The sequence below is a fragment of the Streptomyces sp. NPDC002671 genome (genome assembly GCF_053592475.1).
Genome location: NZ_JBSFVU010000011.1, coordinates 225,693 through 281,966, shown reverse-complemented (window position 1 = coordinate 281,966; position 56,274 = coordinate 225,693). Strand labels below are relative to the sequence as shown.

Below are 56,274 nucleotides of genomic sequence, written 5' to 3'. Positions count from 1 at the left end.
AGGCGGGCCGACTCCAGCGGATCCATCAGGGAGTCGAGGTCGCTCCAGAAGCTGACGAACCGCGTACGGCAGCCGGGCGCGGGCCGCGCCAGCTCCTCGATCACCGCCGAGCCGGGCCGCATCTGGCGCACGATCGGATGGGCGTCGGCCAGCGGGGCCACCCGCGTCCCGGCGTGCGGGGTGCCCAGGGTGACCAGCGTGCGCACCCGGAGATCCCCGCCGAGGCACTGTGCGTAGTACCGGGCGATCAGCCCGCCGAGGCTGTGCCCCACGATGTCGACCCGGTCGCTGCCCGTGCGCTCGCAGATCTCCTCGACATGCCGGCCGAGCAGCTCGGCCGCGGTGCGGATGTCACAGGTGAGCGGTGAGTAGTTGAGCGACTCCACTCTGCGTCCGCCGTGCTGGGTGAGGCCGCGGCGCAGCAGTACGAAGACCGAGCGGTTGTCGATGAACCCGTGCAGCAGCACGACCGGCGGGCCCGGCCGGACCGGCAGCCGCGCGGTGTCGCCCTGGGCGGGGTGTGCGGCGGAGCGGCGCTCCGGGGTGAGGCCGGTCGGATACAGCACGAGGTGGCCGGCGAGGATCGCGGCCTCCAGGACGGTCGCCTTGAGCAGCGCCACGGAGAGTCCGGGGAGTCCGGTCAGCCTGGTCAGTTCGGTCGGTCCGCCGGGGCACAGGCGCCGGCAGAGCGGGAGGAAGAGTGGCAGTACCCCGGTGACCTTCATGGCCGACCTCCTGTCGGCACGCAGGAGGACGCCGCGCTCCCCCGTGTGCCTTCATGTCCCACCATGTGATTTCCCCCTCGCTCGGCACCGCAAAACTGCCGGTTACGGGATGCTGGAGATAACGTTCGTTCACTTCGCGGTGGGTGACGGCACGCGCGAGATGTGCGGTACTTGTCGGTACGGACGGAAGCGGTCGCTTCCGTAGTCGGTTGATGGAGGAAGTGATGGGTGTGGCAGCCGGTCCGATCCGCGTGGTGGTGGCCAAGCCGGGGCTCGACGGCCACGATCGGGGAGCCAAGGTCATCGCGCGCGCCCTGCGCGACGCCGGTATGGAGGTCATCTACACGGGCCTCCACCAGACGCCGGAACAGATCGTCGACACCGCCATCCAGGAGGACGCCGACGCGATCGGCCTGTCCATCCTCTCCGGCGCCCACAACACCCTCTTCGCCGCGGTCATCGACCTGCTCAAGGAGCGCGACGCAGAGGACATCGTGGTCTTCGGCGGCGGCATCGTCCCGGACGAGGACATCCCGCCGCTGAAGGCGAAGGGCGTCGCGGAGATCTTCACGCCGGGCGCGACGACCACGTCGATCGTGGAGTGGGTGCGGGGCAACGTGCGTCAGGCGGCCGAGGCGTAGGCCGGACCGGGGAGGGAAGCCGGCAGTACTCGGTGACTGCCGGCCGGTCACTCAGCGGCTTTCGGCCGCCCCCAGTTCCTCGGTCATCGCAGCGCGCAACCGCAGCGTCGTGACCAGTCTCAGGAACGCCTCCGCCCAATACCCCCCGGCTCCCGGCGAGGCGTCCTCCCGTTCGTCCGGTATCGCCAGCAGGCCGTCCAGCCGGGCGGCCTCGGCCGGGTCCAGGCAGCGCTCCGCCAGGCCCATGACCCCGCTGAAGCTCCAGGGGTAACTGCCCGCGTCCCGCGCGATGCTGAGGGCGTCCACCACGGCCCGGCCGAGGGCGGGTGCCCAGGGGACCGCGCACACCCCGAGCAGCTGGAACGCCTCCGACAGGCCGTGCGCCGCGATGAACCCGGCGACCCACTCCGCCCGCTTCTCGGCGCCCAGCGTGCCCAGCAGCTTCGCCCGTTCCGCCAGCGACACCGCCCCCGGCCCGCCGGCCTCCGGTGCCGACGGGGACCCGAGCAGCGCCTTCGCCCACTCGGCGTCGCGCTGCCGCACCGCCGCCCGGCACCAGGCCGCGTGCAGCTCACCCTGCCAGCCGTCCGTCACCGGCAGCGCCACGAGTTCTTGGGGCGTACGTCCGCCCAGCCGCCGCGGCCAGGTGGAGAGCGGCGCGGACTCCACCAACTGGCCCAGCCACCAGGACCGTTCCCCCCTGCCCGCCGGAGGTTTGGCCGCGATGCCGTCCCGCTCCATGTCGCTGTCGCACCTGAGCGGGGCCTCGACCGCGATCGCCGGTGCGTCCCCCATGGGGTCGAGGGCCACACACGCGGCGGCCCGCACCGCCATGCGCGCGGCGAGCGCCGACCCCGGCAGCGCGGACAGCAGCTCGGCCGCGGTCGCCCGGACGTTACGGCTGCGGTCGCCCAACGCCTGTTCCAGGAAGGGCTCGTCGGCCGCTGACAGGCCCGTGCGCAGCGAGTCGAGGAACATCAGCCGGTCCTCCGCCCGCTCCGTCGCCCAGGTCGCCGCAAGCAGCTCCCGCGCCGACGCGGGCATACGGTCCCGCAGCACACCCAGCAGGGCGACGCGCTCGGCGAACAGGCCCTCCTGCCACAGGCGTTCGACTGCCTCGGAGTCGTCGAGGTCGGGCAGCGTCGCACCGCCGCCGGGGGCCGCGCGCAGGGCGAACCGCCAGTCCGGGTTCAGCCGGGCCAGCCACAGCGCCCGCGGCCCCGCGAACGCCAGTGCCGCCGGGCGCAGGTCCGTGCGGCCCCGGGCCGCGTCCAGCAGGGCGGGCAGCGTGTGCGGGGGCGCGGCGTACCCGCGCGCGTTGGCCGTCGCCAGCCACTGCGGGAGCAGCTCCATGAGGTCCGGCGAACTGCCCCGGCGGCCACCGCCCGCGCCCGCGGAACGGTCGGCCAGCAGCGTCGCGAGCCGGTGCGCCGCCGCGCCGGGCAGGGCCGGGCGCGGATCCTCGGGCGCCGGCTCCGGCCGCCGCGCGGCGGGCGCGGCCCGCAGCCCCGCCCGCCGCCGTACGGTCGCCAGGGCGGCCAGGTCCAGCAGCGCGAGGGGCGCTTCCCGGCCGGGTGGCTGCCCGCCGGGTCCGCCGCCGGGCACCGGCCGCCGGTCGGTGCCCAGCAGGGCGGTGGTGAGGAGGTCGTCCCAGGCGGGCGCGGGTGCGCTGGACGCCGTGGTGGCCGAGGGCCCGTTCATGACCGTCCCTTCCGGTGCGGTTGAGGGTCTGCGGAAGCGGCCGGCAGGTGGGGTTTCAGCACAGCGTCACCGCCTCGCCCGGGCCCTGCGGCCAGGCCGTGAGCGGGGTGAAGCCGCGGTGGCCGCACTCGCCGAAGACCTTGACGGGAGCGCCGCCGGAGAGGGCGACCAGCCGCCACAGGCCGGGGCGGGTGCGCGCGGCCGGCGTGAGCGGCAGAGCCGAGTCCGTGTCGGCGTCCGCCAGTTGCCAGGAGCCAGGCTCCTCGCCGAGGGTCGGTATGACCCGGTCCAGAGTGACGGGGACCGACTCCAGCCAGGGGTCGGCGCACAGGGCCTCCCCGTAGCGGGCCGCCGCCTCGGCCGTACTCACGCCCGGCGGACGGATACCGGCCGGGGCTGGACTGGTGAACTGCTCGCCCAGGGCGGCCCGCGACTGCCCGGAGCCCGGATACGCGGACAGCTCCGCCTCCAGCGCCAGCCCGACCGGCAGCGACAGCTCGGGCGCGCGGCCGGCCGCACCGTAGGAAAGGAGCAGGCGGGTGCGGTCGGAGCCGGCACCGTACAACCAGACCCGGCGCGTCGTCAGTTTCGCGTCCACCGTGTCGTACTGGGCGAGGACCAGCCAGTGGTCGCGCACCGGCGGGCCGTCCGCCGAGGCGGGCAGGCCGAGCCGGGAGCGGACCGTGGCCGCGAGGGCGTCCGGCAACCGGCCGCGGCGCAGCCAGCCCTGGTCGAGCAGATGGAGCAGCGCGCACTCCTCCAGCAGCCGGGCCGGCCAGCCCGGACCGGAGGCCGGTATCGCCCCCAACTCGCGCACGCGCGCGGCCAGTCCGGGCGCCTGCGCGTCGACCATGCGGGCCGCCGCCTCCTCCCACAGCCCGTACCCGGCCTGCTCGGCCGAGGCGAGGCCGCCGCGCAGCAGGTCGGCCAGGCGCTGCTCCAGCTCGGTCGCGCCCGCCGTGACCCGCTCGGCCCGCCGCTCCGCCCGGCGCCGGGCCGCCTCCGGATCAGCGGGCCCGGAGGAGGAAGTCCCGCTGTCCTTCTCCCGTTTGCTCTCCGCCCGCTTGCGCCGGCCCGTGAGCCACTCCTCGGCCCAGTCCGGCGGCTCCGCCGGACCCGGTACGGCACCCTCTGCGCCGCCTTCGCCTGCCCACAGCAACAGCAGCCCGAGCGCGTGCTTGCACGGGAACTTCCGGCTCGGGCAACTGCACTTGTACCCGGGCCCCGCCGCGTCCGTCAGATCCACCACCGTCTGGTACGGCCTGCTGCCACTGCCTTTGCACAGCCCCCACACCGTCCCCTCTCCGCAGCTCCCCGTCCCGGACCACGGCCCCGCCGCGCCGAGTTTGCTTCCCGCTTCGCGTGACGCGGCGTCAGGCGCCAGTGCCAGCACCTGTTCCGCGGTCCAGCGCACCCCCTGCTGAGTCATGCAACGACGGTAGATCCCCCCACTGACAATCGGCCCTGCGAGCGCGTTTGTGCAGGTCAGAGCGATTGTCAGTGGCGTGGTGCACGGTGGATGCCAGAAGTCGAACCGGCCGAGCTGGAGGGGGCCTCAGCCATGTCCGTGTCCGTGGACGCCACGTCCGTCGAACCGAGCCAGAACCACTCCGCGCCCGCGAACGCGGGCCCGTCCGCATCCGCGCCCGCGTCCGGGGGCGACGCGCTGCGACCGCACGCCGAGCACGCCTTCGCCGCCGAACTCGCCGCGCTGGCCGCCCAGGACGACCGCCCGCGCCCGGCCCGCTGGAAACTGTCGCCGTGGGCGGTGGCGACGTATCTGCTCGGCGGCACCCTGCCGGACGGCACGGTGATCACACCCAAGTACGTGGGCCCGCGCCGCATCGTCGAGGTCGCCGTCACCACGCTCGCCACCGACCGCGCCCTGCTCCTGCTCGGCGTGCCCGGCACCGCCAAGACCTGGGTGTCCGAACACCTCGCGGCTGCCGTCAGCGGCGACTCGACCCTGCTGGTGCAGGGCACCGCCGGCACCCCCGAGGAGGCGATCCGGTACGGCTGGAACTACGCACGGCTGCTCGCGCACGGCCCCAGCCGGGACGCCCTCGTGCCCAGCCCCGTCATGCGGGCCATGGCGGAGGGCATGACGGCCCGGGTCGAGGAGCTGACCCGCATCCCCGCCGACGTGCAGGACACGCTGATCACGATCCTGTCCGAGAAGACCCTGCCGATCCCGGAACTGGGCGAGGAAGTGCAGGCGGTCCGCGGCTTCAACCTCATCGCCACTGCCAACGACCGCGACCGCGGCGTCAACGACCTCTCCAGCGCGCTGCGCCGCCGTTTCAACACCGTCGTGCTGCCGCTGCCGGAGAGCCCCGAGGCCGAGGTCGACATCGTCACGCGCAGAGTGGACCAGATCGGCCGCTCCCTCGATCTGCCGGCCGCGCCCGACGGCATCGAGGAGATCCGCCGGGTGGTGACCGTCTTCCGCGAGCTGCGCGACGGCATCACCGCCGACGGTCGCACGAAGCTGAAGTCGCCGAGCGGCACGCTCTCCACCGCCGAGGCGATCTCCGTCGTCACGGGCGGCCTCGCCCTGGCCGCCCACTTCGGCGACGGCGTGCTGCGGCCGGGCGACGTCGCCGCCGGGATCCTCGGCGCCGTCGTCCGCGATCCGGCGGCCGATCGGGTCATCTGGCAGGAGTACCTGGAGACGGTCGTCCGCGAGCGCGACGGCTGGAAGGACTTCTACCGCGCCTGCCGGGAGGTGAGCGTGTGAACGACTCCGCAGGGACCGAGGCATACGCCTCCGGGCCGCTGCTCCTCGGCGTACGGCACCACGGGCCCGGCTCCGCGCGCGCGGTGCGCGCCGCCCTGGACGCCGCCCAGCCCGCCGCCGTACTGATCGAGGGCCCGCCGGAGGCCGACGCGCTGATCCCGCTGGCAGCCGACCCGGAGCTGCGCCCCCCGGTCGCGCTGCTCGCGCACGCCGTGGACGAGCCCGGCCGCTCGGCGTTCTGGCCGCTCGCCGAGTTCAGCCCCGAGTGGGTGGCGATCCGCTGGGCCCTCGACCACGGGGTCCCGGCCCGCTTCATCGACCTGCCGGCCGCGCACACGCTCGCGTGGCAGACCGAAGGAGAGGAGCCGCCGGAGCCGCCGGAGTCATCGGAGCCCGGCCCTGCCGCCGAGGAGCAGCTCCGCGTCGACCCGCTCGCGGTGCTCGCCGAGGCCGCCGGGTACGACGACCCCGAGCGGTGGTGGGAGGACGTCGTCGAGCACCGGGGCCCGGGGGAGCGGGAGCCGTTCGCGCCGTTCGCCGCACTGGAGGAGGCGATGGGCGCGCTGCGCGAGCGGTACGGCGTCGGCGGGCGCCCCCGTGACCTGGTGCGGGAGGCGTACATGCGGCTCCAAGTACGCGCGGCTGGCAAGGAGTTCGGGGAGGCCGTGGCCGTGGTGTGCGGCGCCTGGCACGTGCCCGCGCTGCGGGCGAAGGCCACCGTCACCGCCGACCGGGCGCTGCTGAAGGGGCTGCCCAAGGTCAAGGCGGACCTGACCTGGGTGCCGTGGACGCACCGCAGGCTGGCCCGGTCGAGCGGGTACGGCGCGGGCATCGACTCGCCGGGCTGGTACGGGCATCTGTTCCGCGCCCCCGACCGGCCGGTCGAGCGCTGGCTGACCAAGGTGGCGGGGCTGCTGCGCGAGGAGGATCGGATCGTGTCCTCCGCGCACGTCATCGAGGCGGTCCGGCTGGCCGGGACCCTCGCGGCGATGCGCGGGCGCCCGCTGCCCGGCCTGAGCGAGACCACCGACGCCGTGCGCGCGGTGATGTGCGACGGCTCCGACGTGCCGCTGGCCCTGGTGCACGACCGGCTGGTGGTCGGGGACGTCCTCGGAGAGGTCCCGGAGGCCGCCCCCGCCGTGCCGTTGCAGCGTGACCTGGCCCGGCAGCAGCGCTCGCTGCGGCTCAAGCCGGAGGCGCTGGAGCGCGAGCTGGAGCTGGACCTGCGCGCGGACACCGACGCCGGCCGCAGCAGGCTGCTGCACCGGCTGCGGCTGCTCGGGGTCGGCTGGGGCGAGCCCGCGCGGTCGCGGGGGAGCACGGGCACGTTCCGGGAGACCTGGCGGCTGCGCTGGGAGCCGGAGCTGTCGGTGCGGGTCGCCGAGGCGGGCGTGTGGGGGACGACCGTGCTCGCCGCGGCCACGGCCAGGGCGGAGGCGGACGCGACGGCCGCGCAGGCCCTCGCCGAGGTCACCGCGCTCGCCGAACAGTGCCTGCTCGCCGGGCTGCCGGACGCGCTGCCTGTCGTGATGCGGGTGCTCGCCGACCGCGCGGCCCTTGACACGGACGTCGGCCAGCTCGCCCAGGCGCTGCCCGCCCTGGTCCGCTCGCTGCGGTACGGCGACGTGCGCGGCACCGACACCGGCGCGCTGGCCGGGGTCGCGGCGGGCCTCGCCGAACGGATCTTCGTCGGCCTGCCCCCGGCCTGCGCCGCCCTGGACGCGGACGCGGCGGAGGAGATGCGCGGCCAGGTGGACGCCGTGCACACGGCGGTGGGGCTGCTCGCCGAGACCCTGGCCGGTGCCCTCGCCGAAGAACACGGCGACCTGCGCGGCCGGTGGCGTTCCGTGCTGCGGACGCTGGCCCTGCGGGGCACCGTGCCCGGAGTCGTGCGGGGGCGGGCGGTGCGGCTGCTGCTGGACGACGGGAAGCTGGGGCCCGAGGAGGCGGCACGGCTGATGGGCCTGGTGCTGTCGCCGGGCACCCCGCCCGCCGACGCCGCCGCCTGGATCGAGGGCTTCGTCGGCGGCGGGGGCGGCATGCTGCTGGTGCACGACGAGCGGCTGCTCGGCCTGGTCGACGCCTGGCTGACCGAGGTGCCGGCGGAGGCGTTCACCGACGTACTGCCGCTGCTGCGGCGCACGTTCGCGGCATACGAGCCGGCGGTGCGCCGCACCCTCGGCGAACTGGTCCGGCGCGGACCGGGAGCGGCGAGCGACCGGGCCGGGGCAGGGGGCGCTGCGCCCGGCTTCGCAGTGGAGGCCGACGCAGAACGCGCGGACGCCGTGCTGCCGGTGCTGCGGCTGCTGCTCGGTCTGGAGGGCGCCGAGCCGGAGACGACCGACGACAACCGCCTTGCGGGGGTGGGCACATGACAACCGAACGGATCACGGTGGAGGCTGACACCGGCACGGTCACCGGCCTCGGCGACCCGGCGCGGGAGCGGTTGCGGCGCTGGCGGCTGGTGCTCGGCGGCGACCAGGCCGACGGCACCGGATGCACGCTCTCCGGCCGGGACGCGGCGATGGACGGGACGCTCGCCGCGCTCTACGACAAGGGCGCCAAGGCGCAGGCGGGCCGGGACCGTTCGGCGGGGCTCGGTGCCTCGGCGCCGTCCGTGGCGCGCTGGCTCGGCGACATCCGCACCTACTTCCCCTCCTCCGTCGTCCAGGTCATGCAGCGCGACGCCATCGACCGGCTCGGGCTCTCCGCCCTGCTGCTGGAACCGGAGATGCTGGAGGCGGTGGAGGCCGACGTGCACCTGGTCGGCACGCTGCTCTCGCTCAACAAGGCGATGCCGGAGACGACGAAGGAAACGGCACGCGCGGTCGTGCGCAAGGTCGTCGAAGACCTGGAGAAGCGGCTCGCCACCCGCACCCGGGCCACCCTCACCGGCGCCCTCGACCGCAGCGCGCGCATCCACCGGCCGCGCCATCACGACATCGACTGGAACCGCACTATCGCGGCCAACCTCAAGCACTACCTCCCCGAGTACCGCACGGTCGTGCCCGAGCGGCTCATCGGGTACGGGCGGGCCGCGCAGTCCGTGAAGAAGGAGGTCGTCCTCTGCATCGACCAGTCCGGGTCGATGGCGGCGTCCGTGGTCTACGCGTCCGTGTTCGGGGCGGTGCTCGCCTCCATGCGGTCGATCAACACCCGGCTGGTCGTCTTCGACACGGCGGTAGTCGACCTCACCGACCAGCTCGACGACCCCGTCGACGTCCTCTTCGGCACCCAGCTCGGCGGCGGCACCGACATCAACCGGGCGCTCGCGTACTGCCAGTCCCAGATCACCCGGCCCGCGGACACGGTCGTCGTACTGATCAGCGACCTCTACGAGGGCGGCATCCGCGACGAGATGCTCAAGCGGGTCGCGGCCATGAAGGCCTCCGGAGTGCAGTTCGTCGCCCTGCTCGCACTCTCCGACGAAGGCGCGCCCGCCTACGACCGGGAGCACGCGGCGGCACTCGCGGCGCTCGGCGCACCGGCGTTCGCCTGCACGCCCGACCTGTTCCCCGAGGTGATGGCGGCGGCCATCGAGAAACGGCCGCTGCCGATACCGGACATGACGTGACGCCGGACATGAAAGGGGACATGACTACCCATCGGTAACAGGGGGCTTGCGCAACCTCGGGCGAACCGTGCGAGGATCGACGGCGCCCGAATCGGTGGCCACACAGAGGATCCGCCCCCTTGACCCTGTCAGCAGCCCTGCCCCCAGCTGCCCTGCGCGTGATGCGCGCGGTGGCCGGTCGGCGTGCGCTGCAACTGGCGCTGCTGGTCGGCGGGGTGTTCGCCCTCGGGCTGCTGTGCGGGCAGCAGGCACACGCTGCCGAGGGCGGGCCGGCGGTTCCGGTGCCCCAGACGGTGGCATCGGTGCAGACGACGGTCACGGAAAAGGCCGTAACTCCCGTGCGTGAAGTGACGCGCACGGCGTCCCGCGCTCTGGATTCCGTGCTTCCCCGGGTGCCCGAGGTGCCGAAGCAGTCGCCGGACCAATTGCCCACGCAGGTGCCGGTGGATCTCCCGGTGGATCTGCCGACGGGCTCGCTGCCGACGGTTCCGCACGGCAAGGCCTCATCCCGGCCGCAGCCGCACGCCGGCCCGGTCCAAGCAGCGCCCGCGGCCCCGCGCGTCCATGCCGAGGGCCGTCACGCCGTACCCGCATCCGTACCCGTGCCCGCACCGCAGCCGGTCGCCGAGTACGGCCCGGACGCGGCCTTCGCACCGCATGGTGCGACGCACCCGTCGGTGCACCGCGCCACCGCACCCGTCGAGGCCCCAAGCCACCCCGCGCCCTCCGGAGATCCGGACAGCGCGCTGGGCAAGCAGGCGGCCGACGGCAGCGCGACCCGTCACGGTGACGGGTACGCGATCACTCTCGACGACCGGGCGCCGCTGCGGCTGCTGCCCGGCGCCGCCGCGCGCGTCGACGCGCCCCGGACCCGGGAACGGCACCGGGACATCCCCGTCTTCCCCGGCTAGGCAGCAGGGCCGACCTCCCCGCCACGGACCTGTCGCGCGGGGGCGGAACAGGTCTGCCCGCCCGTCCGGAACTCCCAGCCGTCAGCCAACTGCGATGAGCGCTGAGCGACCTCCGGACGGAACTCCCTAGCCGTTTCCGAAGCCGTTTCCGAAGGATTTGACGCACGCGATGAACAAGAACATCCGCCGTTCGATCGTCATAGCCGCCGGTGTCACCGGTGCGTGGGCGCTCGGCTCTGCCGCCGCCAGCGCCGACGAGCTGCCCGCCACGACCCTGTCCGTACCGGACGCGGGCGCCGAGGCCTCCGGCGCCATCGGCGTCCTGGCCGGCACGGTCGACGGCGTCGCCACCGACGTCCACGACACCGTCTCCGGCGCACAGGGCACCGTCTCCGGCCTGACCGGCTCCGCGGCCAAGGCCACGCAGCACGCGCAGTCCGTGCAGTCCGCGCAGGCCGTGCAGTCTGTGAGCAGCGCCGCCACCGGCACCGCCACCGGCAAGGCCGACCAGGCCCGCCGCTACGTCGACGCCAGGATCCCGGCCGCCGCGAAGGTCCGGGGCGGCCAGGCCATCAAGGGCGCGCAGGCGGCCCGGGCCGAGCAGGCTCGGACGCAGGCCAAGGCCGAGACCCGTGTGCACGCCGAGGGCGCGCACGTCACCGCCCGGGTCGCCGACGAGGCCACGCACACCGTCTCGACCTCTCCCCGGGACGAGCAGGACGAGATCGACTACCTGTTCGGCCCGCTCGCCTCCTTCGCCCCCGAGGTGGAGGAGGCCCTGGCCGCCGCCCAGACCAAGCTCCAGGCCACGCAGGCGGCGCTCCGCGCCCAGACGCTGGGTGTCCAGGGCGCCGTACGGACGACGGCACAGCAGACCGTCGCCGCGGCGCAGGGCCGGACCGCCGGTGCCACCACCCTTGCGACCGGCGAGGCCGCCGAGGCGACCGGCGCGGTCCAGGCCTCCGTCGCCGGTGTGCCCGCGCACGTCACGGGCACTGCCACCGGGGTCGAGCAGCGGGCCCTCGGCACGGTTCGGGCCGTGCCGGGCACGGTCACCCCGGTGGTGGACGAGACGGCCGCCTCCGTCGTCCCGCCGGTGGCCTCCGTCGCCGTACAGGGCGCCGTGCCGGTCGCAGGCCAGGCGCTGGCGGGCGTGCAGCCGACGGCCGGGCACGCCGTCGCGGGCGTGTACGGGACCGCCGCGGACGCCGTTCCCGGCGTGCAAGGGGCGGCCGGTGACGAGCTCTACGGCGTGCAGGGCACCGCCGGGGGCGCCGTCGCCGGTGTGTATGGCACCGCCACGAACACGGTGGCGGGTGTCCACGGTGTGGCCGCGCATGCCGTCGCGGATGTGCAGCCGGTGGCCGGCGCAGTGGTCGGCGATGTGTACCCCGTGACCGGCGGCGCCGTCGCCGATGTGCACTCGGTCGCGGCCGGGGTCCTCGCGGACGTGCCGTCGTACGCCACCGGGCTGGCCGGCCAGGTCGCCCAGGACACCACGGACGCCGTGCTGCCGCCGGTGGCCTCGGCCGCCGTGCGCGGGGCCGTGCCGGTCGCCGGGCAGGCGGTCGCGGACGCGGGCGGTCTCGCCTACGGCGTGACCGGGGACGTCCGGCCCTTCGCGGGCGGGGTCGTCGGCGCCGTACCGCCGCTCGCGCACGGCGTGACCGGGCGGGCCGGGCTCTTCGCCGAGGGCGTGACCGGCCAGGTGCCGCCCTTCGCGGCCGGGGTCACCGGTGCGGTCCAGCCGGTCACGGACACCGCCACGGGTGCCGTCCACCAGGTGACCGGAACCGTCCACCAGGCCGCCGGCACCGTCACCGGGACCGTCGGGCCCGTGGCCGGCGGGGTCCAGGGCAGTGCGGCCGGGCTGGCGTACGGCGTGGCGGGCGAGGCCGGGCCCTTCGCCCAGGGCGTCACCGGCGCGACCGCGCCGCTCACGCAGCAGGCCGGGGGCTTCGCGCAGGACCTCGGCGGCACGGTGCAGGGGGCCGGCGGCCCGCTGGCCGGGCACGCGGTCACCGGTGCCGAGGGGATCGCCCACTCGGCCACCCCGGGCTACGCCCACGACCTGACCCCCACCGGCTACGCCCAGGACCTGTCGTACCCGAGCGCCCAGCCCCACATCTGGTAGCCGGGCCGTACCGCTTCGCGGGGGTGACCGGACCCGGATGGCCGAATGCCGTCGGTTTGTCCGGCCGGACTCCCGCGGAGGGGCGGGTGGTCCCCATTGGGGTGGGGATCAACCGCCCCGGACCGGCCCCGGTGCCACCGGGGCCGGTCCGGAGGCCTCACCGGGTAGACCCCAGCCCGGTGAGGCCTCGCACATCGCGCCAAGTCAGCACGAAGGCAGCCCGTACGTCACTCACATGTCGGCACGCCGTGCCAGGTATCCCGGCATCATGTGACAGGTATCACCGCTCGGGTGTGACTCGCGATTTAGAGCCCTCCGGCAAGCAGAGATAACCTGCGAGACGGACATGCCGCGCGCTCGGACACCGTGTGCGCCCCCCTTGTGACAAGCGGACGTCACGTTGCCCTTCGCGGCACGCCCACGCATCCAACGAACCGCGAGATCACTGATAGGGACGGAAGCGCGTGGACCTGTTCGAGTACCAGGCGAGGGACCTCTTCGCCAAGCACGATGTACCGGTGCTGGCCGGTGAAGTCATCGACACGCCTGAGGCGGCGCGCGAGATCACCGAGCGGCTCGGCGGCAAGTCCGTCGTCAAGGCCCAGGTGAAGGTCGGTGGCCGCGGTAAGGCCGGTGGCGTGAAGCTCGCCGCCACCCCGGACGAGGCCGTCGCCCGCGCGACGGACATCCTCGGCATGGACATCAAGGGCCACACGGTCCACAAGGTGATGCTCGCCGAGACCGCTCCGGAGATCCTCGAGGAGTACTACGTCTCCTTCCTCCTCGACCGTGCCAACCGCACCTTCCTCTCCATCGCCTCCGTCGAGGGCGGCATGGAGATCGAGGAGGTGGCGGCCACCCGTCCGGAGGCCGTCGCCCAGACGCCGATCAACCCGATCGACGGCGTGGACGAGGCCAAGGCCCGCGAGATCGTCGCCGCCGCCAAGTTCCCGGCCGAGGTCGCCGACAAGGTGGCGAACGTCCTCGTCAAGCTGTGGGACACCTTCATCAAGGAGGACGCCCTCCTGGTCGAGGTCAACCCGCTGGCGAAGGTCGCCTCCGGCGAGGTCATCGCCCTCGACGGCAAGGTGTCGCTGGACGACAACGCCGAGTTCCGTCACCCCGACTTCGAGGAACTCCACGACAAGGCCGCGGCCAACCCGCTCGAGGCCGCTGCCAAGGAGAAGAACCTCAACTACGTCAAGCTCGACGGTGAGGTCGGCATCATCGGCAACGGCGCCGGTCTCGTCATGAGCACCCTGGACGTCGTCGCGTACGCCGGTGAGAACCACGGTGGCGTCAAGCCCGCCAACTTCCTGGACATCGGCGGTGGCGCCTCCGCCCAGGTCATGGCGAACGGCCTGGAGATCATCCTCGGCGACCCGGACGTCAAGTCCGTGTTCGTCAACGTCTTCGGTGGCATCACCGCCTGTGACGAGGTCGCCAACGGCATCGTCCAGGCCCTCAAGCTCCTCGAGGACCGGGGCGAGAACGTCACCAAGCCGCTCGTCGTCCGTCTCGACGGCAACAACGCCGAGCTCGGCCGGCAGATCCTCACGGACGCGAACCACCCGCTGGTGCAGCGCGTCGACACCATGGACGGGGCGGCCGACAAGGCCGCCGAGCTGGCCCACGCCGCCAAGTAAGCACTCAGGACGAGGACACAACACACCATGGCTATCTGGCTCGACAAGGACAGCAAGGTCATCGTCCAGGGCATGACCGGTGCCACGGGCATGAAGCACACCAAGCTCATGCTCGGCGACGGCACCAACGTCGTGGGCGGCGTGAACCCGCGCAAGGCGGGCACCAAGGTGGACTTCGACGGCACCGAGGTACCGGTCTTCGGCACCGTCAAGGAGGCCATCGAGGCCACCGGCGCCAACGTCTCCGTCATCTTCGTGCCGGAGAAGTTCACCAAGGACGCGGTCGTCGAGGCCATCGACGCCGAGATCCCCCTGGCCGTCGTGATCACCGAGGGCATCGCCGTGCACGACACGGCCGCCTTCTGGGCGTACGCCGGCAAGAAGGGCAACAAGACCCGCATCATCGGCCCGAACTGCCCCGGCATCATCACCCCGGGCCAGTCGAACGTCGGCATCATCCCGGGCGACATCACGAAGCCGGGCCGCATCGGCCTGGTCTCGAAGTCCGGCACGCTGACGTACCAGATGATGTACGAGCTGCGTGACATCGGCTTCTCGACCGCCGTCGGCATCGGTGGCGACCCGATCATCGGCACCACGCACATCGACGCCCTGGCCGCGTTCCAGGACGACCCCGACACCGACCTGATCGTCATGATCGGTGAGATCGGTGGCGACGCCGAGGAGCGCGCGGCTGCGTTCATCAAGGAGAACGTGACCAAGCCGGTCGTCGGCTACGTCGCGGGCTTCACCGCGCCCGAGGGCAAGACCATGGGCCACGCCGGCGCCATCGTCTCCGGCTCCTCCGGCACGGCCCAGGCGAAGAAGGAGGCCCTCGAGGCCGCCGGCGTCAAGGTCGGCAAGACGCCGACCGAGACGGCGAAGCTGGCGCGCGAGATCCTGAGCGCCTGAGCTTCTCAGCTGCACGTCGGTGGGCCCGTTCCCCTTGGCTGGGGCGGGCCCATCGCCGTATCCGCTCACCTCGCCAGCGGTGCCAGTCTCTCCGGGCCGCTCGCTTCCGACCGTTGCAGCTTCGCTCGCAGTGCCTGTTCCTGCTCGGACAGCGGGCCCAGGGCCACCCGGGCCGGGACCCCTTCCACCGCCTGCGGCGCGGCGATCGGCGGTTCGTAGTGCGTCGGCGCTGTCCGCAGCGTGAGCGTCGTCGCGCCGATGATCGTCGCCGTGAAGGCGATGGCCGCCCGGGTCCAGAACACGTTCCGGCGTTCGCCGACGGTGCGTACCGTTGTCGGCCTGGCCGCGCTCAGCCGCTCCGCGGAGGCCAGTTCGGCCAGGCGCCGGTGCAGTTGCGCGGGGTCGGCCAGCTCCGGCAGCAGCGCGGCCACGGCCGCACGGGCGTGGGTGAGCCGGTTCGCGGCGGCCGGGGTGCTCGCCTCCGTCTCCGCAGCCGTCTCCGGCAGGCCGAGCCCGACGCCGTCGTAGAGGACGAGCGTGCGCCGGTACGACGCCGGAAGCTGCAGCAGGACGTCCAGCAGTGCCCGGTCGGCGGGGGCGGCGGGCGGGGGCTCCGGGGAGCGGTAGCGCGGGCGGAAACGGTGCCAGGGGGAGAGCGCCCAGTCGTACGCCGTCGCCCGCACCCACCCTGCCGGGTCCCGGTCCCGCGCCACCTCCGGCCAGCGCTGCCAGGCCAGCTGGAAGGCCCGCTCCACGGCCTCCCGGGCCAGCTCGCAGCGCCCGGTGAGCAGATAGGTCTGGCGCGCGAGGGTGGGAGCGCAGAACGCGTACAGGGCGTCGAAGGCCTGATCGGGAGTCAGCGGCACGGGCTCGGGCGACACAGCCGTCGGCTCCCCGAAAGAGGCCAGCAGCCGGGCGTACGCCTCGCCCGCGTCGCCGCTCGGGGTGCCGCGGCCCTGCTCCCAGGCGCGTACGGTCGCGCGCCTGACGCCGACCCGCGCCGCCAACTGAGTCTGCGTCAGCGACCGGGACTCGCGCAGCCGTCGGCGCTCCTCCGGCGGCGGCAGCGGGCTGGCAGGGCTCTGTGTCACCGGGCGCCCCTCCGTACGGAAAAGTACATAAGCATATATTGAGCGACACTTCGGAGGTTCGCCTGTTACGACGGGAAAGCGTGTGTCGTTGGGAGCATGGCGGGCGTGATTCCCGTGACCGCTCGCCGATCGCCGTTGTCCCCTCTGCTCACCCGGGTGCGCGACCGCTCGCCCGGACTGGCCAACAGCCTGCTGGGCGGTGCCGTCGCGGCCGGGCTCGGGTTCGGCTCGTTCGCCGTGCTCGTGATGGGGCTGTGGATCAGCTCGCCGTACCCCGACAGCGGCCCCGGCGCCGCGCTGCACATCGCCGCCGCGCTCTGGCTGCTGGCCCACGGGGTCGAACTGGTCCGCACCGACACCCTCTCCGGCGCCCCCTTGCCGATGGGCGTGACTCCGCTGCTGCTGCTCGCGCTTCCGCTGTGGCTGCTGTTCCGGGCGGCCCGGGACGCGGTGGACGCGCCGCCCCCCGACTCCGACGGCCCGCCGCCGGTGCCGGCGTACGCGGCGTGGACGGGCGTCGTCCTCGGCTACCTCGCCGTCGGCTACGGGATCGCGCTGTACTGCTCCGGCGGCGAACTGCGGCCCCAGTGGAGCTGGGTGACGGCATCTCTGCCGCTCGTCGCGGCGGGCGCGGCCGGCATCGGGGTGTGGTCGGCGTACGGCCGCCCGCGATGGAGGCACCTCCCTGCTCCGGCGGAGCCGAGAGCCGGGGGGCCGCTGCTGAGCGTCTTGCTCGGTACGGCGGCACGGGCGGCCGGGGCCGCGACGGCGGTGCTCGTCGGGGGCGGGGCGCTGCTGGTCGGGGTCTCGCTGGTGTGGCACGGCGACACGGCCCGGCTGTCCTTCGTACAGCTGACGCAGGGCTGGACCGGCCGCTTCGCCGTCCTGCTGCTCGGCGTCGCGCTCGTCCCGAACGCGGCGGTGTGGTCCGCCTCCTACGCCCTCGGCCCCGGCTTCGCCCTCGGCGCCGGGCACCTGGTGCACCCGCTCGCCTCCGACCCCGCCCCGCTGCTCCCGCCGTTCCCTCTGCTCGCGGCGGTGCCGGAGCCGGGCACCGGGAGCCTGCTGAACTGGGCGGCGGGGCTGGTGCCGGTGGCGGCCGGGGTGACGGCGGGCTGGTTCGTGGCGAGACGCGCCACGGGCCGGCCGCAGTCCGGGTCCGTCGGCCGGCCCGAGCCCGTCGAGTCGGCGCCGGGCCGCTGGTCGGCCGGGTGCACCGCCGGGGCCGTCCTGCTGACGGCGATCCTCTGCGCGGCGTTCCTTGCGCTGCTGGCCGAGCTGGCGGGCGGCCCGCTGGGCGTGGGCGCACTGGCCCGCTTCGGCCCGGTGTGGTGGCAGACCGGAGCGGCGGCGGGCCTCTGGATCATGCTGCTCGCGCTGCCCTTGTCCCTGGCCGTACGGGCCTGGCGACTACGGGGCCTGCGGACGCGGGCCGGAATTCCGGCACAGAGCACCCTGGGCAGGTCGGCGAAGGACGCGCCCCACCCGGAGAAGCCGTCCGCCTCCGCGCTCACCAGTTCCCAGCCCACCGAGGACGAGGACGGGCCCGAGGAAGAGGAAGACGACCTCTACGACTTCCTCCCGGCCGACGACCCGTTCCCCCCGCTCCCGGACTGGCACGACGACCTGTCCCGCGCGACCCGCTGGGCGGCCCTGCGCGAGGCCGCGACCCCGAGGGACACCCCGGACACGCCTCCGCTCCCCGACGATCCCCCCGCCGATCCCCGCGCCGGAGGCTGACCTCGTGCTCCGCCCTCGTGCCAGGCCTCAGCCGTTGTTGACCCCCAGCACCCCGCGCAGCTCGCGCGGCAGCAGCTGGTCGCAGGACTGCTTGGCCTCGTGGGTGAGGGCGTCGCTGACGCAGGTGTAGTAGTCGCGGTAGACCAGCTGCACGGTGAAGGTCGCGCCCACCAGGACCAGGGCCAGGGACCCCGCGACCAGGCCGCCGAGGGCCGCCGTCACCTGGGGGCGGCCCGTCGGGGCGGCCGGAGCCGGGGCGTCCGGGGCGGGGGTGCGGGGCTTGGCGCGCAGGGCGCTGATCGCCCAGTACAGGGCCAGCGCGCCCAGCAGCAGGGACACGTACGGCCAGCTGAACAGGGCGAAGAAGACGGCCCACATGCCCGACAGCAGTGCGTAGCGCGCGCGGCGCTGGGCCGGGTCCGTCGGGTCCCAGCGCATGCCGGGACCGCCCTGGCGGTCCGGGCCCTGGGGGCCGCCGCCGGGGCGTTCACCGAAGCCGCCGGGGCGCTGGCCGAAACCGCCGGGGGAGCGGCCCGGCTGCCGGTCGCTCCACTGGCTGCCCCAGGGGGAACCGCCCCCGGAACCCGAGGACCCATCGGAGCCCGAGGACCCCTCGGGGTGCCGGGGCTGCCAAGGCCGGTCCGGGGTGCCCTCCGGCGGTGGCGCGAAGGGGTTGTCGTCCTGCTGCTCACCACCCCGACCGTCGCCGTCCCGGCCGCCCTGGGGCGCCTCGGGCGGCGAGGCCGGCCGCTCCCGCAGCAGCAAGGCACCACGCTCGCCTCGCTGGGCCGGGCGCGAGGGAAACGTGAGGAGTCGCAGGCTGCGATCGGGCATCAAAAGAGCGTCTTCCCCTAGGTGAATACGGCAGTCCGACGTGAGCTTCCACCCCGTGAACGCACCGCACGACGACCGCGTTCCCGAGGCTGCTCGTATTCGATTCCTCCCGAACGCTACCTTCCGGCCACGCACCCGTCCCGAGGGGGCCTTCCGGAATGCCGGTATCGTTGCTGACGGTCGGCCGCTTCGTAGACTTCCCCGTATCCCGGGGGGCGAAGCATTCGTACGACTGTACAAACCCCGACTGTACAAACCCGCCGGGCCGGGCGACAGCCCGCCGGACACATCGCTTCCCGAGAAAGGGCCCCATCGTGGCCGCCACCACCCCTGGCCCCGCGGTCAAGCGCCTCGTCGTGCTGGTCTCCGGATCCGGCACCAACCTGCAGGCGCTCCTGGACGAGATCGAGCGCACCGGAGCCGATGCGTACGGCGCTCGGATCGTCGCCGTAGGGGCCGACCGCGACGGCATCGAGGGGCTCGCCCGCGCCGAGCGGGCCGGCCTGCCGACCTTCGTGTGCCGGGTGAAGGACTACGGCACCCGCGGGGAGTGGGACACGGCCCTCGCCGAGGCCGTCGCCGCCCACGAGCCGGACCTCGTGGTCTCCGCCGGGTTCATGAAGATCGTCGGGAAGGAATTCCTCGCGTCGTTCGGCGGCCGGTTCGTGAACACGCACCCGGCCCTGCTGCCCAGTTTTCCCGGGGCCCACGGCGTCCGCGACGCGCTCGCGTACGGCGCCAGGGTCACCGGCTGCACCGTCCACTTCGTCGACGACGGCGTCGACACCGGCCCGATCATCGCGCAGGGCGTGGTCGAGGTCCGGGACGAGGACGACGAGAGCGCGCTGCACGAGCGCATCAAGGAAGTCGAGCGAAGGCTGCTCGTCGAGGTCGTGGGGCGGCTCGCCCGCAACGGCTATCGCATTGAGGGACGAAAGGTAGTAATCCAGTGACCGCCGAGAGCACAGTCACGGCCGAGAGCAACCAGCGGGCCATTCGCCGCGCGCTCGTCAGCGTCTACGACAAGACCGGCCTGGAAGAGCTGGCCCGCGGCCTGCACGAGGCCGGCGTCGAGCTGGTCTCCACCGGCTCCACGGCCGGCCGGATCGCCGCCGCCGGCGTCCCCGTCACCAAGGTCGAGGAGCTGACCGGCTTCCCCGAGTGCCTGGACGGCCGCGTGAAGACCCTCCACCCGCGGGTGCACGCGGGCATCCTCGCGGACCTGCGCCTCGACAGCCACCGCGAGCAGCTCGCCGAGCTGGGCGTGGAGCCGTTCGACCTCGTCGTGGTCAACCTCTACCCGTTCCGCGAGACGGTCGCCTCCGGCGCCTCGGACGACGAGTGCGTGGAGCAGATCGACATCGGCGGTCCCTCCATGGTCCGCGCCGCCGCCAAGAACCACCCGTCCGTGGCCGTGGTCACCAGCCCCGAGCGGTACGCCGACGTCCTCGCGGCCGTGCAGGCCGGCGGCTTCGACCTGGCCACCCGCAAGCGCCTGGCCGCCGAGGCCTTCCAGCACACGGCCGCGTACGACGTGGCGGTCGCGTCCTGGTTCGCCTCCGGCTACGCCCCCGCGGACGCAGCATCTGACAGCGGCTCCGCCGCGGGCGAGTTCCCCGACTTCCTCGGCGCCACCTTCGAGCGCGCGCACACCCTCCGCTACGGCGAGAACCCGCACCAGCCCGCCGCCCTCTACGTCGACGGCAGCGGCGCCGGCCTCGCGAACGCGGAGCAGCTGCACGGCAAGGAGATGTCGTACAACAACTACACGGACACGGACGCCGCCCGCCGTGCCGCGTACGACCACGACGAGCCCTGCGTCGCGATCATCAAGCACGCCAACCCGTGCGGCATCGCGGTCGGCGCGGACGTCGCCGAGGCGCACCGCAAGGCGCACGCCTGCGACCCGGTCTCCGCGTACGGCGGTGTCATCGCCGTGAACCGCCCGGTCAGCAAGGAGATGGCCGAGCAGGTCGCGGAGATCTTCACCGAGGTCATCGTCGCGCCGGACTACGAGGAGGGGGCCCTGGAGGCCCTCACCAAGAAGAAGAACATCCGCGTGCTGAAGGCCCCGAACGGCCCGTGCAACAAGGTCGAGGCCAAGCAGATCGATGGCGGTGTCCTGCTCCAGGAGGCCGACCGTCTCCAGGACGCGGGCGACGACCCGGCCAACTGGACGCTGGCGACGGGCGAGGCGCTCTCCGCCGAGGAGCTGAAGGAGCTGGCCTTCGCCTGGAAGGCCTGCCGCGCGGTCAAGTCCAACGCGATCCTGCTCGCCAAGGACGGCGCCTCGGTCGGCGTCGGCATGGGCCAGGTCAACCGCGTCGACTCCTGCAAGCTCGCGGTCGAGCGGGCGGGCGAGGAGCGGGCCCGCGGTTCCTACGCGGCCTCCGACGCGTTCTTCCCCTTCCCCGACGGCCCCGAGATCCTCATCGGCGCGGGTGTCCGGGCGATCGTCCAGCCGGGCGGCTCGATCCGTGACGAACTCGTCGTGGAGGCCGCGAAGAAGGCGGGCGTGACGATGTACTTCACGGGCACGCGCCACTTCTTCCACTGAGCCCTCCACCGAGCCCTCCGGTGGTTTCGCCGGACAGTTCGCACCACACGGTCTTGCCGCCGGGGCAGTGCTCCACGCCCCGGCGCAGGGCCACGGCGTCGACCGGTAACAGGCCTCGGCCGGACTCCTCGTCCGCGCCGGGGCGGCGCCGTACGAGCCTGGCGTGGGCATCGGGGTCGGAGACCTCCAGCCGGGTACGGCCGCCGTTGTCTGCGGTTTCAAGGCGGGCCCGCCGGCGCGGACCCCGCGCGGCCGGGTCACGGGCCTGGCCGCTACGGCGCCGCCGCCACCCGAACGCGGCCCTCGCCGCGCAGAACAGCACACCGGGGCGGCCGGCAGCTGCCGGCAAGCCGACAGAACCGGGCAGTACCTCCGCCCGAAACCGCTTGTTGCGGCAGCCTGATCGGTATCGAACACCCTCTGAGGCCTGAGGCCTGAGGCCTGAGGCCTGAACGCCTGAGCCGCCGGGTTCAGCCGGTCTGGGGCTGCAGCCGGGCCGGCAGCAGCACTGCCACCGCGGCGGAGGCCAGCACCAGCGAGAGCGCGGACACCAGCATCGAGAGGTGCATACCGGCGATGAAGCCCGACCCGCCGGCCGCCAGGGCACCGAAGACCGCCACCCCGATGGCGCGCCGATCTGCCGGGCGGAGTTGAGGATGCCCGAGGTCAGGCAGGCCCGCTCGTGCTCTATCGCCTCCAGCATCGCGGTGGTCAGCGGCGGCACCGCGAGCCCACCGCCGATGCTTAGCGGCACCAGCGGCACCAGCAGCACCAGCACCAGGGCGAGCGCGGTCTGACCACGGTGTTGAAGGCGGTCATCGGCACGAACATCAGGCCGGCGCTCAACGGCGAGGCGTCGCACAGCTGTTGGAAGTAGAGGCTGAGCACGTTGACGAAGCCTTAGCAGCGTGCCGAGATCAGCGACTGCGGACGGTCGGACGCCGGGTCAGCCGATCTTGCGGCGGACCAGCCAGACCGTGACGATGGCCAGGAGCAGGGCGAGCAGGCCCGTCCAGCCGGCCTCGATGAACTGGAAGGACCAGAAGCGGCCGGCGGGGTGGTAGCTCGTCACGATGGTGTAGTGCCGGGCCTGGAGCCAGTCCCTGTAGGTGACCGAGGGAAGCCCGTTGCCAGGGGGGAGCTGCGCCAGGTACTTCATGTACAGGCTGTGGCTCTGGGCAGTGCCGAGCGGGTGACCGGTGGGATCCGTGTATGCGTTGCCGATCACCCAGTCCCGAGGGCCGGGCTTGCCGATGGTGGTCAGCGGCGTCATGTAGTGCCGGCGGAGCTTGTAGTCGGTCGCCATGAGCAGGCCGAACGCGCCGAGGAAGACCGTACCGACCGCGACCATGGTGCGGCGGATGAGCAGGCCGGCGAGGACGCCTGCCGTGAAGGCCAGCAGCGTCTGGACCGGGAAGACGATCCCCTCCAGCTCGAAGGTGAGAGGGTCACCGAATCCGCGGGGCAGGACGTGGTCCAGTGGGGCGTTGTACCACGTGTACAGGGCGCCGAATGCCTCCGTCACCGCGACCAGTGCCACCGCGATCAGGGTCAGCTTGGTCAGCAGCCAGCGGGTGCGCCCGGCCGCCTGTGTCCAGGCGAACCGGTAGGTGCCCGTCTCCAGTTCCCGTGCGATCAGAGGCCCTCCGAGGAAGGCACCGAATGCCCCTGGCAGCAGAAGGAGGAACAGGAAGGGCCACTTCGACCCGTACGAGGTGAACAGGTCGTCGGCGAGTTGCCGGCAGCGGCCGCTGGAGTAGGACGTGCACTGAGCCAGCCCCAGCTGGTCGTAGGTCGAACGTGCCTGCAGGCCTCCGGCCACCATCAGCGCGGCGAAGCAGGCCAGCATCGCCAGCAGGCCATAGAGAGCGAACCGGTGCTGGCGCCAGGTCACCCAGGCAAGGCCGAGCCGGGGCAGCGAGGTGCCGCGAGCCGGGGACGGTGCATCGGTCATTGCCATCAGTGGACCACCTGTTCGCCGTGTAGGGGTTTCGGGCCGGGCAGGGCCGAGGCGGAGGGTTCGCGCATGTAGGCGAGCACCAGTTCCTCCAGGCCGACCGGGTGCCGTTGCCAGCCCGGCGGTGCGGCCGACGGGTCGGGGGTGCGGACCAGCAGGTGCGCCTGGGCGGCAGTGCGTCGGTCCCGGACGACCGGGAAGCGCTGCGTGACGGAATCGGCCTGCGCGGCCGGACCTGTCCAGACGTGATGCCCGGCGACCAGTTCCTCGGCCTCACCGCAGACCTGGATCCGGCCGCCGTGTACGACGACCACGTAGTCGCACACCCGCTCCAGCTCCGCGACGACGTGGGAGGAGAACACCACCGAGATGCCGTCCTCCGACACGGCCGTCATCAACGCCGACATGAAGTCCTGGCGCGCAACGGGATCCAGCGCGGCCAACGGCTCGTCCAGGATGAGCAGTTCCGGGCGTTTGGCGAGCGCAAGGGAGAGCGCCACCTGTGAGCGCTGGCCGCCGGACAGAGCGCCGACCTTCTTCGCCAGTGGAATGCCCAGCTCCTTCAGGCGGTCCTGGGCACGGTCGGCATCCCATCGCCGGTTCATGACGCGCCCCATCCGCAGCATGTCGGCCACGGACAGATTGCGGTAGAGCGCCGCCTCCTGGGCAACGAAGGCGACCGCGTCAAGCGCGGCGGCCGACCCCGCAGGCCTGCCGCCTGCCACCCGCACCTGCCCCGTCGTCGCCCTGGTCAGGCCGACGGCCAGGCTCAACAGTGTTGTCTTGCCCGCACCGTTCGCGCCGACCAGGCCGACCACGTGTCCGGCCGGAACCGCCAGCGAGCAGTCCCGCAGGGCCCACGTGCGGCCGTAGCGCTTGCCGAGTCCGGCCGTCTCGATCGCCAGGTCGCTGCTCATGCGACCACCCCCGCCCGGCTGCTGCCGCCATCCTCGTCCGCGCGGCCTGCACGGCTCTGCCGCAGATCGTGCAGGGCCGCGGTGAACAGGGCACTCATGCCTTCCTCGTCCAGCCCGGCCTCGTTCGCCGTGCGCATCCAGGCCAGCAGGCTCTTGTGCAGGGCTGCCTGTTCCCGCAGGCCCACACGCTCCACGGTGCCCTCGACGAACGTCCCGACTCCCCGTCGGCCGGCCACCAAGCCCCGGTGTTCCAGCTCCCGGTAGGCCTTCAACACCGTGTTGGGATTGATCGCCAACCCGGCGACGACGTCCTTGACTCTCGGCAGCTGATCTCCATGCCGCAGATATCCCAGCCGGAGCGCCTGCTCCACCTGCTGGACCAGCTGCAAGTAGGTGGGCACCCCTGATCCCGGATCGAGGCGGAACTCGATCGGCGACGGCGAGCCATCTTTATCTAGATCCATAGTTATTGAGTTAAACCAGATTGCTGATCTTGCGTCAACCTCTTGAGCTGACCTCGCACCAGGGTCGTCGCACCCTCGCGCCGTCGTATGTGCCCAAGAGCGGGCGGTCCTCGCCGAGTTGGCGTGACCGTGCGGGGCACCTGCTTGGGGGTTATGGTCGTAAAGGCAGGGTGGAGGACCGCCCTGCGGCGGCACGGCCGGGGCACAGCCGGGGCGCACCTTCGGTGCCGACGCCCTCACATATGGCGGGCTCCCGCGCCGTGACACTCACCGTCAGTACGCGTCACCCCAAGTGAACGCCGTGGACGGAAGGGGTCTGCCCATGCGTATCGCCGTGGATCTGAATCGGTGTCAGGGGTACGCGCAGTGCGTGTACCTGGCTCACGAGGTCTTCAAGCTGACGGGCGATGAGGTGCTCTCCTACGAACCCAACCCCGATGACGAGCGACGCCTGCACGTACGGCGAGCCGCCGCGGCCTGCCCGGTGCAGGCGATCGTGGTCGACCGCCTGGACGACCCGGCCGACGCGGAGCGGGGCACGACGTCATGACCATGGCGGCAACGCTCTCGGAGCTGGTGCGCGACTTCAAGGCCCGCGGCCGGATCGTCATCGTCGGCGCCTCCCTGGCGGGACTGCGGGCCGCCGAAGCCCTGCGCGAGGAGGGCTTCACCGGGTCCCTGACCATCATCGGGGACGAGCCCTACGAGCCCTACGACCGTCCTCCGCTGTCCAAGCAGGTGCTCAAGGGGTGGGTGCCGGCCGGCAACACCACCCTGCCCCGCCTGCGGGAAGTGGACGCGGAGTGGCGCCTCGGGGTGCCCGCCACCCGGCTGGACCGGGCCCACAAGCGGGTCCACCTGGCCAACGGCGATGAGGTCCCGTACGACCGCCTGCTGATCGCCACGGGAACCCGCGCGCGGCAGTGGCCCAACCCGGCCGAGGCCGGCCTGGAGGGCGTGCACACCATGCGCTCGCGTGATGACGCCACGGCGCTGCAGCAGGCGCTGGCCGCGCGGCCCTCGCGGGTGCTCATCATCGGCGCCGGGTTCATCGGCTCGGAGGCGGCCTCCGTCTGCCGGGACCTCGACATCCCGGTGACGGTCGCCGAGCGCGGCGCGGCGCCGCTGATCGGCGCGCTCGGCGGGGTGATCGGCGAGATCGCCGCTGAGACGCAGCGCGACCACGGCGTGGACCTGCGCTGCGGGGTGGGCGTGCTGTCGCTGGAGGGCGACGGCGCCGGACACGTACGGGGCGCCCGGCTCTCGGACGGGACCACCGTGGAGGCCGACCTGGTGCTGGCCTCGCTGGGCTCGATCCGCAACGTGGAATGGCTGGACGGCGCCGGGCTGGCAGTCGGCTTCTGGGGCGTCGGCTGCGACGCCGGAGGCCGGGCCTTCGACATCAACGGAGTGGTGACCGACTCCGTCTACGTGGCGGGGGACGTCGCCCGCCAGCCCTACGTGCTGTACGAGTACGAGTTCCTCGCGATGGAGCACTGGGACAACGCGGTCTTCGGCGCCCAGGTCGCGGCCCACAACATGGTGAACCTCGAACCCCACTACCGGCCGAACCTGTTGCTCCCCAGCTTCTGGTCCGGCCAGTTCGGCATGAACATCAAGTCCGTCGGCGTACCGCCCTTCGGCGAGGAGATCATCTTCACCCAGGGGTCGGTGAAAGAGCGCCGCTTCATCGCCGCCTACGGCCACCGGGGCCGCACCGTCGCCGCCGTCGCCTTCGACCAGGGCAAGTGGCTGCAGCACTACGGGCGGCTGATCGAGCAGTCGGCTCCGTTCCCGCCCCCGCCGCCGGGCTGGGACGTGCCCGACTACATGCAGGCGATGCCGGCCGGGTTCCCCGCGCCGGGCGCCCCGGCCGCGGTGCCCGACGTGGTCCTGACCGGCCACGACCCGACCGAGCGGCGGGCCGAGTTCCGGCCCCGAAGCCGCTGACGAGCGCCACAGCGACCGCGAGCGCAACAGCGACAGGTGGTGAGGAACCGTGGTCGAGGAAACTCCCTGGCAGCAGGCTCTCCGCTATGCCAACCGCGCCAATCCGTACCCCTTCTACGAGGAGCTCAGGAAGACGCCGGTGTCGCGGCAGCCGGACGGCACCTACGTCGTCAGCACCTACCGGGAGGTCGTCTCGCTGCTCCACGACAACCGGGTCAGCTCGGATTACACGAAGCGCCCCCGGGCGGTCACGGCGGAGCCGGGGCACGAGTCGATTCTCCAGGTCGCCGGTGTGGCGCCGAACATCATCACCGTGGACCCGCCCGAACACGACCGGGCTCGGCGCCTGATGATCCGGCACTTCTACGGCCCGCCCGAGTCACCCGACTGGATCTCCCGCCTGGAGCCCGAGATCCGCCGCATCGTCGGCGATCTCCTGGACAAGCTGCGCGGCAAGACCCGCTTCGACGCCGTCGACGAGTTCGCCTACCCCCTGCCGGTGACCGTGATCTGCGAGATCCTCGGCGTGCCGATGAAGGACGAACCGCTCTTCCACGCCTGGATCCACACGGCCCTGGAAGCCCTGGACCTCGGCCCGGAGGCGGGCGACGAGGAGATACGGAGTCAAGCGCAGGAGGGCCGGCAGAGCGTCAAGAAGTTCGAGCAGTACCTGGCCGGGCTGCTCGACCAGTACGCCAAGGAGCCCGGCCCCGGCATGCTCTCGGCGATGGTGCACGACCGCGGCCCGAACGGTCCCATGCCCAGGGACGTTCTCATCAGCAATGCCTTGCTCCTGCTCTTCGCCGGGCATGAGACCACGGTCAATCTGATCGCCCACAGCGTGCTCACCCTGCTCAGGCACCCCGACGCGCTGGACAAGCTGCGCCGTCGGCCCGAGCTGATCGTGACCGGGGTCGAGGAACTGCTGCGCTTCGAGTCGTCGGTCCAGTTCTGGCACACCCGCTCCGCCCTCGCGGACATCGAGATCGCGGGCACCACCATCCCGAAGGGCGCGCCGATCTTCCTGGCGTACGGCTCGGCGAACCGTGACCCGGAACGGTTCGAGAACCCCGACCAGGTCGACCTCGAACGCCCCGACAACCAGCACGTCGGCTTCAGCCAGGGCATCCACTTCTGCTTCGGCGCCCCGCTCGCCCGGCTCGAAGTCCAGGTCGCCGTCAGCGAGTTCGTCCGCCGCGCGGAGAACCCGCGACTGGTCGAAGACCCGCCGCCGTACCGTCACAACCAGATCTTCCGCGGCCCGCGCCACGTCCTGGTCGACGTCGACGGCATCCGCGACTGACGCGGTACTTGCCGCAGAGGATCACCATGCGCGCTTTTCGACTCGTCGAATGGCAGAAGCCGCCGGAGCTGCGCGAGGTGCCGGTTCCCGAGCCTGGTCCGGGGCAGGTCCTGCTGAAGGTCGCGGGCGCCGGCGCCTGCCACTCCGACCTGCACATCATGGAGGAACCGGGGCCCGAGAGCGGCGAGGGGCTGCCCTTCACGCTCGGCCATGAGAACGCGGGGTGGGTGGAAACACTGGGCCCGGGTGTCACCGGCTTCGCCCCCGGAGACCCTGTGATCGTCTACGGCCCCTGGGGCTGCGGAATGTGTGCCAACTGCCGGGAGGGCCGGGAAAACTACTGCCAGGTGACCAGCGGTCTGGGCGGGGGCCTGGGCGGTCACGACGGCGGAATGGCCGAGTACCTGCTGGTCCCGGCGGCACGGCTCCTGATCCCGCTGGGCGACCTCGACCCTCGCGAGGCCGCCCCGCTCAGCGACGCGGGCCTGACGAGCTACCACGCCGTCAAGCGGTCACTGCACCTGCTGGGTCCCGGCTCGACCGCGGTGGTGATCGGGGCGGGCGGACTGGGCCAGATGGCCATCCAGATCCTGCGCGCACTCAGCGCGGCGACCGTGATCGTCGCCGTGGACACCGCGGCCGACAAGCTGGAGACCGCCAAGCGCATGGGCGCGGACGAGGCCCTGCTCTCGGGCGACGAGGCGGTCACACGTATCAAGGACATGACACGCCGGCAGGGCGCCGAGCTGGTGCTGGACATGGTCGGCGTGGACCCGACCCTGCGGACGGCCGCCCAGGTGGCCCGAGTGCTCGGCCACCTCACCATCGTCGGCCTCGGCGGCGGAGCCCTGCCGGTCAACTTCTTCAGCCCGCCGCACGAGTGCTCGGTCGCCTCCCCCTACTGGGGCTACCTCACCGAACTCATGGAAGTCATCACCCTCGCCCGGCAACAGAAGATCAAGCTGCTGGTCGAGCACTTCCCCCTGGAACGCGCCGCCGAGGCCTACCAGCTCCTGCACGACGGCAAGATCAAAGGACGCGCGGTCATCGTCCCTCACGGTTGAGGAGTTCGCACGAGTGCAACATCGCCGATCACGTGGCGACCCTGATTGGAACCTGAGGCCCGTCATCCGCGAGGATGGTGCCATGACCGCCCAGATTCTCGATGGCAAGGCCACCGCAGCCGCGATCAAGTCCGATCTGACCGTCCGCGTGGCGGCGCTGAAGGAGAAGGGCTTCACGCCCGGCCTCGGCACGATCCTGGTCGGGGAAGACCCCGGCAGCCGGAAGTACGTGGCCGGCAAGCACCGCGACTGCCGCGAGGTCGGCATCGCCTCCATCCAGCGGGAGCTGCCCGCCACCGCCACCCAGGAGGAGATCGAGGCGGTGGTGCGGGAACTGAACGAGGACCCGGCCTGCACCGGCTACATCGTCCAGCTCCCGCTGCCCAAGGGCATCGACGAGAACCGCATCCTGGAGCTGATGGACCCGGAGAAGGACGCGGACGGCCTTCACCCGATGAACCTGGGACGGCTGGTGCTGGGCGAGCCCGCGCCGCTGCCCTGCACCCCGAACGGCGTACTCACCCTGCTGCGCCGCCACGGCGTCGAGACCAAGGGCGCCGAGGTCGTCGTCGTCGGCCGGGGCGTGACCATCGGGCGCCCGATGCCGCTGCTGCTCACCCGGCGCAGCGAGAACGCCACCGTGACCCAGTGCCACACCGGCACCCGTGACCTGTCCTGGCACCTCAAGAAGGCCGACATCATCGTCGCGGCGGCCGGCTCCCCGTACCTGATCCGCGCCGAGGACGTGAAGCCGGGCGCGGCCGTTCTCGACGTCGGCGTCTCGCGGAACGCGGACGGCAAGATCGTCGGGGACGTGCACCCGGACGTCGCCGAGGTGGCCGGGTGGATCTCCCCGAACCCGGGCGGTGTGGGCCCCATGACCCGGGCGCAGCTGCTGGTCAACGTGGTCGAGGCGGCGGAGCGCCGTGCCGGCTGAGGACGCCCGCGGCGGGCGGCCCTCGCGCCGCTTCCCGCGGATCACCAGGGACACGGCGCGCCCCGAGGGCGGCGGCCGGGCGGCCGGGGGTGACGCGCCGGCGCCCTACCGGCAGTGGCCCCTGCTGGTCGTGCTGGGCACGGTCGCCCTCGGCCTGCTGCTGACCTCGCTCGACCTGTTCCGCTACGGGACCCTGCTGATCGGCGCCGCCCTGCTGGCCGGCGCGGTCATGCGCTGGATACTGCCGAGTGTCGGCATGCTCGCCGTACGCTCGCGCTTCACGGACATCGTCACCTACGGCATCCTCGGCCTCGTCATCGTCCTGCTGGCGTTGATGGCCCAGCCCAAGCCGTGGCTGCAGCTCCCCTTCCTCAAGGACACCCTGCACCTGACGGTCACCAAGTAGCCGCCGAGCAGCGGCAGCGGTGCCCGTACGACCTGTGGCCCGCGTCTCCCCCGGGGACGCGGGCCACCGGCGTCTTCCCCCGTTCCCCGGATCGACCGTACGGGCGCCGGGCCGCCCGCTGCGTCCGACCCCGGGCGGAACTCCTCGTACCGCCAGGGTGTTCCGGGCGGTCCGGCACTGCAACTTCCGTGGTACGCCTGTGGATTGACTCCCCGCCCCGGCCTCGGGCGTTACCCTGCGACAGTGCAGCTGAGGACCCCCCGCCCCCTCGCCGTGGACACACTGATCGCTGTCGCCATGGCCGTGGTCGCCGTCCTGCTCGGGCGGGAGTCGCGCTCGCAGGGCTGGCCGGAACTCGACGCCCGCGCCTATGTGTTCGTCGCCCTCGCCCACCTGCCGGTCGCCCTGCGCGGCCGGTGGCCGCTCGCCGTGTTCGCCGTCGTCCAGGCGGCGTTCGTCGGCTACATCACCCTCGGCTACTGGCCGGTGGTGTGCACCTTCGGCTCCATGCTCGCGCTGTACACGGTGGCCTCCGTTCGCCCGGTGCGCACCGCCCTGGTCTGCGCGGCCTGTATGACCGGCGTGTGGGCGTACGCCGGGGTGGTCAGCGACACTCCCTCCATGGCGTCCGTGCTGGGGCAGGCGCTGCTGTACTGCTCGGCCTTCGCCCGGCAGCAGGGCCCCGCGCAGGGCGGGGCGGCCCCGCCCGACCTCGGCGTGCTCACCTCCCGCGAGGTGGAGGTCCTCAAGCTCACCGCACGCGGCCTGTCCAACCTGGAGATCGCCGACCGCCTCTACATCAGCGAGGCCACGGTCAAGACCCACCTCAACCGCACGATGACCAAGCTCGACCTGGGCAGCCGGGCCCAGGCGGTGGTTGTGGCGTACGAGTCGGGACTCGTGACGCCGGGCGGGTGAACGCCCCCCCGCGGGCCGGTGGACATGCGGAACGGTGGCCCGCCCCCTCCCCCGATGAGGGGCGGGCCGCCGTCGCAGACTCAGCCTTCCCTGCCGAGAACTGCCTGTTCAACGCCTGTCTGTGCGCTGTGGCACGGAAGTGACCGTTCCGCTACCGTGTCCGCGCTCTGCCACATGTCGGGGCCAAGGGGGGCCCGCGACGCCGACAAGATCCAGAAGACACCCCCTGGGTGCCCGATCGGGGCGGCACGGGGGACCATTGGGGCGTACCGCGTATTGGGGGGAAGCGATGCCTCGTTGGAAGGCCCTGCCGGACGATCTGGATCCGCAGATCAAGGAGTTCATCGGTGAGTTGCGGCTGCTCGTCGACCGCAGCGGCCTGAACACCGCGACGCTGGCCGGCCGCACGGGCTACGCCAAGACGTCCTGGGAGCGTTACCTGGGCGGCGAGTTGCTCGCGCCCAAGGGCGCGGCCGTCGCGCTCGCCGAGGTCACCGGCGCCGGCACGGTTCACCTGACGACGCTGTGGGAGCTGGCCGAACGCGCCTGGAACCGCGCGGAGGCGCGGCACGACACCACCATGCAGGCGCTCCGGATCTCCCAGGCGGGCGCGGCGCCGGGGGAGTTCGGGGAAGCGGGCGGTGCGAGCGGCCCGGGAGGCGCCCCGGATCCGTACGACGGCGGGGCGCGGCCTTTGCGGCCGGGCTCCGCGGGCACGGCGAGCGCGAACAGGCACCGCGTGACGATGTTCCTCGCGGGCCTGGCCGGTGTGCTCGTCATCATCGCCGGGGTCTTCTTCTTCACCCGTCAGGGCGGCGGCGAGAAGCACGAGCGCGCCGCCACGCCGCCCCCGTCCTCGCCCGCCCCGTCCGCCACCCACCCGACCCTGCCCGCCGGGGTCAAGTGCGCCCACTCCGCCTGTACCGGCAAGGACGCCGAGGCCATGGGGTGCAGCGGCGAACTGGTGACCACCGCGAAGACCGCCACCATCGGCACCGTCACCCTGGAGGTCCGCTACAGCAGGACGTGCGGCGCCGCCTGGGGGCGGATCACCGACGCCTCCCCGGGCGACACGGTGCAGCTCTCCGTGGGCACGGTCCGGGAACGCGGTGACATCGCCGGTGCCGGGGACACCATCGCGTACACGCCGATGGTGGCCGTACGGGACGCGAGCGCGGCCCGGGCCTGCGCGACCCTCGCCGACGGGCGGACGGGGTGCACGCGGTAGTGAGCCAAGAAACGTGAACTATTTCGGGTGACGGACGCATGGCCCGCCGAATCCGGGGCACGCGAACCGTACCCCCACGGGATCCGGGCAATCCGGTACCCCCCATGGCGGCCGTCCTCGTCCACCCTCTCCCGGACGGACGGCCGCCGCTTTCGTTCACAGCCGCCAGATTCGTTGTACTTCTTCCACCAGTTCGTGCAGCAGGAGACTTGTGGGGTGAGCCACAGGGCCCGGGACGTCTCGCATGCCGGATGCGCGATAGCCTGACCGCTGGATTCTCTTGATGCCAAGAGATCGATCATCCGGGGCCAACGACGACCCCACCGCCAGCTGTCATACGGAGAACGCCATGACCCGCACTCCCGTGAACGTCACCGTCACCGGCGCGGCCGGCCAGATCGGTTACGCGCTCCTCTTCCGCATCGCCTCCGGCCAGCTGCTCGGCGCGGACGTGCCGGTCAAGCTGCGCCTCCTGGAGATCACCCCGGCCCTGAAGGCCGCCGAGGGCACCGCCATGGAGCTGGACGACTGCGCCTTCCCGCTGCTCCAGGGCATCGAGATCTCGGACAACCCGAACGTCGCCTTCGACGGCGCCAACGTAGCCCTCCTCGTGGGCGCCCGCCCGCGCACCAAGGGCATGGAGCGCGGCGACCTGCTGGAGGCCAACGGCGGCATCTTCAAGCCGCAGGGCAAGGCCATCAACGACCACGCCGCGGACGACATCAAGGTCCTCGTCGTCGGCAACCCGGCCAACACCAACGCCCTCATCGCCCAGGCCTCCGCGCCGGACGTCCCGGCCGAGCGCTTCACCGCGATGACCCGCCTGGACCACAACCGCGCGCTGACCCAGCTCGCGAAGAAGACGGGCACCACGGTCGCCGACATCAAGCGCCTGACCATCTGGGGCAACCACTCCGCCACCCAGTACCCGGACATCTTCCACGCCTCGGTCGCCGGCAAGAACGCCGCCGAGCTCGTCAACGACGAGAAGTGGCTCGCCGAGGACTTCATCCCGACCGTCGCCAAGCGCGGTGCCGCGATCATCGAGGCCCGTGGTGCCTCGTCGGCCGCCTCCGCCGCCAACGCCGCGATCGACCACGTCTACACCTGGGTCAACGGCACCGCCGAGGGCGACTGGACCTCCATGGGCATCCCGTCGGACGGCTCCTACGGCGTCCCGGAGGGCCTGATCTCCTCCTTCCCGGTCACCACCAAGGACGGCAAGTACGAGATCGTCCAGGGCCTGGACATCAACGAGTTCTCCCGCACCCGCATCGACGCCTCCGTCGCGGAGCTTGCGGAGGAGCGCGACGCGGTCCGCGCCCTCGGCCTCATCTGAGCCGACTCATCTCCCGCACGGGCCCCGTTCCGGTTCTCCTCCGGAGCGGGGCCCGGCCGTTTCCCGAAGCGGCGTGCCGCGCACCCCTGTCAGCGCATTCCGCCTTCCCCTGCACGGCTCGTCACTCTATGCTCATGGCCCGTCAATTCATCTGTGAGCAAGTGACTTTCCACGCCTCGGGGGACTCGCGTGAGCACCGCCCATGTGCCGCAGCAACCGCAGCCGGCCGACCCGTCGCAGCCTGCGGGACCACCACCCGCGCCACCGGCCACCCCACCGCACGCCAGTGAGGCCACCCGGCTGCTGTGCGCGGGCACCTATCTGGATTCCGGTTACCGGGACCGCGTCATCAGGCAGCTGCACCTCAACAGCCAGCGTTTCGCCGCGCCTTCGCTCGGTTTCGACGCGGCCCGCGTCCTCGCGCACGCGCTGCGCGCCCGCCGGCAGGAGCTCGCCTGGGCCGCGGCGATCCTCGCCCTGTGGGTGGTGGGAGCCGCGCTGAGCGGCGGCCTGCTGGTCCTCTTCCTGGGACCCAGCCTCTACCTCGCCGTCGGCGTGTGGATCAGGGGCCGTGCGCCGGAGCCGCACGTGTACCGCCTGGTGGCCGCCTTCGTCTTCCGCTGGTTGGGCCGCCTCACGTTCGCGACGCTGCTGGTGATCACCGTCATCGCCGCGTTCGGTGGCGGCAGCAGCGACCACTCGTCCTACGACTCCCACGACGCGTACGGTCCGTCCGGCAACATTCCCGGCCTGTCGACCCTGGGCGACATCTTCCTCGCGGGCTTCAAGGACCTTCCGGATGCGATCAAGCCCTGGCAGGCCTGGGCCGCGCTCGTCTTCTTGGCGCTGATCGTGCTGTGCACGGCGGGCCAGCGGGGCGCGTTCGCGCGCGTGCTCGCGGCCGAGCTGTCCCCGCAGCGCTTCCCGGACGCCGCCGGCGACCCCGCCGAGCAGGGCGACAGCCAGCGCTTCCAGTGGCTCAAGCACCGCATCCGGACCGAGCAGCACGCGCCGCTGGTCATGTACCACGAGGCGCGCCCGTTCTGCGGGGCCGGAGCGGCCTACCCGGACTGGGTCCTCGCCGTCGAGCTGAAGCCCGACCCGCTGAAGAAGCAGCAGCCGATCAGCAACCGGCTGGTGCTGGAGAAGATCCGGCCGCTGGTGGAACGGCTGCGGCTGCCCGCCGAGTACGCGGGACCGGGCGTGCGCGACCGGCTGCGCTGGCTGGAGCTCGACGAGTGCGTGTTCCTGCCCGCCGAGGGGCTGCTGCGCCGCGACGACGCGCCGTACCACCCGCAGGCCTTCGAGGACCACCGGGCGCACGCGGTCGAGGAGGGCGCCGAGAAGCGCCGCCACTTCCTGCGCATCCGCGTGGGCGGCTGGGAGGAGGAGCTGGTCGTCACGGTGTTCGTGCGCATCCACACCCAGGGCCGCATGCTCATGCTGGAGATCGCCCCACATGTGCTGCTGCCGGTGCGCGCGGACTTCAAGGACGCCGACCGTACGGCCCACCGGTTCCGGCACAACAACGTGCTCGGCAAGGCGGCCTGGGCCATGGCCCGGCTGCCGCGCTCCCTGGCCGCCTCCCTGATCGTCCTCGGCAAGGCCGTCGCCTACGGCTGGCGGCTGCTGACGGGCGGGTACGCGAACGCGCTGCCCGACGGGCCCACGCTGTCCGTGCGGGAGCTGGGCTCGGCGGACGCCGGTTCGCACTTCCAGGAGATGGACGTCTCCCGCTACCTCAAGAGCATCCAGGACCGGGTCGCCAACGGGGTGCGGGCAGCGCTCGCCGAATCCGGGTACCAGACCGGTGAGTTCGTCCAGCAGGTCAACAACATCAGCAACGGAGGCGTGCACATCGGCAAGGTCGAGGGCAGCACGTTCGCCGTCGGCGACAAGGCCTCCGCCTCCTCCACGACCGGCGGCGGCACGCCGCAGAAGGGAGCCGACGGCCATGGCAACGGATGAGACGAGGATCAGCATCGGCGACGTGTCGAACAGCACGTTCGCCATCGGCGACCGCGCGCACGCCGAGAGCCACCACGGCACGAGCGCGCAGCATGACGCGGCGGCCGAAGAACTGCTGGCCGCGGTACGGGAGTTGCGTGCCGACCTGGCCCGGGTGCGGGCCAGCGAGCAGACGGCGGAACTGGACGCGGCCCTCGCCGACACGGAGGACGAGATCACCCGCACCGGCCAGGCGACCCCCACCCGCCGCGAGCGTCTGCGCAACCTCCTTGACGACTCCCAGGCCCTGCTGACCGTCCTCGCCTCGGCGGGCACGCTGGCCGGCCTGGTGGGGCTGTGAGAGGGCGACGATGACCGGGGGAGCACGCTTCTGGAACGAGGAGACCCAGCGCTGGGAGGACGCCGACAACGCCCGGCCCACCGCGCCACCGACAACACCACCACCGGCCATGCCGGACCAGCCACCGGCGTGGCCGCCGGCCGGTCCGCGGGCCGCCGCGCCGGACGCTCCGCAGGCAGCGGAGGAGACGGCTGTCCCCTCGGCGCCTGAGGCGGCGCCGCCCGTGCCGTCTTCGGTCGAATGGTGGCGCGGGCCGGACGCGGGCGCGAACTCGGGTACCGGTGCCGGTACTTCGGCCGGCGGCTACGACCCCGGCGCGCCCCATGGCGGCAGCGGTGACTGGTCCACGCCCGAGTGGCCCGGTCCGGGGGGCGGTGGGCCGGCGGAGCCCGGTCCGGCTCCTGCGCCGGCCGGCGGCTTCAGCCGTCGTACGGTCTGGTCCGTCGTCGTGGGGGCCGCCGTCGTCGGTGTTGCCGTGAGCCTGGTGCTGACCTTCGTCGTCAAGAACGGCGATGACAACTCGCCCAAGCGGGCGGGCGGTTCGCCGAGTGCGTCCGTGTCGGCTCCGGCCTCCACGGTCTCCCAGTCGCCGACGCCGAGCGACGAGCCAACCGAGTCTCCCTCGGACTCGGTCTCCGCCTCGCCGTCCGAGCTCCCCTCGGGCTACGAGTCGTACGAGGACGCGGAGGGCTTCCGAATAGCGCGCCCCGAGGGCTGGTCGCGGTCCTCGGTCCAGTCCCAGTACGGCATCGCGGTCGTCAGCTACCGCAGCCCGGACCGGCAACACCGGCTCCAGGTCTACCAGGTGGCCGAGTCGTCCCCGGACGCCTCGTTCGAGCAGTACCTGTCCGACCAGACCCGCAAGCCGGACGGCTTCCAGGAGCTGAACCTGGAGAGCCTCGACCAGGGCGACTTCGTGGGCTCACGCCTGGAGTACCTGGCCGGCAGCATCAAGGGCGAGCCCGACGTCGGCACCTGGCACGTCTACGACGAGCGCTTCGTCGCCGGGGACGGCAACATCTACGCCATCGCCGCCTACGGCCCCGACAGCGACGGCCGAGACGACGAACTGCAGCTGCTCAACAACGCGTTGAGCTGGTTCTGCCCGCCCGGCCAGAGCTGCGATTCGTCGCCGGACACGGAGTAGCTCAGGAGTTCTGCAGCTGCTGCTCCAGCTTCGAGATGTCCACGGACTCGCGCGCGGAGGGGGTGGCGGAGGGGACCGGCGCGTTGTACTTGTCGAGCGTCAGCGTCTGGTCCGTGCCGCCGCCCTTCCGCGTGGCCTCGACCAGCCGGTGCGGGGTGGTCGAACTGACGTACATGACCACGTTCTTGCCCATCGACGTACCGCTCACCGCAATGGCCTTCGTGCCGTTCACGGTGGTCTCCGAGCCCTTCGTCGGCGATCCGAGGCGGTGACCCGCGACCTCCTTCTGGAAGTTGGTCAGGTCGCAGCTGTCGGCCATGTTCCTGAGCAGCGGGTCGTGCGTGGAGCCGTGGATGTAGCGGTCCCTGAACAGGTTGGCGACCGCACCGCCCTGGCCGCCCGGCAGCTGCGCCTTGTAGAAGGCCGTGTCGGGCTTCATCCAGACCTGGTCGCCCTGCTTGATCAGCTCCACACTGCCGCCGCCCCCGCTCATGGTGACCTTGCCCACGCAGTTGCCCTGCCGGTTCAGGGTCAGGTCCACGACGGTCGGTTCGGTCCGGTTGCCGCGCACGTTCGCGCTGTTGTCCCTGAGCGACAGATGGACGGAGTCCGCCCTGACGAGGTTGGCGCGGGCCTCCTTCTCCAGGTCACGCGCGCTCGGGCCGCTGTCGGTTGTTTGGGCGGCGACGGAAGCGGCCGGGGTGAGCAGAAGAGCCGCCGTGATGGTCGACGCCGCACAGGTCAGTGATCTTCTGGGCATCACATACCTCCCAACACCCTTTTCCAGCCTACTTTTGTCCCTTTTCGCCCGCATTTTCAGTGACGAGGCGCACTTTCGAGCCCCGATTGCGCATGCCGTGCATGGGCCGGGGCAGGCGGTGACGGTCCCCGAGTGTGGCACCCATGTGACACAGGGGTACCGAACAGGAACGGAAGGCAACACCGATCATGGCGGAAAGAACCGAACGACAGGCCGAGGCGACTATCCACGCGGGAGGCGAGTGGCTGGCCGCGAGCTCCGGCGCCACGCGCGAGATCCTCGACCCTGCGGACGCCCGGCCCTTCGCCGTGGTCGCGGAGGGTGACGAGAAGGACGCGGAGCGCGCGATCGCCGCCGCCCGGCAGGCCTTCGACCGCGGCCCCTGGCCGCGCACCCCCGTCGCCGAGCGCGCCGCCCTGCTGCGCCGCGTCGCCGACCTCCTCGTGCGCGACCGCGAGGAGGTCGGCCTGCTGGAGAGCCGGGACGCGGGCAAGACGGCCGAGGAAGGCCGCATCGACATCGACTGCGTCGCCGACGCCTTCCGCTACTTCGCCGACCTGGTCGCCGCCGAGGCCCCCGGCCGGGTCGTCGACGCGGGCTCGCCCGACATCCACAGCGTGGTCGTGCACGAGCCCGTGGGCGTGTGCGCGCTCATCACGCCCTGGAACTACCCGCTGCTCCAGGCCAGTTGGAAGATCGCCCCGGCGCTCGCCGCGGGCAACACCTTCGTGGTCAAGCCCAGCGAGATCACCCCGATGACGACCATCGCGCTGATGGACCTGCTCGCCGAGGCCGGGCTGCCCGCCGGTGTCGCCAACCTCGTCACCGGTCCCGGCCACTCCGTCGGCGCCCGGCTCGCCGAGCACCCCGACGTCGACCTGGTCTCCTTCACCGGCGGCCTGGTCAGCGGCACCAAGGTCGCCCAGGCCGCCGCCCCCACCGTCAAGAAGGTCGCGCTCGAACTCGGCGGCAAGAACCCCAACGTGGTCTTCGCCGACGCCTGCGCCACCGCGGAGGACTTCGACACCGCCGTCGACCAGGCCCTCAACGCCGCCTTCATCCACAGCGGCCAGGTCTGCTCGGCCGGCGGCCGGCTGATCGTCGAGGAGTCGATCCGGGACCGCTTCGTCACCGAACTCGCCCGTCGGGCCCAGCAGATCAGGCTCGGCCGCGGCACCGCCGACGGCGTCGAGTGCGGCCCGCTCGTCTCCGAGCAGCAGCGCGCGAAGGTCGAGGCGTACGTCTCCTCCGCGCTGGCGGAGGGCGCCGTACTGCGCAGCGGCGGCAAGCGCCCCGAGCCGAGCGAAGTCCGCCCGGAATCCGGCTACTTCTACGAGCCGACCGTCCTCGACCACTGCCACCGCGACATGCGGGTCGTGCGCGAGGAGGTCTTCGGACCGGTCCTCACCGTCGAGACCTTCCGCACCGAGGAAGAGGCGGTGTCCCTCGCCAACGACACCGAGTACGGCCTCGCGGGCGCCGTCTGGACCGCCGACCCGGGCCGCGCCCGGCGCGTCGCGGCCCGGCTGCGCCACGGCACCGTCTGGATCAACGACTTCCACCCCTACCTGCCGCAGGCGGAGTGGGGCGGCTTCGGCAAGAGCGGCACCGGCCGGGAACTGGGGCCCGCGGGGCTCGCCGAGTACCGCGAGACCAAGCACGTCTACCAGAACCTCGCGCCGCGGCCGGTCCGCTGGTTCACCGGCTGACGTCCCGCCTCCCCTTCGAGTACGACCCCTCCACGCTTCCGGAGCGAGTACCACCATGTCCCACACCCCGAACACCCCCGACACCTACGACTACGTCGTCATCGGCGGCGGCACCGCCGGTTCCGTCATCGCCGCCCGCCTCACGGAGAACCCGGACGTCACCGTCGCCGTCATCGAGGGCGGCCCCAGCGACGTCGGCCGCGACGACGTCCTCACCCTGCGCCGCTGGATGGGCCTGCTCGGCGGCGAACTCGACTACGACTACCCGACCACCGAGCAGCCCCGCGGCAACTCGCACATCCGGCACAGCCGCGCCCGCGTGCTCGGCGGCTGCTCCTCCCACAACACCCTCATCTCCTTCAAGCCGCTGCCGTCCGACTGGGACGAGTGGGAGGCCGCGGGTGCCAAGGGCTGGGGCGCGGTGCCTATGGAGGCGTACTTCGCCCGCCTGAAGAACAACATCGTCTCCGTCGACGAGAAGGACCGGAACTCCATCGCCCGCGACTTCGTGGACGCCGCCCAGTCGGCCCTCGGGGTCCCGCGCGTCGAGGGCTTCAACAAGAAGCCGTTCACCGAGGGCGTCGGCTTCTTCGACCTCGCCTACCACCCGGAGAACAACAAGCGGTCCTCCGCCTCGGTGGCGTACCTGCACCCGGTCATGGACGAGCGCCCCAACCTGCACATCTTCCTGGAGACCTGGGCCTACAAGCTGGAGCTGGCCGGCACCCGCGCCGAGGGCGTGCACGTGCGCACCAAGGACGGCGAGGAACTGCTGGTCCGCGCCCGCAGCGAGGTCATCCTGTGCGCCGGCGCCGTCGACTCGCCGCGCCTGCTCATGCACTCCGGCATCGGGCCGCGGGCGGACCTCGAAGCGCTCGGCATCCCGGTCGTGCTCGACCTGCCCGGCGTCGGCGAGAACCTGCTCGACCACCCCGAGTCGGTCATCGTCTGGGAGACCCACGGGCCGATCCCGGAGAACTCCGCGATGGACTCCGACGCGGGCCTGTTCGTACGCCGCGACCCCGAACACGCGGGCCCGGACCTGATGTTCCACTTCTACCAGATCCCGTTCACGGACAACCCGGAACGACTGGGCTACGAGCGGCCGGAGTTCGGCGTCTCCATGACCCCGAACATCCCCAAGCCGAAGAGCCGCGGTCGGCTCTACCTGACCAGCGCCGACCCGTCCGTGAAGCCCGCCCTGGACTTCCGCTACTTCACCGACGAGGACGACTACGACGGCCAGACCCTGGTCGACGGCATCCGCATCGCCCGCGAGATCGCCAAGTCCGAGCCGCTCGCGAGCTGGCTCAAGCGCGAGGTGTGCCCCGGCCCGGAGATCCAGGACGAGGCCGAGCTGAGCGAGTACGCCCGCAAGGTCGCACACACCGTCTACCACCCGGCCGGCACCTGCAAGATGGGCGCCGCCGACGACGAACTGACCGTAGTCGACCCGGAGCTGAAGATCCGCGGACTCGACGGCATTCGCATCGCCGACGCCTCCGTCTTCCCGACCATGACCGCGGTCAACCCGATGATCGGGGTGCTCATGGTCGGGGAGAAGGCCGTCGACCTTATCGGAGGTGACGCCCGATGACTCTCACCGTGCCCACACGCAAGCCCCCCACCACCGACAGCGCGCCTGTCTTCTCCGTCGACGGCCTGTGGAAGGTCTTCGGCCCGAAGGCCGGCCGCGTCCCCGCCGACCCGGAACTGAGCGGGCTCAGCCCCGCCGACCTGCGCTCCCGCACAGGCTGCACGGCTGCCGTCCAGGACGTCTCCTTCGACGTGCGCAAGGGCGAGGTCTTCGTCGTCATGGGCCTGTCCGGCTCCGGCAAGTCCACCCTCGTGCGCTGCCTGACCCGGCTGATCGAGCCCACCGCCGGCTCGATCGCCATCGACGGCGAGGACGTCCGCGCCATGGACAAGGCCCGGCTGCGCGAACTGCGCCGCCACCGCGCCGCCATGGTCTTCCAGCACTTCGGCCTGCTCCCGCACCGCACGGTCCTCGACAACGTGGCCTACGGCCTGGAGATCCAGGGCGTCGGCAAGGCCGAGCGGCGCAAGCGGGCCGCCGAGGTCGTCGCCAAGGTCGGCCTGGAAGGCATGGAGAAGCGCCGGCCCGCCCAGCTCTCCGGCGGCCAGCGCCAGCGCGTGGGCCTCGCCCGCGCCCTTGCCGCCGACCCCGAAGTCCTCCTGTTCGATGAGCCGTTCAGCGCGCTCGACCCGCTCATCCGGCGGGACATGCAGGAGGAGGTGGTCCGCCTGCACCGCGAGGAGGGCCGCACGATGGTCTTCATCACCCACGACCTCTCCGAGGCCCTCAAGCTCGGCGACCGCATCGCCCTGATGCGCGACGGCCGCGTGGTCCAGCTCGGCACCCCGGAGGAGATCGTCTCCACCCCGGCCGACGACTACGTCCGCGAGTTCGTCCGGGACGTCCCGCGCGAGCAGGTCGTCACCGTCCGCACGGCGATGAAGCCGGGGGACTGCGGCGGCCCGGACCACCCGGGCGCCCTCGCCCCGGACGCGGTCGTCGCCGACGCGATCAAGACGGTGGCCCACCAGGGCAAGCCGGCGTGCGTCGTCCAGGACGGCCACTGCCTCGGGACGGTGGACCACGAGCGCCTGCTCGGCGTGGTCGCCGGCGTCACCGCCGCAGCGACGCCGCCCGCCCCCCGCACCAGTCCGGAGGCCGTCTGATGGCCACACTCACCATCGCCACCGCCCGCACCATGCGCCCCGGCCTGCTCCGTAACCGGGCGGTGGGCAAGCTCCTGCTGCTCGCGCTCTTCGCCGCCGTGCTCGTGCCCGCCGTCGACGCGCACTGGGGCAGCGGCGCCTGGCCGCACGCGCTGACCGTCGACCTGTCCAAGCCGCTCGCCAGTGCCAGCAACTGGGTCATCGACAACCGGGACAGCCACCCCCTGTTCCTGTACTTCTTCGGCTACATCAGCAACGCGGTCGTGCTCTCCGTGCGCGCCGTCTACCTCACCCTGCTCGCCGCGGGCTGGCTCGGCGTCACCGCCTTCGGTGCCCTCGTCGCCTGGCGCGTCGCCGGTGTACGCCTGGCTGCCGGCACGGCCGTCGCCTTCCTGGCCTGCGGAGCGCTCGGCATGTGGGTGCCGACCATGCAGACCCTCGCGCTGATGGTGGTCGCGGTCCTCGCGTCCGTCGTCGTCGGCGTGCTGCTCGGCCTCGCCGCCGGCCTCTCCGACCGCCTGGACCGCGCCCTGCGCCCGGTCCTGGACACCATGCAGGTGCTCCCGGCGTTCGCGTACCTCCTCCCCGTCGTCCTGGTCTTCGGCATCGGCGTCCCCGCGGCCGTCCTCGCCACCGTCGTCTACGCCGCCCCGCCGATGGCCCGCCTCACGGCGCTCGGCCTGCGCGGCGCCGACCCCGAAGTCCTGGAGGCCGTGGAGTCGCTGGGCGCCACCGCCCGCCAGCGGCTGCTGACCGCCCGCATCCCGCTGGCCCGCAAGGAACTCCTGCTCGGCCTCAACCAGACGATCATGATGGCGCTGTCCATGGCCGTCATCGCCTCCGTCATCGGCGCCGGCGGCCTCGGCGACCGCGTCTACCAGGCCCTCGCCTCCGTCGACGTCGGCGCGGCCCTCGCGGCCGGTATCCCGATCGTGCTGCTCGCGGTCGTCCTGGACCGCGTCACCGCAGCCGCCGGAAACGGCGCCGACGCGAGCGACCGCCGGACGATCGGCTGGCCGTACGCCCTCGCCGCCACCGTGGCGCTCGCCGTGGCCGCGCGCCTGCTCGGCCGCCTGAACTGGCCCGGGTCCTGGACGCTGGACATCGCCGAGCCGGTCAACCGCGCCGTCGACTGGATGACCGCCCACCTGTACTCCGGCGTCCCCGTCGTCGGCGGTACGGCCGACTGGGCGGCCCACTTCACCACCTGGGTCCTCGACCCCGTCCGCTCCGGACTGCAGTGGCTGCCGTGGTGGGCGGTGCTGCTCATCGTGGCCGCGCTGGCCTGGGTGATCGGCACCTGGCGCACCGCCCTGACCGCCGTGCTCGCCATGGCCGCGATCGGCGTGCTCGGAGTGTGGGAGCCGTCCCTCGACACGCTCTCGCAGGTGCTCGCCGCCGTGGCCGTCACCCTCGTCCTCGGCTTCGCGGCCGGCATCGCCGCCGCCCGCAGCGACCGCGTCGAACGCGCCCTGCGCCCCGTCCTGGACGTCTTCCAGACGATGCCGCAGTTCGTGTACCTGATCCCGGTCGTCGCCCTGTTCGGCGTGGGCCGCGCGCCCGCCGTCGCCGCGGCCGTCGTCTACGCCCTCCCGGCCGTCGTCCGGATCACCGCGCAGGGCCTGCGCCAGGTCGACCCGGCCGCCCTGGAGTCCGCGCGCTCGCTCGGCGCGACCGGCCGCCAGCAGCTGTGGCAGGTCCAGCTCCCGCTCGCCCGGCGCTCGTTGCTGCTCGCCGCCAACCAGGGCGTGGTCCTGGTCCTGGCCGTCGTCATCATCGGCGGCCTGGTCGGCGGCGGCGCCCTCGGCTACAACGTCGCCTTCGGCCTCGCCCAGGGCGACCTGGCGACCGGCCTCGTCGCCGGCGCCGCCATCGTCTGCCTGGGCCTGATGCTCGACCGGGTGACCCAGCCCACCGAACGACGCGCGAAGAAGGGAGCCTGACATGCGCATTCGTACGACCGTCCTGACCGCGACCGCCGTGGTGGGCTCGCTCGCCCTGCTCACCGGCTGCGGTGCCGCCGACATGACCAAGCAGGCCAGCCCGTTCGCCAACGCCCAGGGCGCGAAGTCCGTGACCCTGTCCGTGCAGTCCTGGGTCGGCGCCCAGTCCAACGTGGCCGTCGCCCAGTACCTGCTGGAGCACAAGCTGGGCTACCGCGTCGACACCGTCCAGGTGGACGAGGTGCCCGCCTGGGACGCGCTCAGCCAGGGCCGCGTCGACGCCATCATGGAGGACTGGGGCCACCCGGACCAGGAGAAGCGGTACGTCGAGGACAAGAAGACGATCGCGCCCGGCGGCGACCTCGGCGTCACCGGCCACATCGGCTGGTTCGTGCCGACCTACCTGGCCAAGCAGCACCCGGACATCACGAACTGGAAGAACCTCAACAAGTACGCCTCCCTCTTCCACACCGCGGAGAGCGGCGGCAAGGGCCAGCTGATGGACGGCTCCCCGTCCTACGTCACCAACGACAAGGCCCTGGTGACGAACCTGAAGCTGAACTACCAGGTCGTCTTCGCCGGTTCCGAGGCGGCCCAGATCACCCAGATGAAGCAGTTCGCCAAGGAGAAGAAGCCCTTCCTGACGTACTGGTACGCGCCCCAGTGGCTGTTCAAGAAGGTCCCCCTGACGGAGGTGCAGCTGCCGCCGTACAAGGAGGGCTGCGACGCGGATCTGGCCAAGATCACCTGTGCCTACCCGCACACCCCGCTGCAGAAGTACCTCAACGCCGGCTTCGCCAAGTCCGGCGGCAGGGCGGCGGCCTTCCTGAAGAAGTTCAAGTGGACGACGGAGGACCAGAACGAGGTCTCGCTGATGATCGCGGATCAGAAGCTGAGCCCGCAGGAGGCGGCGAAGAAGTGGGTGGACAGCCACCCTTCCGTGTGGAAGCAGTGGCTGTCCTAGAACACCGGCTGTTCTGAACGGCCTTATTTCACGAGTCGGCCGGCGATCTCCCGCAGCGCGGCGGTGGCCGCCCACTGGAATCCCGGCCCGAACGTGATGCGAGTGGCCCCGAGCGCGCCGAGTTCGGCGGGCGAGGGGCCCTCGCCGGCCACGCGGGCCACCATGTTCAGCGGACCCTGGATCCCGGCCCGCAGCAGCGGCAGTGCGTCCGTCGGGGCGAGGATCGGGTACACGCAGTCGGCGCCCGCCGCCACGTACAACGCGGCCCGCTCGATGGCCTGTTCGACATCGCCGTCCCCGTGGACGAAGGTGTCCACCCGGGCGTTGAGGAACAGCCGCCCGGCGGCGGCCGAGCGGACCTCGGCGAGGAACTCGGCGTGCTCGCGCGGGTCCTTGAGGGAGTCGCCGGCCGAGTCCTCCAGGTTGCACCCGACCGCGCCCGCCTCCAGCAGCCGTTCCACCAGCTCCTTGGGCGCGAGCCCGTACCCGCCCTCGATGTCCGCCGACACCGGCACGTCCACCGCCCGCGTGATCCGGGCCACCGCCGCGAACATCTCGTCCGCCGGGGTCGACCCGTCCGCGTACCCGAGGCTCGCGGCGACGCCCGCGCTGGGCGTGGCCAGCGCCGGGAACCCGGCCTCGGCGAACACCCGGGCGCTGGCCGCGTCCCATGGTCCGGGCAGGACGAGCGGGTCGCCCTGGGCACGCCCCAGGTGCAGTGCGCGGAAAACCTCGACCTTGCTCACGGCTGGTAACCCCCTGGCGGGACTCGGCGGCTGACCATCAGGCGGTTCCAGCCGTTGATGACGGTGATCAGGCCGATCAGATGCGCGAGTTCGGCCTCGGTGAACTGCCCGGCGGCCCGCTCGTACACCGCGTCCGGCACGAAGCCTCCCCCAGAGCCGAAAGCCTGGGAGGTGCCCCCAGTGAGCACGGTGACCGCCTCGGTCAGGGCCAGCGCGGCCCGTTCCCGCTCGCTGTAGAGGTCCTCCGTCTCCTCCCAGGCGTTGAGCAGCTGGATGCGGTTCTCCGACTCGCCGTTCTTCCGGGCGACCTGGAGGTGCATGTCGAGGCAGAAGGCGCAGTGGTTGATCTGCGAGGCGCGGATCATGACCAGCTCGGCGAGGACCGGATCACCGAGCCCCTTCTTCGCCGCCGCGCTGAGCGCGGACATCGCCTGTGCGACTTCCTTGTCCAGCAGCTGTGTACGGTTCACTTGTACTGCCCCGGCTTGTAGTGGCCCGGCACCGCGCGGGTCGACACGCCGAAGCGGTTCCACGCGTTGATCACCGCGATGGTCGCGATGAGCTGGGCGAGCTCGGCCTCGTCGAAGTGCCGGGCGGCCCGCTCGTAGACCTCGTCCGGGACGAACCCGTCGGTGAGGTCGGTGACCGCCTCGGTCAGCTCAAGCGCGGCCAGCTCCTTCTCCGTGTAGAAGTGCTTCGACTCCTCCCACGCGTTCAGCTGCACGATCCGCTGGACACTCTCACCGGCCGCCAGCGCGTCCTTGGTGTGCATGTCCAGGCAGAACGCGCACTTGTTGATCGCCGAGGCGCGCAGCCGGACGAGCTCCACCAGCGAGGGGTCCAGGCCCTGCTCGGCCGCCTCGCTCAGCCGGGCCATCGCCTTGTAGACCTCGGGGGCGTGCCGGTACCAGTGCAGGCGGGGGGTGTGCTCGGGGGCGTACTCGACGGCTTGCTCTGTGCTCATGCCGTCGACCCTAGGGGTCAGGCAGCCCAGGAGTATGGTCCATTTCCATGTCAAGAACTTGGGCCACTCTGGGCGTCGACCTGCACCTGGAACCGGCCCGCTCCGGCGGGCTGCGCCGGGGCCTGACCGACGCCCTGCGGGACGCGGTGCGCACAGGCCGCCTCGCCCCCGGCACCCGGCTGCCCTCCTCCCGCTCCCTCGCCATCGACCTCGGCATCGCCCGCAACACCGTCGCCGAGGCCTACGCCGACCTGGTCGCCGAGGGCTGGCTCACGGCCCGGCAGGGCTCCGGCACCCGGGTCTCCGACCGGGCCGTGGCCGCGCCGCCGGGCACCGGCAGGGCACCCCGGCGCCCCGAGCCCGGCCTCCCGGCCCTCAGCCTCATGCCCGGCACCCCCGACCTCGCGTCCTTCCCGCGCGCCGAGTGGCTCAAGGCCGCCCGCCGTGCCCTGACCGCCGCGCCGTACGACGCCCTCGGCTACGGCGACCCGCGCGGCCGGACCGAGCTGCGCACGGCCCTCGCCGGCTACCTCGCCCGCGCACGCGGCGTCCGCGCCGACCCCGAGACCATGGTGATCACCGCGGGCTTCGCGCACGCCCTGCGCCTCCTCGGCACGGTGCTGCGGGCGCGCGGGGTGCGGACGGTGGCGGTGGAGTCGTACGGGCTCGACGTCCACTGGGCCCTGCTGCGCGCGGCCGGCCTGTCGACGCCCCCGCTGCCGTACGACGAACACGGTACGGATACGACGAAGTTGACGGACGAGGCCGGGGCGGTGCTGCTGACGCCCGCCCACCAGTTCCCGATGGGCACGGCCCTGCACCCCGAGCGGCGGGCCGCGCTCGTGGACTGGGCGCGGCGGACCGGCGGGCTGGTCCTGGAGGACGACTACGACGGCGAGTTCCGCTACGACCGCCAGCCCGTCGGCGCGCTGCAAGGGCTGGACCCCGACCACGTCGCCTACCTCGGCACCGCCAGCAAGTCCCTCGCGCCCGGCCTCCGGCTGGGCTGGATGGTGCTGCCGCCGTCCCTGGTCGAGGAGGTCACGTCGGCCAAGGGCGGCGCCGACACCGTGGGAGCGCCGGACCAGTTGACGCTGGCGGAGTTCATCACGTCCGGCGCGTACGACCGCCACGTCCGCTCCTCCCGCCTGCGCTACCGGCGCCGTCGCGACGCCCTCGCGGCGGCGGTCTCCGACCGGGCGCCCGGGGTACGGGTCACCGGGATCTCGGCCGGACTGCACGCGGTGCTCCGGCTGCCGCCCGGCACGGAACGCTCGGTGATCCAGGCCGCCGCCTGGCAGGGCCTGGCCCTCCACGGCCTGGCCTTCCACCGCCACCCGGAGGCCGTCACCGAGCCGGTGGACGCGCTGGTGGTGGGGTACGGGACGCCGTCGGACAGCGCGTGGGGCGGGGCGTTGGAGGCGTTGTGCAGGGTGCTGCCGTGACTGCGTAAATCTTCAGCCCGTCCGGCGTTCGAGGACGAGGCCCGGCAGGGCCGAAGGGGGTCCGGGGCGCAGCCCCAGGGGCGGTCAGCCCAATGAACCTGCTGCTTCCGCGGCTTCACCGCCGGAGGCCGGCGCCTCCCCGAACCGCGCCAGCAGCAGCGCCCCCGCCACCGCCACGGCGAAGCCCAGGGCTGCCAGCCAGGTCAGGCCCTCGCGGGTGCGGTCGCCCAGCCAGATGACGCCCACTGCCGCGGGGCCGATGGTCTCGCCGATCACCATGCCGGCCGTCGCGGTGGTCACCGACCCGCGTTGCAGGGCCGAGGTCAGCAGCAGGAACGCGGCGCCTCCGCCGAGCAGGAGGGCGTAGGTCGCCGGGTTGGTGAACAGGTCGGCCGGGCGCAGGGAGTCGATCAGGCGTACCGCCACCTCCACCACCCCGAAGCCGCAGCCCGCGCCGAGCCCGAGCAGCAGCGCCCGCGTCCGCCCCGTCAGCCGTCCGCCGACCCCGCCGAGCAGCAGCACGCCCACCGCCGCCCCGACCATCGCGTACGCCAGCCAGTCCGGACCGGCCCGGTCGCCCTCCGTCCCCGAGGCCAACCCCAGCATCGCGAGCCCCGCGCACACCACCCCCACCGCGGCCCACTCCAGCCCGTTCAGCCGTACCCGCAGCAGCCGCGCCGCCACGACCGCCGTCACCGCGAGGCTTGCCGCCAGGGCGGCGCCCACCGCGTAGATCGGCACGGACCGCAGCGCCGCGATCTGCAGCAGGAAGCCGAGCCCGTCCAGCGCCAGCCCGGCGATGTACCGCCACTGCCGCAGGGCCCGCAGGAGCAGCGCCGCGTCCCCGCCGGTATCCCCGTCCGTGGTCGCCGCACGGGCGGCCATCGCCTGCAATACCGTCGCCGTACCGAAGCAGACCGCCGCGCCGAGGGCGCACACCATTCCAAACAACACAAAGGGACTCTAGGGGAAGGATGGATCACGGGGCCGCCCGCGGGGGCCTTCACACCGATCCTTAGGCTGGCCGCCGAACACCGCACACCCGACGGGGGAGACACACGTGGCGAACACCCGCAGGCGACTCCGCTCCACCACGGTCGTCCTCGGCGGCATGGGCCTGCTGGCCGCCGCCCTCACCGCCTGCTCCTCCGAGCCGGACAAGCGCTGCGTCGACCGCGACAGCTACAACCTGGCCAAGGGCTACAAGGTCGTCGCCGACAAGTACTGCAAGACCGGCAAGTCCGTACAGCCCGGCAAGTTCCTCAAGGTCAAGGTCAACACGGCCTGGTACTACGGCGGCAAGAAGAAGCACGGCTGGGTCGACGGCGGTTCCTTCGTCAAGCCCCACGGGGGCTCGGGCGGCTCGGACGACCGTCACCGCAGCGGAGTCCACCGCGGCGGCTTCGGCGGCGGCCACCACAGCTCCGGCGGCTGACGGAGTCGGCAGCATGGAACGCCGTACCATCACCCCCCGCCCCGGCTGGCAGCAGACCGTCGAGGAGCAGGGGCTCGTCTACCCGCTCACGCGGCACCCCGACGGCTCCCTGCGCCCGTACTGGGACGAGAGCGCCTACTACGTCTTCTCGCTGGACGAGGTCGAGGCGCTGGAGGAGACCGTCGAGGAACTGCACCGCATGTGCCTGGCCGCGGCCGAGTACATCGTGGCGAACGATCGCCTCGCCGACCTCGGCATCACCGACCCGCGCCTCGCCGCGGCCGTCACCGAGGCCTGGCACCGCCGCGCCGAACTCCCGTCCGTCTACGGCCGTTTCGACCTCCGCTACGACGGCACCGGCCCGGCGAAGCTGCTGGAGTACAACGCCGACACGCCCACCTCGCTGGTGGAGGCGGCCTCCCCGCAGTGGTTCTGGATGGAGGACCGCTTCCCGGGCGCCGACCAGTGGAACTCCCTGCACGAACGCCTCGTCGACGCCTGGCGCAAGCAGGCGGGGCTGCTCCCGCCCGGCAGCCCCCTGCACTTCGCGCACTCCTCGGCCGACGAACTCGGCGAGGACCTGATGACAGTCGCCTATCTGAAGGAGACCGCCGAGCAGGCCGGCCTGGAGACCGACTGGCTCTCCATGGAGGAGATCGGCTGGGACACCCTGTCCGGCCGCTTCGTGGACAACCGGCTCCGGTACATCCGCAGCATCTTCAAGCTGTACCCCTGGGAGTGGCTCACCACCGACGCCTTCGCCGGGCACGTCCTCGACACCCTCGACAACGGCGGCGGCACCGGCAGCACCCTGTGGATCGAACCGGCCTGGAAGATGCTCCTGAGCAACAAGGCCCTGCTCGCGATCCTGTGGGAGCTGTACCCGGGCCACCCCAACCTCCTGCCCGCCTACCTGGACGGCCCCCGCGAACTCGCGGCCACCGAGGGCTACGTCGCCAAGCCGCTGCTCGGCCGGGAGGGCGCGGGCGTCACTGTGCACGAGTCCGGCACCGAACCCGTCGTACGCGAAGAGCCCTGCTGCTACCAGCAGTTGGCTCCCCTGCCCGCCTTCGACGGCAACCATGTCGTACTCGGCGCCTGGGTCGTCCAGGACGAGCCGGCAGGCCTCGGCATCCGCGAGTCCTCGGGGCTGATCACCGACGAGTACGCCCGCTTCCTGCCCCACGTGATCCTGTAGGGCCTGCGTGGTCCTCTAGACCCCGAGCACCGCCCGCAGCTGCTCCACCCCCCAGTCCAGGTCCTCCGCGCTGATCACCAGCGGCGGAGCGATCCGGATCGTCGAGCCGTGGGTGTCCTTCACCAGCACGCCCCGTTCCAGCAGCCGCTCGGCGACCGCCCGCCCGGTGCCGAGCCGTGGGGAGACGTCCACCCCCGCCCACAGTCCGCGCCCGCGCACCGCCGTCACCTTGCCGGTGCCGAGCAGCCCGGCCAGCTCGCGGTGCAGATGCTCGCCGAGGAGCGTGGCCCGCTCCTGGAAGTCGCCCGAGCGCAGCATCGCGATCACCTCCAGCGCCACCGCGCAGGCCAGCGGGTTGCCGCCGAACGTCGACCCGTGCTCGCCGGGCCGGAACACCCCGAGCACGTCCGCACTGCCCACCACCGCCGACACCGGCACGATCCCGCCGCCGAGCGCCTTCCCCAGCACGTACAGGTCGGGTACGACCCCTTCGTGCTCGCACGCGAAGGTCCGCCCGGTCCGGCCGAGCCCCGACTGGATCTCGTCGGCGATGAACAGCACGTTCCGCTCGCGGGCCAGCTCCCGCACCGCGGGCAGATAGCCCTCCGGCGGCACGATCACCCCGGACTCGCCCTGGATCGGCTCCAGCAGCACGGCGACGGTGTTCTCGGTGAGCGCGGCCTTCATCGCGGTCAGATCGCCGTACGGCACGATCTCGAAGCCGGGCGTGTACGGGCCGAAGTCCGCGCGGGCCTCCGGGTCGGTCGAGAAGCTGATGATCGTGGTCGTACGCCCGTGGAAGTTGCCGCCCGCGACCACGATCTTCGCCATCTCCGCGGGCACTCCCTTCACCCGGTACCCCCACTTCCGGGCCGTCTTCACCGCGCTCTCCACCGCCTCCGCGCCGGTGTTCATCGGCAGCACCATCTCCATGCCGCACAGCTCGGCCAGCTCCGCGCAGAAGGCGGCGAACCGGTCGTGATGGAAGGCGCGGGAGGTCAGCGTGACCCGCTCCAGCTGCCGTCTGGCCGCCTCGACCAGCCGCGGGTTGCAGTGCCCGAAGTTCAGCGCCGAGTAACCGGCCAGCAGATCCAGATACCGGCGTCCCGCCACATCCGTCAGCCACGCGCCCTCACCCGTGGCCACGACGACCGGCAGCGGATGGTAGGTCGGCGCACTGTGCGCGTCCGCAGCGGCGATGAGGTCTTCTGTAGTGGTCACGGCCTCTCCCGGGTACGACGGTGACCCCCCTGCCTGTCCTCGCTTCCCATCCTCCCCCTGATGACGGACGCGGGCCGCGTTCAACATGCGGTCACCGCCGCGTGGCAGCGTGCCGTGCCCGGTAGGCTGATCGTCGGGCCGTGACTGGCGCGCGGGGCTCTGGCAGAGCCCAGGATGGGACGGACCATCGGGGAGCGGCCCGGCAGGAAAACAGTGCCGTGCGCCTGGGCCGAACGTGAACGCTGTAAGCACACCGTCCGGAGGTCCCGATGCCAGAGCAGCAGCCCCTTTCCACCGAGTCCACCGCCTATCGCGCGGCCCTCGACGTCATCCGCGCGGTCGAGCCCCGGGTTGCCGACGCGATCGGCCAGGAGGTGGCCGACCAGCGCGAGATGCTGAAGCTGATCGCCTCCGAGAACTACGCCTCCCCAGCCACCCTGCTCGCCATGGGCAACTGGTTCAGCGACAAGTACGCCGAGGGCACCGTCGGCCGCCGCTTCTACGCCGGCTGCCGCAACGTCGACACCGTCGAGTCCCTGGCCGCCGAGCACGCCAAGGCGCTCTTCGGCTCCCAGCACGCCTACGTCCAGCCGCACTCCGGCATCGACGCCAACCTCGTCGCCTTCTGGGCCGTCCTCGCGGACCGGGTGGAGGCCCCCTACCTGGAGAAGGCCGGCGCCCGCCAGGTCAACGACCTCTCCGAGAAGGACTGGGCCGCGCTGCGCCAGGCCTTCGGCAACCAGCGCATGCTCGGCATGTCCCTGGACGCGGGCGGCCACCTCACCCACGGCTTCCGCCCGAACATCTCCGGCAAGATGTTCGACCAGCGCTCCTACGGCACCGACCCGGCCACCGGCCTGATCGACTACGACGCCCTGCGCGCCCAGGCCCGCGATTTCACGCCGCTGATCATCGTCGCCGGCTACTCGGCGTACCCCCGTCTGGTGAACTTCCGGATCATGCGCGAGATCGCCGACGAGGTCGGGGCGACCCTGATGGTCGACATGGCCCACTTCGCGGGCCTGGTCGCGGGCAAGGTCCTGACCGGCGACTTCGACCCGGTCCCGCACGCCCAGATCGTCACCACCACCACCCACAAGTCCCTGCGCGGCCCGCGCGGCGGCATGGTGCTGTGCGACGACTCCCTGCGCGAGCAGGTCGACCGCGGCTGCCCGATGGTCCTCGGCGGCCCGCTCCCGCACGTCATGGCCGCCAAGGCCGTCGCCCTGGCCGAGGCCCGCCGGCCCTCCTTCCAGGACTACGCCCAGCGCATCGTCGACAACTCGCGCGCGCTGGCGGAGGGCCTGATGCGCCGCGGCGCGACGCTCGTGACCGGCGGCACGGACAACCACCTGAACCTGATCGACGTCGCCACCTCCTACGGCCTCACCGGCCGCCAGGCGGAGGCAGCGCTCCTCGACTCCGGCATCGTCACCAACCGCAACGCCATCCCGGCCGACCCGAACGGCGCCTGGTACACCTCCGGCATCCGCATCGGCACCCCGGCCCTGACCACGCGCGGCCTCGGCACCGCGGAGATGGACGAGGTGGCGGGCCTGATCGACCGCGTCCTCACCACCACCGAGCCGGGCACCACCAAGTCCGGCGCCCCCTCCAAGGCGGCCCACGTCCTGGACGCGAAGGTGGCGGACGAGATCGCCCAGCGGGCGACGGACCTGGTGGCGGCGTTCCCGCTGTACCCGGAGATCGACCTCGGCTGACGCCCGGCTCCGACGGGGGCGCCTTTCCGGGGCGCTCCCGTCAAAGAGGCCCCCAACACCTGAGAGAATGGTGAACATGGCCTCTGACCGACCCCGCGTGCTCTCCGGCATCCAGCCCACCGCCGGCTCGTTCCACCTCGGCAACTACCTCGGCGCCGTCCGCCAGTGGGTGGCCCTGCAGGAGTCCCACGACGCGTTCTACATGGTCGTCGACCTGCACGCGATCACGGTCCCGCAGGACCCGAAGGACCTGCGCGCCAACACCCGCCTCGCCGCGGCCCAGCTGCTGGCGGCCGGACTCGACCCGGAGCGCTGCACGCTCTTCGTCCAGAGCCATGTCCCCGAGCACGCCCAGCTCGCCTGGATCATGAACTGCCTCACCGGCTTCGGCGAGGCGAGCCGCATGACCCAGTTCAAGGACAAGTCCGCCAAGCAGGGTGCCGACCGGGCGAGCGTCGGCCTGTTCACGTACCCGATCCTCCAGGTCGCGGACATCCTCCTGTACCAGGCCAACGAGGTGCCGGTCGGCGAGGACCAGCGCCAGCACATCGAGCTGACCCGCGACCTCGCCGAGCGCTTCAACGGCCGCTTCGGCGACACCTTCAAGATCCCGTCGCCGTACATCCTCAAGGAGACGGCGAAGATCTACGACCTCCAGGACCCGTCGATCAAGATGAGCAAGTCGGCGTCCACGCCGAAGGGCCTCATCAACCTCCTGGACGACCCGAAGGCCACGGCCAAGAAGGTCAAGAGCGCCGTCACCGACACCGACACGGTGATCCGCTACGACGCGGAGCACAAGCCGGGCGTGTCGAACCTGCTCACCATCTACTCCACGCTCACCGGCAAGTCGATCGCCGAGCTGGAGCAGGAGTACGAGGGCAAGATGTACGGCGCGCTCAAGACCGACCTCGCCGAGGTCATGGTTGACTTCGTCACGCCGTTCCGCGAGCGCACGCAGCAGTACCTGGACGACGCCGAGACGCTCGACTCGATCCTGGCCAAGGGCGCGGAGAAGGCGCGCGCGGTCGCCGCGGAGACGCTCGCGCAGGCCTACGACCGGGTCGGTTTCCTGCCGGCGAAGCACTGAGCTGTAGAGCACACGGCCAGAGCCGCACAACTCGACGGCGGTGGCCGTACAGTCGATGCTGAATGCTGCCCGAGCAGGCCTTCCTGCCCGGGCAGGCGGGGAATACCGGCCAAACCGGACGACGGGAGACGACGTGGGGACCGTAACGATCGGCGTGTCGATCGCGGTCCCGGAGCCTCACGGCAGCCTGCTCCAGGAGCGGCGCGCGGGCTTCGGCGACGCCGCGGCTCGCGACATTCCCACGCACGTCACCCTGCTGCCGCCGACCGAGGTGGACGAGGCCCAGCTGCCTGCCGTCGAGGCGCACCTCACCGAGGTCGCCGCGGCGGGCCGGCCGTTCCCGATGCGGCTGTCCGGCACCGGCACGTTCCGGCCCGTGACCCCGGTCGTCTACGTCCGGGTCGTCCAGGGCGCCGAGGAGTGCGCCTGGCTGCAGCAGCGCGTCCGCGACGCCTCCGGGCCCGTGGCCCGTGACCTGCAGTTCCCGTACCACCCGCACGTCACCGTCGCCCACGGCATCGAGGAGGCGGCGATGGACCGTGCCTTCGCGGAACTGGCCGGCTACGACGCCGAGTGGCCGTGCGCCGGGTTCTCGCTGTACGAGCAGGGTGCCGACGGGGTGTGGCGCAAGTTGCGGGAGTACACGTTCGGGGTATCCGTGGTGCCGCCGCAGGCCGGCCACGCGGACGTCGAGCGAGGCACGATCGCCAGCCTCTGACGACAGGGCCTAGTAGAGCGGCAGCCTGCGGAACAGCGCGCGCGGCGCGTGCCGCAGCGCCGACATCACGAGCCGCAGCGCCCCCGGCACCCACACGGTCTCCGAGTGGCGGCGCAGCCCCAGCTCGATCGCCGAGGCCACCGCCTCGGGTGTGGTGGCGAACGGGGCTTTGGGAAGGCCCGCCGTCATCCGCGTACGGACGAATCCGGGGCGTACGACCATGACGTGCACGCCGGTGCCGTAGAGGGCGTCGCCGAGGCCGTGCGCGAAGACGTCGAGGCCGGCCTTGCTGGAGCCGTAGATGAAGTCGGTACGGCGGGCCCGCTCACCGGCGACGGAGGACAGGACCACCAGGGAGCCGTGACCCTGTTCCTGGAGGGCGCGGGCGGCGACCAGGCCTGCCGAGACGGCTCCGGTGTAGTTGGTCTGGGCGACCTGGACGGCACGCAGGGGCTCGCGCTCGTCGTGGGCCTGGTCGCCGAGGATGCCGAAGGCGAGCAGCACCATGTCGACCTC

Annotated in this window: 52 protein-coding genes and 1 riboswitch (2 of these 53 running past the window's edge); of the genes, 35 read left to right on the top strand and 17 right to left on the bottom strand. The window is 72.3% G+C overall.

Annotation, left to right across the window (positions count from 1 at the left end; genetic code table 11):
* On the bottom strand, positions 1 to 725 hold the 5' portion of the coding sequence (locus ACWD35_RS19805) for an esterase/lipase family protein (protein WP_451352561.1). Its footprint begins 154 nt before the window's first position; the window shows 725 of its 879 coding nt (coding positions 1-725); it begins with the start codon at positions 723 to 725; its stop codon lies beyond the left edge, outside the window.
* A 224-nt stretch (positions 726 to 949) separates the two neighbouring features.
* Between ACWD35_RS19805 and ACWD35_RS19800 the strand changes: the two genes are divergently transcribed.
* Positions 950 to 1,366 (top strand): cobalamin B12-binding domain-containing protein, encoded by a 417-nt coding sequence (locus ACWD35_RS19800; RefSeq protein WP_451352560.1) that lies wholly within the window; start codon positions 950 to 952, stop codon positions 1,364 to 1,366.
* Between the two features lie 51 nt (positions 1,367 to 1,417).
* Here ACWD35_RS19800 and ACWD35_RS19795 read toward each other — a convergent pair whose 3' ends face one another.
* On the bottom strand, positions 1,418 to 3,067 hold the full coding sequence (locus tag ACWD35_RS19795; RefSeq protein ID WP_451352559.1) for a DUF5691 domain-containing protein: 1,650 nt from the start codon (positions 3,065 to 3,067) through the stop codon (positions 1,418 to 1,420).
* A gap of 55 nt (positions 3,068 to 3,122) precedes the next feature.
* Positions 3,123 to 4,496 (bottom strand): SWIM zinc finger family protein, encoded by a 1,374-nt coding sequence (locus ACWD35_RS19790; protein WP_451352558.1) that lies wholly within the window; start codon positions 4,494 to 4,496, stop codon positions 3,123 to 3,125.
* Between the two features lie 90 nt (positions 4,497 to 4,586).
* Here ACWD35_RS19790 and ACWD35_RS19785 point away from each other — a divergent pair, with 90 nt between their 5' ends.
* The 7 genes from ACWD35_RS19785 (at position 4,587) to sucD (ending at position 14,981) form a co-directional block, all read left to right on the top strand.
* A complete protein-coding gene (locus ACWD35_RS19785; RefSeq protein WP_451352557.1) occupies positions 4,587 to 5,804 on the top strand; it encodes an AAA family ATPase in 1,218 nt (405 codons plus the stop codon).
* Complete coding sequence (locus tag ACWD35_RS19780) at positions 5,801 to 8,179, top strand: DUF5682 family protein (protein WP_451352556.1); 2,379 nt, start codon at positions 5,801 to 5,803, stop codon at positions 8,177 to 8,179. The genes ACWD35_RS19785 and ACWD35_RS19780 overlap by 4 nt, the downstream gene beginning before the upstream one ends.
* On the top strand, positions 8,176 to 9,378 hold the full coding sequence (locus ACWD35_RS19775; RefSeq protein WP_451352555.1) for a VWA domain-containing protein: 1,203 nt from the start codon (positions 8,176 to 8,178) through the stop codon (positions 9,376 to 9,378). The genes ACWD35_RS19780 and ACWD35_RS19775 overlap by 4 nt, the downstream gene beginning before the upstream one ends.
* Positions 9,379 to 9,497: 119 nt before the next feature.
* Positions 9,498 to 10,289 carry a hypothetical protein gene (locus ACWD35_RS19770; RefSeq protein WP_451352554.1) on the top strand — a complete coding sequence of 264 codons (792 nt, stop codon included), beginning with the start codon at positions 9,498 to 9,500 and terminating at the stop codon, positions 10,287 to 10,289.
* 169 nt (positions 10,290 to 10,458) lie between these two features.
* Complete coding sequence (locus ACWD35_RS19765) at positions 10,459 to 12,423, top strand: hypothetical protein (RefSeq protein ID WP_451352553.1); 1,965 nt, start codon at positions 10,459 to 10,461, stop codon at positions 12,421 to 12,423.
* 464 nt (positions 12,424 to 12,887) lie between these two features.
* Positions 12,888 to 14,069 (top strand): ADP-forming succinate--CoA ligase subunit beta, encoded by a 1,182-nt coding sequence (sucC, locus tag ACWD35_RS19760; RefSeq protein WP_451352552.1) that lies wholly within the window; start codon positions 12,888 to 12,890, stop codon positions 14,067 to 14,069.
* Positions 14,070 to 14,096: 27 nt separating this feature from the next.
* Positions 14,097 to 14,981, top strand: a complete 885-nt coding sequence (sucD, locus tag ACWD35_RS19755) for a succinate--CoA ligase subunit alpha (protein WP_451352551.1) — start codon at positions 14,097 to 14,099, stop codon at positions 14,979 to 14,981.
* Between the two features lie 65 nt (positions 14,982 to 15,046).
* Here the strand turns inward: sucD and ACWD35_RS19750 are convergent, their stop codons facing one another.
* A complete protein-coding gene (locus ACWD35_RS19750; RefSeq protein ID WP_451352550.1) occupies positions 15,047 to 16,072 on the bottom strand; it encodes a helix-turn-helix domain-containing protein in 1,026 nt (341 codons plus the stop codon).
* Positions 16,073 to 16,168: 96 nt separating this feature from the next.
* Here ACWD35_RS19750 and ACWD35_RS19745 point away from each other — a divergent pair, with 96 nt between their 5' ends.
* Complete coding sequence (locus ACWD35_RS19745; protein ID WP_451352549.1) at positions 16,169 to 17,812, top strand: cell division protein PerM; 1,644 nt, start codon at positions 16,169 to 16,171, stop codon at positions 17,810 to 17,812.
* A gap of 27 nt (positions 17,813 to 17,839) precedes the next feature.
* Here the strand turns inward: ACWD35_RS19745 and ACWD35_RS19740 are convergent, their stop codons facing one another.
* On the bottom strand, positions 17,840 to 18,646 hold the full coding sequence (locus ACWD35_RS19740; protein ID WP_451352548.1) for a hypothetical protein: 807 nt from the start codon (positions 18,644 to 18,646) through the stop codon (positions 17,840 to 17,842).
* Positions 18,647 to 18,960: 314 nt separating this feature from the next.
* Between ACWD35_RS19740 and purN the strand changes: the two genes are divergently transcribed.
* Positions 18,961 to 19,599 carry a phosphoribosylglycinamide formyltransferase gene (purN, locus tag ACWD35_RS19735; RefSeq protein ID WP_451352547.1) on the top strand — a complete coding sequence of 213 codons (639 nt, stop codon included), beginning with the start codon at positions 18,961 to 18,963 and terminating at the stop codon, positions 19,597 to 19,599.
* Positions 19,596 to 21,203 carry a bifunctional phosphoribosylaminoimidazolecarboxamide formyltransferase/IMP cyclohydrolase gene (gene purH / locus ACWD35_RS19730; protein WP_451352546.1) on the top strand — a complete coding sequence of 536 codons (1,608 nt, stop codon included), beginning with the start codon at positions 19,596 to 19,598 and terminating at the stop codon, positions 21,201 to 21,203. Before purN ends, purH begins: the two co-directional genes overlap by 4 nt.
* Here the strand turns inward: purH and ACWD35_RS19725 are convergent.
* Together ACWD35_RS19725 and ACWD35_RS19720 are read right to left on the bottom strand one after the other, a co-directional pair.
* Complete coding sequence (locus ACWD35_RS19725) at positions 21,175 to 21,552, bottom strand: ATP-binding protein (protein ID WP_451352545.1); 378 nt, start codon at positions 21,550 to 21,552, stop codon at positions 21,175 to 21,177. The two genes, purH and ACWD35_RS19725, sit on opposite strands and share 29 nt — an antisense overlap.
* A 121-nt stretch (positions 21,553 to 21,673) precedes the next feature.
* Entirely contained in the window at positions 21,674 to 21,823 is a 150-nt protein-coding gene (locus tag ACWD35_RS19720; protein ID WP_451352544.1) for a hypothetical protein, read from the bottom strand.
* 36 nt (positions 21,824 to 21,859) lie between these two features.
* Between ACWD35_RS19720 and ACWD35_RS19715 the strand changes: the two genes are divergently transcribed.
* Positions 21,860 to 22,000: a hypothetical protein gene (locus ACWD35_RS19715; RefSeq protein ID WP_451352543.1), complete on the top strand. Its 141-nt coding sequence runs from the start codon at positions 21,860 to 21,862 to the stop codon at positions 21,998 to 22,000.
* Positions 22,001 to 22,149: 149 nt separating this feature from the next.
* Here ACWD35_RS19715 and ACWD35_RS19710 read toward each other — a convergent pair whose 3' ends face one another.
* Genes ACWD35_RS19710 through ACWD35_RS19700 form a run of 3 tightly spaced genes read right to left on the bottom strand, consistent with a single transcriptional unit; the run spans position 22,150 to position 24,541 of the window.
* The gene (locus tag ACWD35_RS19710) at positions 22,150 to 23,157 is read right to left on the bottom strand and encodes a hypothetical protein (RefSeq protein ID WP_451352542.1); all 1,008 of its coding nucleotides are present in this window, start codon (positions 23,155 to 23,157) and stop codon (positions 22,150 to 22,152) included.
* 5 nt (positions 23,158 to 23,162) lie between these two features.
* Positions 23,163 to 24,077 carry an ABC transporter ATP-binding protein gene (locus tag ACWD35_RS19705; RefSeq protein ID WP_451352541.1) on the bottom strand — a complete coding sequence of 305 codons (915 nt, stop codon included), beginning with the start codon at positions 24,075 to 24,077 and terminating at the stop codon, positions 23,163 to 23,165.
* On the bottom strand, positions 24,074 to 24,541 hold the full coding sequence (locus ACWD35_RS19700) for a GntR family transcriptional regulator (RefSeq protein WP_451352540.1): 468 nt from the start codon (positions 24,539 to 24,541) through the stop codon (positions 24,074 to 24,076). Before ACWD35_RS19700 ends, ACWD35_RS19705 begins: the two co-directional genes overlap by 4 nt.
* Positions 24,542 to 24,863: 322 nt before the next feature.
* Here ACWD35_RS19700 and ACWD35_RS19695 point away from each other — a divergent pair, with 322 nt between their 5' ends.
* From ACWD35_RS19695 to ACWD35_RS19640, 12 genes are all read left to right on the top strand, one after another.
* Entirely contained in the window at positions 24,864 to 25,091 is a 228-nt protein-coding gene (locus ACWD35_RS19695) for a ferredoxin (RefSeq protein WP_451352539.1), read from the top strand.
* On the top strand, positions 25,088 to 26,491 hold the full coding sequence (locus tag ACWD35_RS19690) for an NAD(P)/FAD-dependent oxidoreductase (RefSeq protein ID WP_451352538.1): 1,404 nt from the start codon (positions 25,088 to 25,090) through the stop codon (positions 26,489 to 26,491). The genes ACWD35_RS19695 and ACWD35_RS19690 overlap by 4 nt, the downstream gene beginning before the upstream one ends.
* A gap of 49 nt (positions 26,492 to 26,540) precedes the next feature.
* On the top strand, positions 26,541 to 27,794 hold the full coding sequence (locus tag ACWD35_RS19685) for a cytochrome P450 (RefSeq protein WP_451352537.1): 1,254 nt from the start codon (positions 26,541 to 26,543) through the stop codon (positions 27,792 to 27,794).
* Positions 27,795 to 27,820: 26 nt separating this feature from the next.
* Entirely contained in the window at positions 27,821 to 28,858 is a 1,038-nt protein-coding gene (locus ACWD35_RS19680; protein WP_451352536.1) for an NAD(P)-dependent alcohol dehydrogenase, read from the top strand.
* 82 nt (positions 28,859 to 28,940) lie between these two features.
* Positions 28,941 to 29,795, top strand: a complete 855-nt coding sequence (locus ACWD35_RS19675; protein ID WP_451352535.1) for a bifunctional methylenetetrahydrofolate dehydrogenase/methenyltetrahydrofolate cyclohydrolase — start codon at positions 28,941 to 28,943, stop codon at positions 29,793 to 29,795.
* Positions 29,785 to 30,201, top strand: a complete 417-nt coding sequence (locus ACWD35_RS19670; RefSeq protein WP_451352534.1) for a DUF3017 domain-containing protein — start codon at positions 29,785 to 29,787, stop codon at positions 30,199 to 30,201. The genes ACWD35_RS19675 and ACWD35_RS19670 overlap by 11 nt, the downstream gene beginning before the upstream one ends.
* Before the next feature lie 243 nt (positions 30,202 to 30,444).
* Positions 30,445 to 31,119, top strand: coding sequence for a response regulator transcription factor (locus ACWD35_RS19665; RefSeq protein ID WP_451352533.1), 675 nt, complete (start codon positions 30,445 to 30,447; stop codon positions 31,117 to 31,119).
* 289 nt (positions 31,120 to 31,408) lie between these two features.
* Positions 31,409 to 32,347 carry a DUF2690 domain-containing protein gene (locus ACWD35_RS19660; RefSeq protein ID WP_451352532.1) on the top strand — a complete coding sequence of 313 codons (939 nt, stop codon included), beginning with the start codon at positions 31,409 to 31,411 and terminating at the stop codon, positions 32,345 to 32,347.
* 349 nt (positions 32,348 to 32,696) lie between these two features.
* On the top strand, positions 32,697 to 33,686 hold the full coding sequence (locus ACWD35_RS19655; protein ID WP_451352531.1) for a malate dehydrogenase: 990 nt from the start codon (positions 32,697 to 32,699) through the stop codon (positions 33,684 to 33,686).
* Between the two features lie 189 nt (positions 33,687 to 33,875).
* Positions 33,876 to 35,654, top strand: coding sequence for a hypothetical protein (locus tag ACWD35_RS19650; RefSeq protein WP_451352530.1), 1,779 nt, complete (start codon positions 33,876 to 33,878; stop codon positions 35,652 to 35,654).
* The gene (locus tag ACWD35_RS19645; RefSeq protein ID WP_451352529.1) at positions 35,641 to 35,994 is read left to right on the top strand and encodes a hypothetical protein; all 354 of its coding nucleotides are present in this window, start codon (positions 35,641 to 35,643) and stop codon (positions 35,992 to 35,994) included. The genes ACWD35_RS19650 and ACWD35_RS19645 overlap by 14 nt, the downstream gene beginning before the upstream one ends.
* A 10-nt stretch (positions 35,995 to 36,004) precedes the next feature.
* Positions 36,005 to 37,141, top strand: coding sequence for a hypothetical protein (locus ACWD35_RS19640; RefSeq protein WP_451352528.1), 1,137 nt, complete (start codon positions 36,005 to 36,007; stop codon positions 37,139 to 37,141).
* A gap of 1 nt (position 37,142) precedes the next feature.
* On the opposite strand, the gene ACWD35_RS19635 is transcribed toward ACWD35_RS19640, so the two are convergent.
* On the bottom strand, positions 37,143 to 37,901 hold the full coding sequence (locus ACWD35_RS19635; RefSeq protein WP_451352527.1) for a hypothetical protein: 759 nt from the start codon (positions 37,899 to 37,901) through the stop codon (positions 37,143 to 37,145).
* A 188-nt stretch (positions 37,902 to 38,089) separates the two neighbouring features.
* On the opposite strand from ACWD35_RS19635, the gene ACWD35_RS19630 reads away from it, so the two are divergent.
* From ACWD35_RS19630 to ACWD35_RS19610, 5 genes are read left to right on the top strand one after another with little or no spacing between them, the layout of a single operon-like run.
* Entirely contained in the window at positions 38,090 to 39,610 is a 1,521-nt protein-coding gene (locus ACWD35_RS19630; RefSeq protein WP_451352526.1) for an aldehyde dehydrogenase family protein, read from the top strand.
* Between the two features lie 55 nt (positions 39,611 to 39,665).
* Entirely contained in the window at positions 39,666 to 41,207 is a 1,542-nt protein-coding gene (locus ACWD35_RS19625; protein WP_451352525.1) for a GMC family oxidoreductase, read from the top strand.
* Complete coding sequence (locus ACWD35_RS19620; RefSeq protein ID WP_451352524.1) at positions 41,204 to 42,313, top strand: quaternary amine ABC transporter ATP-binding protein; 1,110 nt, start codon at positions 41,204 to 41,206, stop codon at positions 42,311 to 42,313. Before ACWD35_RS19625 ends, ACWD35_RS19620 begins: the two co-directional genes overlap by 4 nt.
* Complete coding sequence (locus ACWD35_RS19615) at positions 42,313 to 44,256, top strand: ABC transporter permease (protein ID WP_451352523.1); 1,944 nt, start codon at positions 42,313 to 42,315, stop codon at positions 44,254 to 44,256. The genes ACWD35_RS19620 and ACWD35_RS19615 overlap by 1 nt, the downstream gene beginning before the upstream one ends.
* A 1-nt stretch (position 44,257) precedes the next feature.
* On the top strand, positions 44,258 to 45,220 hold the full coding sequence (locus tag ACWD35_RS19610) for an ABC transporter substrate-binding protein (protein ID WP_451352522.1): 963 nt from the start codon (positions 44,258 to 44,260) through the stop codon (positions 45,218 to 45,220).
* A 23-nt stretch (positions 45,221 to 45,243) separates the two neighbouring features.
* Here the strand turns inward: ACWD35_RS19610 and ACWD35_RS19605 are convergent, their stop codons facing one another.
* The 3 genes from ACWD35_RS19605 to ACWD35_RS19595 are packed head-to-tail and all read right to left on the bottom strand — an operon-like array spanning position 45,244 to position 46,930.
* The gene (locus ACWD35_RS19605) at positions 45,244 to 45,966 is read right to left on the bottom strand and encodes an isocitrate lyase/PEP mutase family protein (protein WP_451352521.1); all 723 of its coding nucleotides are present in this window, start codon (positions 45,964 to 45,966) and stop codon (positions 45,244 to 45,246) included.
* Complete coding sequence (locus tag ACWD35_RS19600) at positions 45,963 to 46,436, bottom strand: carboxymuconolactone decarboxylase family protein (protein WP_451352520.1); 474 nt, start codon at positions 46,434 to 46,436, stop codon at positions 45,963 to 45,965. Before ACWD35_RS19600 ends, ACWD35_RS19605 begins: the two co-directional genes overlap by 4 nt.
* Positions 46,433 to 46,930 carry a carboxymuconolactone decarboxylase family protein gene (locus ACWD35_RS19595; RefSeq protein ID WP_451352519.1) on the bottom strand — a complete coding sequence of 166 codons (498 nt, stop codon included), beginning with the start codon at positions 46,928 to 46,930 and terminating at the stop codon, positions 46,433 to 46,435. Before ACWD35_RS19595 ends, ACWD35_RS19600 begins: the two co-directional genes overlap by 4 nt.
* Before the next feature lie 47 nt (positions 46,931 to 46,977).
* On the opposite strand from ACWD35_RS19595, the gene pdxR reads away from it, so the two are divergent.
* Positions 46,978 to 48,375 (top strand): MocR-like pyridoxine biosynthesis transcription factor PdxR, encoded by a 1,398-nt coding sequence (gene pdxR / locus ACWD35_RS19590; RefSeq protein WP_451352518.1) that lies wholly within the window; start codon positions 46,978 to 46,980, stop codon positions 48,373 to 48,375.
* A gap of 84 nt (positions 48,376 to 48,459) precedes the next feature.
* Here pdxR and ACWD35_RS19585 read toward each other — a convergent pair whose 3' ends face one another.
* Positions 48,460 to 49,317 (bottom strand): DMT family transporter, encoded by an 858-nt coding sequence (locus tag ACWD35_RS19585; RefSeq protein ID WP_451352578.1) that lies wholly within the window; start codon positions 49,315 to 49,317, stop codon positions 48,460 to 48,462.
* A gap of 118 nt (positions 49,318 to 49,435) precedes the next feature.
* Here ACWD35_RS19585 and ACWD35_RS19580 point away from each other — a divergent pair, with 118 nt between their 5' ends.
* Both ACWD35_RS19580 and ACWD35_RS19575 read left to right on the top strand, forming a co-directional pair.
* Complete coding sequence (locus tag ACWD35_RS19580) at positions 49,436 to 49,810, top strand: hypothetical protein (RefSeq protein ID WP_451352517.1); 375 nt, start codon at positions 49,436 to 49,438, stop codon at positions 49,808 to 49,810.
* A gap of 13 nt (positions 49,811 to 49,823) precedes the next feature.
* Entirely contained in the window at positions 49,824 to 51,008 is a 1,185-nt protein-coding gene (locus tag ACWD35_RS19575) for a glutathionylspermidine synthase family protein (RefSeq protein ID WP_451352516.1), read from the top strand.
* Between the two features lie 15 nt (positions 51,009 to 51,023).
* On the opposite strand, the gene rocD is transcribed toward ACWD35_RS19575, so the two are convergent.
* Positions 51,024 to 52,229: an ornithine--oxo-acid transaminase gene (rocD, locus tag ACWD35_RS19570; RefSeq protein ID WP_451352515.1), complete on the bottom strand. Its 1,206-nt coding sequence runs from the start codon at positions 52,227 to 52,229 to the stop codon at positions 51,024 to 51,026.
* A gap of 130 nt (positions 52,230 to 52,359) precedes the next feature.
* Positions 52,360 to 52,466: riboswitch (ZMP/ZTP riboswitch) on the top strand.
* A 32-nt stretch (positions 52,467 to 52,498) separates the two neighbouring features.
* Between rocD and ACWD35_RS19565 the strand changes: the two genes are divergently transcribed.
* The 3 genes from ACWD35_RS19565 to ACWD35_RS19555 all read left to right on the top strand — a co-directional run bounded on the left by ACWD35_RS19565 (position 52,499) and on the right by ACWD35_RS19555 (position 55,758).
* Complete coding sequence (locus ACWD35_RS19565; RefSeq protein ID WP_451352514.1) at positions 52,499 to 53,950, top strand: glycine hydroxymethyltransferase; 1,452 nt, start codon at positions 52,499 to 52,501, stop codon at positions 53,948 to 53,950.
* A 76-nt stretch (positions 53,951 to 54,026) separates the two neighbouring features.
* Positions 54,027 to 55,040 (top strand): tryptophan--tRNA ligase, encoded by a 1,014-nt coding sequence (trpS, locus tag ACWD35_RS19560; protein WP_451352513.1) that lies wholly within the window; start codon positions 54,027 to 54,029, stop codon positions 55,038 to 55,040.
* A gap of 133 nt (positions 55,041 to 55,173) precedes the next feature.
* The gene (locus tag ACWD35_RS19555; protein ID WP_451352512.1) at positions 55,174 to 55,758 is read left to right on the top strand and encodes a 2'-5' RNA ligase family protein; all 585 of its coding nucleotides are present in this window, start codon (positions 55,174 to 55,176) and stop codon (positions 55,756 to 55,758) included.
* 9 nt (positions 55,759 to 55,767) lie between these two features.
* Here ACWD35_RS19555 and ACWD35_RS19550 read toward each other — a convergent pair whose 3' ends face one another.
* On the bottom strand, positions 55,768 to 56,274 hold the 3' portion of the coding sequence (locus ACWD35_RS19550; RefSeq protein ID WP_451352511.1) for a decaprenylphospho-beta-D-erythro-pentofuranosid-2-ulose 2-reductase. Its footprint extends 243 nt past the window's final position; 507 of the gene's 750 nt are visible here — the last part of the coding sequence; its start codon lies beyond the right edge, outside the window — the gene reads right to left on this strand; its stop codon occupies positions 55,768 to 55,770.

Excerpts from the sequence above, each read along its gene's own strand:
- ACWD35_RS19800 (WP_451352560.1), top strand. The coding sequence starts at position 950 with ATGGGTGTGGCAGCCGGTCCGATCCGCGTGGTGGTGGCCAAGCCGGGG.
- ACWD35_RS19795 (WP_451352559.1), bottom strand. The coding sequence starts at position 3,067 with ATGAACGGGCCCTCGGCCACCACGGCGTCCAGCGCACCCGCGCCCGCC.
- ACWD35_RS19790 (WP_451352558.1), bottom strand. The coding sequence starts at position 4,496 with ATGACTCAGCAGGGGGTGCGCTGGACCGCGGAACAGGTGCTGGCACTG.
- ACWD35_RS19785 (WP_451352557.1), top strand. The coding sequence starts at position 4,587 with ATGCCAGAAGTCGAACCGGCCGAGCTGGAGGGGGCCTCAGCCATGTCC.
- ACWD35_RS19775 (WP_451352555.1), top strand. The coding sequence starts at position 8,176 with ATGACAACCGAACGGATCACGGTGGAGGCTGACACCGGCACGGTCACC.
- ACWD35_RS19765 (WP_451352553.1), top strand. The coding sequence starts at position 10,459 with ATGAACAAGAACATCCGCCGTTCGATCGTCATAGCCGCCGGTGTCACC.
- sucD (WP_451352551.1), top strand. The coding sequence starts at position 14,097 with ATGGCTATCTGGCTCGACAAGGACAGCAAGGTCATCGTCCAGGGCATG.
- ACWD35_RS19745 (WP_451352549.1), top strand. The coding sequence starts at position 16,169 with ATGGCGGGCGTGATTCCCGTGACCGCTCGCCGATCGCCGTTGTCCCCT.
- ACWD35_RS19740 (WP_451352548.1), bottom strand. The coding sequence starts at position 18,646 with ATGCCCGATCGCAGCCTGCGACTCCTCACGTTTCCCTCGCGCCCGGCC.
- ACWD35_RS19715 (WP_451352543.1), top strand. The coding sequence starts at position 21,860 with ATGCCCGAGGTCAGGCAGGCCCGCTCGTGCTCTATCGCCTCCAGCATC.
- ACWD35_RS19710 (WP_451352542.1), bottom strand. The coding sequence starts at position 23,157 with ATGACCGATGCACCGTCCCCGGCTCGCGGCACCTCGCTGCCCCGGCTC.
- ACWD35_RS19705 (WP_451352541.1), bottom strand. The coding sequence starts at position 24,077 with ATGAGCAGCGACCTGGCGATCGAGACGGCCGGACTCGGCAAGCGCTAC.
- ACWD35_RS19700 (WP_451352540.1), bottom strand. The coding sequence starts at position 24,541 with ATGGATCTAGATAAAGATGGCTCGCCGTCGCCGATCGAGTTCCGCCTC.
- ACWD35_RS19695 (WP_451352539.1), top strand. The coding sequence starts at position 24,864 with ATGCGTATCGCCGTGGATCTGAATCGGTGTCAGGGGTACGCGCAGTGC.
- ACWD35_RS19690 (WP_451352538.1), top strand. The coding sequence starts at position 25,088 with ATGACCATGGCGGCAACGCTCTCGGAGCTGGTGCGCGACTTCAAGGCC.
- ACWD35_RS19680 (WP_451352536.1), top strand. The coding sequence starts at position 27,821 with ATGCGCGCTTTTCGACTCGTCGAATGGCAGAAGCCGCCGGAGCTGCGC.
- ACWD35_RS19675 (WP_451352535.1), top strand. The coding sequence starts at position 28,941 with ATGACCGCCCAGATTCTCGATGGCAAGGCCACCGCAGCCGCGATCAAG.
- ACWD35_RS19660 (WP_451352532.1), top strand. The coding sequence starts at position 31,409 with ATGCCTCGTTGGAAGGCCCTGCCGGACGATCTGGATCCGCAGATCAAG.
- ACWD35_RS19655 (WP_451352531.1), top strand. The coding sequence starts at position 32,697 with ATGACCCGCACTCCCGTGAACGTCACCGTCACCGGCGCGGCCGGCCAG.
- ACWD35_RS19645 (WP_451352529.1), top strand. The coding sequence starts at position 35,641 with ATGGCAACGGATGAGACGAGGATCAGCATCGGCGACGTGTCGAACAGC.
- ACWD35_RS19640 (WP_451352528.1), top strand. The coding sequence starts at position 36,005 with ATGACCGGGGGAGCACGCTTCTGGAACGAGGAGACCCAGCGCTGGGAG.
- ACWD35_RS19635 (WP_451352527.1), bottom strand. The coding sequence starts at position 37,901 with ATGCCCAGAAGATCACTGACCTGTGCGGCGTCGACCATCACGGCGGCT.
- ACWD35_RS19630 (WP_451352526.1), top strand. The coding sequence starts at position 38,090 with ATGGCGGAAAGAACCGAACGACAGGCCGAGGCGACTATCCACGCGGGA.
- ACWD35_RS19625 (WP_451352525.1), top strand. The coding sequence starts at position 39,666 with ATGTCCCACACCCCGAACACCCCCGACACCTACGACTACGTCGTCATC.
- ACWD35_RS19620 (WP_451352524.1), top strand. The coding sequence starts at position 41,204 with ATGACTCTCACCGTGCCCACACGCAAGCCCCCCACCACCGACAGCGCG.
- ACWD35_RS19615 (WP_451352523.1), top strand. The coding sequence starts at position 42,313 with ATGGCCACACTCACCATCGCCACCGCCCGCACCATGCGCCCCGGCCTG.
- ACWD35_RS19610 (WP_451352522.1), top strand. The coding sequence starts at position 44,258 with ATGCGCATTCGTACGACCGTCCTGACCGCGACCGCCGTGGTGGGCTCG.
- ACWD35_RS19595 (WP_451352519.1), bottom strand. The coding sequence starts at position 46,930 with ATGAGCACAGAGCAAGCCGTCGAGTACGCCCCCGAGCACACCCCCCGC.
- pdxR (WP_451352518.1), top strand. The coding sequence starts at position 46,978 with ATGTCAAGAACTTGGGCCACTCTGGGCGTCGACCTGCACCTGGAACCG.
- ACWD35_RS19585 (WP_451352578.1), bottom strand. The coding sequence starts at position 49,317 with ATGGTGTGCGCCCTCGGCGCGGCGGTCTGCTTCGGTACGGCGACGGTA.
- ACWD35_RS19575 (WP_451352516.1), top strand. The coding sequence starts at position 49,824 with ATGGAACGCCGTACCATCACCCCCCGCCCCGGCTGGCAGCAGACCGTC.
- ACWD35_RS19565 (WP_451352514.1), top strand. The coding sequence starts at position 52,499 with ATGCCAGAGCAGCAGCCCCTTTCCACCGAGTCCACCGCCTATCGCGCG.
- trpS (WP_451352513.1), top strand. The coding sequence starts at position 54,027 with ATGGCCTCTGACCGACCCCGCGTGCTCTCCGGCATCCAGCCCACCGCC.